Source organism: Prescottella sp. R16 (genome assembly GCF_030656875.1).
Taxonomy (GTDB): Bacteria; Actinomycetota; Actinomycetes; order Mycobacteriales; family Mycobacteriaceae; genus Prescottella.
Window position 1 is genome coordinate 3,788,942 of the sequence record NZ_CP130943.1, and the last position, 55,763, is coordinate 3,844,704.

Here is a 55,763-nt window from a genome sequence, read left to right on the forward strand (position 1 = left end):
GAGGTCGATAACGTCCGAGTTCATGGCAGTCGCCTTCCTACTACTGGTGGTCCGAGATCAGGAGAGCTCGGTGACGGAGCCGAAGTTCACGACGTTGCCGATGACGCCGATGAGGGCTGCGATGATGCCGTCGAGATTCATTGCGTTTCCTTACTTTCGTGGTGGTGGTACGACAGGAGAACGAACTAGCTCAGTTCGGTGACGGAACCGAAGTTGACCAGGTTGCCGATGACGCCGACGAGAGCCGCGATGATGCCGTCGAGATTCATTTCTCTGCCTTTCGGGGGAGTTTCGATGTCCGTGATTGTCGTGTGATCTGTTTTGCCCGGGCAGGGAGCGTGCGTGCCGGGGGACCCCGCTCTCCCGGATGCCTTTGCTCCCATGACATCTCGACCGTTTCACACTCCGCACGAGGCAACAGTGGTGTGTTGCTCCGTCGGCTTTCCGGTCGAGATGACGGCCGCTTCATTTCGGCCGTGACAGAAAGGTAGACCAGTTCGTATCCACTTGTCTTCGGTTTCGTTACATCAACTGGGCAGCCGTCCAGGAAATCTTGAAATTCACCCTCCCGCTCACCCTGGACCGCCCGGCGTATTCGACACCGCCACAATGGTGGGATGACGGGACCTACGACGCACTCACCTTCCACTCTGCCGGCCGACGATCCGAACCTGTGGCTCGAGGACGTCACCGGCGACGACGCCCTCGCGTGGGTTCGCGAGCACAACGAGCAGACCGTCGCGGCGTTCACCGCCACCGACGAGTTCACCCGGCTCGAGACCGGGATCCGCACGATCCTCGACACCGATGCCCGCATCCCCTATGTGCGTCGGCGCGGCGACTACCTCTACAACTTCTGGCGCGACGCCCGACACGTCCGCGGACTGTGGCGTCGTACCACGATGGACGAATACCGCAGCGACACAACGGAATGGGAGATCCTCGTCGACGTCGACGAGCTTGCCGAGCGCGAGGGCGAGAACTGGGTGTGGTCGGGTGCGCAGGTGCTGCGCCCCGAGCAGGACCGGGCACTGATCAGCCTGTCCCGCGGTGGCGCCGACGCCGTCGTCGTCCGCGAGTTCGATCTCACCACCGGCACGTTCGACGACACCGCGACCGGCTTCCACACCGACGAGGCGAAAACCGACATCGGTTGGATCGACAGCGAAAACATCTACATCGGAACGGATTTCGGCGAAGGATCTCTCACCGACTCCGGTTACCCGCGGATCGCGAAGCGCTGGCACCGCGGCACTCCGCTCGCCGACGCGGTCACGGTGTTCGAGGGCGAACGAACCGATGTCGCGGTCTCGGCATGGCACGACAGCACCCCCGGCTTCGAACGGAGCTTCGTCGAACGCGCCGTCGACTTCTACACGTCGCAGCGCTTCCAGATCCGCGGCGACGGCACCCTGGCGCGTATCGACACCCCCGAGGACGCCCGGATCTCCGTCTACCGCGAGTGGCTGCTGATCCGACCCCGCTCACCGTGGACCGTCGACGGCACCACCCACCCGGCCGGCTCGCTGCTGGCCGCGCGGTACGACGCCTATCTCGCCGGCGACCGCACGTTGACCACCCTGTTCACCCCCGACGAGCACACGTCGCTCGAACAGTACGCGTGGACCCGCCACCACCTGCTCCTCGTGACGCTCACCGATGTCCGCTCCGCCGTCCACGTTCTCACCCCGAACGAAAACGGTTGGGAGAAAACCACTCTCGATGGACTCCCGGCGATGACATCCACCGAGATCATCGACACCGACCCGCGCGAGAGCGACGACTTCTTCCTCAACGCGAGTGGATACCTCACTCCGGCGACCCTCGTGCACGGCACCGTCGGCGGCCCACTCGAGGCCCTGAAGGCTGCGCCCGAATTCTTCGACACCACCGGACTGTCCGTGACGCAGCACTTCGCGACCTCCGACGACGGCACCCGCGTCCCGTACTTCGTGGTGCGCCGCGACGACGCCCCCGCCGGCCCCACCCTGCTCTACGGGTACGGCGGCTTCGAGAACTCGCTGACCCCCGCCTACAGCGGCATCACCGGCACCGCGTGGCTGCAACGCGGCGGCACCTACGTCGTCGCGAACATCCGTGGCGGCGGCGAGTACGGCCCGGAGTGGCACACGCAGGCCGTCCGCGAGGGCCGGCACCTCGTGTACGAGGACTTCGCCGCCGTGGCCCGCGACCTCGTCGCCCGCGGCATCACCACGCCCGCACAGTTGGGCGCACAGGGCGGCAGCAACGGTGGGCTGCTGATGGGCGTCATGCTCACCACGTACCCGGAGTTGTTCGGCGCGATCGTCTGCCAGGTGCCGCTCCTGGACATGAAGCGCTACCACCTGCTGCTCGCGGGCGCGTCGTGGACGGCCGAGTACGGCGACCCCGACAATCCCGACGACTGGGCGTTCATCTCCGAGTACTCGCCGTACCAGAATGTGCGCGCCGACGCAGACATGGACGTGCGGTACCCACCGATCCTCATCGCCACCTCCACCCGCGACGACCGCGTCCACCCCGGACACGCCCGCAAGATGACGGCCCGGTTGGAGTCCGAGGGCCATCCCGTCCACTACTACGAGAACATCGAGGGCGGCCACGGCGGCGCCGCCGACAATGCGCAGGCCGCGTTCAAGTCGGCGCTGACCTACACGTTCCTGTGGGATCACCTGGCGAAACCGTCTTCGGACATCGAGCGCGTGGACTACGATTCGCCCGAATCCGTCAAATCGAATCGAGCCACCACATGACCTCCGAGGACCTTCCAGACTCCCCGGCCTCCCCGTGTCCCCTGTTCCGGCGCCTCGGCGCGGGGGCCCTCGTCACCGCGACCGCGGCGGCCGCACTGCTCACCGCGGCACCCGTCGCCGCGGCCGGCGGCATCCCGAACACCGCCCCGGCCGCACAACCGGCGGACCCGGCGGCGTCCGGTGCTCACATCACCCGCGTCGAACCCATCACCGACCGGTGGGTGCGGGTGTTCGTGTACTCGCCCGCGATGCAGGCCGAGCAGCAGGTGCAGGTTCTGCTGCCGCGCGACACGACCGCCCCGCGGCCGACGCTGTACCTGCTCGACGGCAGTTCCGCCGACCCCGGTACCAACAACTGGACCGAGGAGGGCGGGGCCGTCGAGTTCTTCGAGGACAAGCCCGTCAACGTCGTCCTCCCCACCGGCGGTGAGGCCAGCTACTACACCGACTGGGAGCGCCCCGACCCGAAGCTCGGCAACTACCGGTGGGAGACGTTCCTGACGAAGGAACTGCCGCCGCTGATCGACGCCCGATTCGACGGCACCGGCGTCCAGTCGATCGCCGGACTGTCGATGGGAGCACAGTCCGCGATGATGCTCGCGATGCGTGCGAACGGCTTCTACCGCGGTGTCGCGGCGTTCAGCGGGTGCTACCAGACCGTCGACGACCTCGGCTTCACCCAGATGCGGGCCACCGTGTCGTACCGCGGCGGCGACATCACCAACATGTGGGGGCCGCGCACCGATCCGCAGTGGGCCGAGCACGACGTACTGATCGGCGCCGAGAAACTACGCGGAACCGTGCTGTACGTGTCGACGGCCACCGGACTGCCCGGGCCGAACGAAACCCTCGACAACCCGAACCTGCCGCTGCTGCTGGCACTGGGCGCGCCGATCGAGGCCGTCACCGATCACTGCACGCACCGCCTCGACGACCGACTGCGGTCGCTCGGTATCCCGGCGACGTTCGTCTACAACCCGGTCGGCGTCCACACGTGGCCGTACTGGCGGGAGGAACTGCCGAAGTCGTGGCCGACGCTCGCGGCGTCGCTCGGCGTCTGAGCGCGCCCGGTTTCCGAACGGACGAGAAGGGCGGTACCGGTGCACGTGCACCGGTACCGCCCTTCTTCGATGCTCCGAGGAGCCGGTATCAGCTGAGCGAGCTCAGGGAGCCGAGCGAACCGGTCGAGGTCGAATCGCCACCGTCCGAGCTGCCCGAACCGATCTTGTTCAGCTGCTCGAGAATGGTGGTGAAGGACTTCAGGATGCTGATGATCTCGGTCGAACCCATGATTGACTCCCTGCAATTACTGGTGGTGTGGCGCCTCGAAGCGAATGCGCTGCGGCCAATATAACGACCGGAACGCGGTCTGGCATCGATTTGGCGCATGAATGCGGGATGAAATATCGGGGTGATGCCCGAAGGGAGGATTCGGGGAACGTCACTGCTGGTCACGGAGCCAGGCGACGATCCGATCCACGGTACTTTCGGGTGTCCGGATCCAGCCGTTGTGCCCTAGCTTTTCGGGCTGATGCCAGGTAGTGACGCTCGCACCGGACAATTTACGCAGTAGGTTCTCCGTCGACTGCTGGGGCGCCAGATCGTCCCCCTCGATCGAGATCGACAGCACCGGCACCGACAGTTGCGCGAGCCGCTCCTCGTAGTCGATGTCCGCCCCCGACGGCTCGATCCGCCCCGACCGCGCGAACCGCGACCAGTCCGAGATCAGCACCCGCGACTGCCGTCCGAAACCACCGACGTCCAGACGGTCGCCCGGCCAGAAACCCGCGACACTCGCGGTGATCGACATCGCCGCGGAGCCGAGCAGCAGCCCCGGAGACCGCGCCCCCGAGAATCCCCGGTAGTACGGCGACCCGGACGCCACCAGGATCAGCCCACCCAGCGCACCCCGGATCCGGGCCGCGTACATCGCCCCCAACTGGCCACCCATGCTGTGCCCCAACAGGAACGGGGTGCTCGAATCGAACCGCTCGTGCACCGCCTCGACGATCGCCGGCAGGTCCACCGACACCAGTTCCTGATAACCGAACGTGCTCGACGCGTTCGGCCGCGGCCGGCTGTCACCCTGTCCCCGCAACTCCCCCACCGCAGCGCAGAATCCGCGGTCGACGATCGACTCCGCGAACCGGTCGTAGAAACCGGCCGGGATCCCCAACCCGGGAACGATCACCACGACGGGTGCGCCCTCCGGACCGGGAAACAGACGCACCGGCGTCGTCGTCCCGTCGGGCATCTGGATCGGCACGGTCTCCACCACGCCCCGAGCCTATGCCCACACGGTCGCGACGACCCGGCATTCGCAACGCCGTCGCACACCTTTTCCCGGCATCACACACCCATTCCATATACAGAACGTGTGTGATCCCAGCAGAAGGTGTGCGGTGTCGACCCGACGCCGGGGCGCCCCCTGAGACGAAAGATCAGGGTGCAGATCCGGGGAAATACCGATGGTGCCGACGGACACCGCGCACCAGACTCGACGTCATGACCTCCAGCGAATCGCCCCGCCCCTTCGTCCGCTCCCGCAACCAGCGCATGCTCGCCGGAGTGTGTGGCGGCATCGCCGAGTACTTCGGCGTCGACGCCAACATCGTCCGCGTCCTCGCCGTCCTCGGCGCGTTCGCGTCGTTCGGCACCGTTGCCCTCGTCTACGCCGCCGCGTGGATGCTGATGCCCGACGCGTGACCCCGGACATGAGAGAAGCCCGGGACACCGCATTCGGTGTCCCGGGCTTCTTCGGCTACCTGGGCTCAGGCGTTCCGATCCGAGGGGATCAGAAGTCCATGCCGCCCATGCCACCGGTCGGGTCGCCCATGGGAGCAGCGGCCTTCTCCGGCTTGTCGGCGACGACAGCCTCGGTGGTCAGGAACAGGGCCGCGATGGACGCAGCGTTCTGCAGCGCCGAGCGGGTGACCTTGACCGGGTCGTTGATGCCCGCAGCGAGCAGGTCCTCGTACTCACCGGTGGCGGCGTTCAGGCCGCTGCCGGCGGGCAGGTTGCGAACCTTCTCCGCGACGACGCCGGGCTCGAGGCCGGCGTTGAACGCGATCTGCTTGAGCGGGGCCTCGAGGGCAACCTTGACGATGTTGGCACCGGTGGCCTCGTCGCCCTCCAGCTTCAGGTCGTCCAGGACCGGAGCGGACTGCAGCAGAGCCACGCCACCACCGGCGACGATGCCCTCCTCGACGGCCGCCTTCGCGTTGCGGACAGCGTCTTCGATGCGGTGCTTGCGCTCCTTGAGCTCGACCTCGGTCGCAGCGCCGGCCTTGATGACGGCGACGCCACCGGCCAGCTTGGCCAGGCGCTCCTGCAGCTTCTCGCGGTCGTAGTCCGAATCCGACGCCTCGATCTCGGCGCGGATCTGGTTGACGCGACCGGCGATGGCGTCGGCGTCGCCGGCACCCTCGACGATGGTGGTCTCGTCCTTGGTGACGACGACCTTGCGGGCGCGGCCCAGCAGCTCGATGCCGGCGGTCTCGAGGGACAGGCCGACCTCTTCGCTGACGACCTCGCCACCGGTGAGGATGGCGATGTCGGCGAGCTGCGCCTTGCGGCGGTCACCGAAGCCCGGAGCCTTGACGGCGACGGACTTGAACGTGCCACGGATCTTGTTGACGACCAGGGTCGACAGGGCCTCGCCCTCGACGTCCTCGGCGATGATCAGCAGCGGCTTACCGGCCTGGATGACCTTCTCCAGCAGCGGCAGCAGGTCCTTGACCGTCGAGATCTTGGAGCTGACGAGCAGGATGTACGGATCCTCGAGGACCGCTTCCTGACGCTCGGCGTCGGTCGCGAAGTACAGCGAGATGTAGCCCTTGTCGAAGCGCATACCCTCGGTGAGCTCGAGCTGCAGGCCGAAGGAGTTGGACTCCTCGACGGTGATGACGCCTTCCTTGCCGACCTTGTCCATCGCCTCGGCGATGAGCTCGCCGATCGTGGAGTCGCCCGCCGAGATACCGGCGGTGGCAGCGATCTGCTCCTTGGTCTCGACCTCCTTGGCGGTGTCGAGCAGCTTGGTGGTGACGGCCTCGACGGCCTTCTCGATGCCGCGCTTCAGACCCAGCGGGTTGGCGCCGGCAGCAACGTTGCGCAGACCCTCACGGACCAGCGCCTGCGCCAGAACCGTCGCCGTCGTGGTGCCGTCACCAGCGACGTCGTCGGTCTTCTTGGCGACCTCCTTGACCAGCTCGGCGCCGATCTTCTCGTAGGGGTCCTCGAGCTCGATCTCCTTGGCGATGGAAACACCGTCGTTGGTGATCGTGGGGGCGCCCCACTTCTTCTCCAGCACGACGTTGCGACCCTTGGGTCCCAGCGTCACCTTGACGGCGTCAGCGAGGCTGTTCAGGCCACGCTCGAGGCCGCGACGTGCCTCTTCGTCGAACGCGATGATCTTGGCCATTGCGAAGTGATCCTCCGGATTGGGGGTGACACACAGAGCGATCGCTCGTCGGATCGCCCCATTTACGCTTCCGGCCAGGCTCGGTGCCCGCGACGGACGACCGGGGGTGTCTAGGATCCCGGTCTCACCGTCCCGACCTGGCACTCACGTATCGCGAGTGCCAGGTGTATTTCTAGCACTCGGACAGGGTGAGTGCAACGTTCCGGAGTACCGCGCACCCACCCCTCACGAGGTCAGCCGAGGCAGGTCTGACCGGTCTTCAGATTCCACGCGAACGACAGCGGCCCGACGCAGTCCACCCGGCCCTGCTCGGCCGTCGCACCCGAACCCCAACCGGCGATCGCGAACGTCGCGTAACCGTCGTCGGCCCACGAGTGCGCGATACCGCCACCGAGAGCGACGGCCAGCGACTGACCGTTGCCGCGCGACGCGCTCAGCGCCGTGCCGTAGCCCGTCGCGAGACTGTTCGACGACCCGAGGCCCTGCGCCACCGACACGGCCGTGCCGCTGTCCGCTGCCGCCGACCGGGCCACGCCCTGCTCGAACGCCTGTGCACCACAGCTCGCGAACTCCGAGACCTGGATGTCGTTGGGGGACACCGGGGACGTGCACACCACCGGGGCCGCCGCCGCGGTACCCGCACCGAGAAGCGAAACACCTGCTGCCACACCGATTCCCGTCACCGCGACCGTCGCCGCACGCGTCACCGTCCGGCCGAGATCGGAGAGGACACGCAGACGGGAGAAGAGGGGCATTCGAACTCCTTCGAGACAGGGAAAGGGGAGGCAAGTGTCCGCGACACTACATGCTCGGAATGCCGGGATCCAGGATTTTCGTAGCAAACCGAAGAAGCTCGGCGCGTCACCCCAGAGATGCCAGCAGCTCCGGTAGATCCGCCACCGAATCGACCAGATGATCAGGCCGGTCCACCGCGAGTTCGAGGACCGGTTCCCGGAACTTCCCGGTCCGCACCAGCACCCCCGTCATCCCCACCCGCTGCGCCGGCAGGACATCGCCACGGAAGTCGTCACCGACCATCACGGTCGCCGCCGGGTCGCTGCCGGTCAGCTCCGCCGCAGCCAGGAATCCGGCGAGCGACGGCTTGCCCACCGACACGATCCGCGAACCGGAGGCCTCCTCGAGCCCCGGAAGGTACGTGCCGACGTCCGCGCGCAGACCGTCCGACTCCGCCCACATCGCCGACCGGTGCATCGCGACCACCGGAACCCCCGCCACCATCAGATCCAGGACCCGGCTGAGTGCGGCGTGCGTGAACTCCGGGCCGGCACCGCCCAGCACGACCACCTCGGGATCGGCGTCGTCGAACACGACGTCGGGCATGTCGGCGCGGACGTCCCCCCGATTGAGGAGCAGCACCCGCGCCCCCGGATACGTCGACCGCAGATACTCGGTGGTCAGCCGGGCCGCCGTCACGATCTCCCCGGAACGGATGTCGAACCCCACCGCCTTCAGCGAGGCGGCGATCTCGTCGCACGTCCGCGACGTCGTATTGGTGAGAAAGGCCCGCGGCACGCCCCGGCGGCGGATCTCCTCGAGCGCCGCCACCGCACCGGGCACAGGCTGCCACGAGGTGACGAGCACTCCGTCGATGTCGAACAACACGCCCTCGACCCGGCTCATACATCCGAGCGTATCCGCCGGACAGGCCGCCGGACAGGCCGCCGGACAGGTCCGAGAGAAGGACCGCAGTGACCTACCGCACACGACGAGCTACGATCGCCGGGTATCTGTAACCGGCTGTACCGACCACCGTGATGGAGAGCCCACTCGTGACGAACACCCTCGAAGCCAGCATCGAGATCGCCGCCACCCCACAGGACGTGTGGACGATCGTGTCCGACCTGAAGCGCATGGGCGAATGGAGCCCGCAGTGCCGGAAGATGCGGGTGTCCGGCGAAGTCCGTGAGGGCACCAAGACGTTCAACATCAACCGCAAGGGCCTCCTCGTGTGGCCGACCACCTCGAAGGTGGTCCGGTTCGAGCCCAACAAGACCATCGCGTTCCGGATCGCCGAGAACCGCACCATCTGGTCGTACACCCTCGAACCCACCGAGACCGGCACCCGCGTCGTCGAACGCCGCGAAGCCCCCACCGGCACCAGCAAGGTGTCGCAGTTCCTCGTCAAGACCGTCCTCGGCGGGCCCGACGCCTTCGAAGCCGACCTGGTCGCCGGCATGAACGCCACCCTCGCCCGCATCAAGAACGCGGCCGAGGCCATCAGCACCGGGGCCGTCGACTCCCGCTAGCACACATGGCGACCCACCGGTTCGGGGCAGTCACGTAACCTGTGTCAGCACGCGCGGCGAACCTCGCCGCCCAATTCGACCGGTAAGAGGAAACGTGGCACGTCGACCGACGCCCCCTGGAACACCCCAGCCCACCGGAGTCGGCCACCTGCTCGACCTCGTCAAGTCGGCCGTTCCCCCACTGCACCCCGCCGGGCTGCCGTTCGTCCTGACCCCACTCGCCGTCGCCGCGGTCGGACGCAACCGGCCGTGGATACGCCGGGCCGGGCTCGCCTCCGCCGCCGCGTGCGCCGCGTTCTTCCGGCACCCGCACCGGGTGCCGCCGAACCGTCCCGGCGTCGTCGTCGCCCCCGCCGACGGTGAGGTCGCCCTCGTCGACACCGCCGTCCCGCCCGCCGAACTCGGCCTCGGCGACGCCCCGGTGCCGCGGGTGAGCATCTTCCTGTCCGTCCTCGACGTCCACGTCCAGCGGGTGCCCGTCGCCGGCGTCGTGAAGAAGGTCGTGCACCGGCCCGGACAGTTCCTGTCCGCGGACCTCGCCGATGCCAGCGAAGTCAACGAACGCAACAGCATGCTCCTCGAGACCGGCTCCGGGCACAGTGTCGCCGTCGTCCAGATCGCCGGCCTCCTCGCCCGCCGCATCGTGTGCGACGCGAAGGAGGGCGACGCCCTCACCATCGGCGACACGTACGGGCTCATCCGGTTCGGCTCCCGCGTCGACACCTACTTCCCCGCCGGCACCGAACTCCTCGTCGAACGCGGCCAGCGCACCGTCGGCGCCGAAACCGTCCTCGCGCAGCTGCCGTGAGACCACCGCGACCCAGTCGGCAGCACGCGGTACGGCTCCTGCCGAGCATGATCACGATCCTCGCGCTGTGCGGTGGCCTGTCCGCCGTCAAGTTCGCGCTCGACGGTGAACTCGGCACCGCCCTCGCGATGATCGGCGCCGCCGCCGTCCTCGACTCCCTCGACGGCCGCATCGCCCGCATGCTCGACGCCACCAGCAAGATGGGCGCCGAACTCGACTCGCTCGCCGACGCCATCTCGTTCGGCGTCGCCCCCGCGCTCGTCCTGTACGTGACGCTGCTCGACGGCAACCGCTTCGGCTGGATCATCGCGCTGCTGTACGCGGTCAGCATCGTGCTGCGGCTCGCCCGCTTCAACACCCTCCTCGACGACGACACCGCCCCCGGCTACACGAAGGACTTCTTCGTCGGCGTCCCCGCCCCCGCCGGCGCCCTCATCGCCCTCGCCCCCCTCTCCGCGTACGTCCAGTGGGGTGACGGCTGGTGGTCGTCGATCGGCATCGTCACCGTGTGGACCCTGCTGTCCGCCGCCCTCATCGTCAGCCGCATCCCCACCTTCGCGATGAAGAGCGTGTCCGTGCCGCCGCGCATGGTCGCCCCGCTGCTCGCCCTCGTCGCGCTCGCCGCAGCCGCCCTCGTCACCTACCCGTTCGTGCTGCTCATCGTGCTCGTCGGCGCCTACCTCGTGCACATCCCCTTCGCGATCCGCTCCCAGCACTGGGTCGCCGCCCACCCCGAAACCTGGGACATCAAACCCGCCGAACGCCGTGCCATCCGCCGCGCCCCCGGCAGCAACCGCCGCTCCGCAGCCCGACTGGGCCTGCGTCGACCGCGGCCCCGGTAGGCGTCCCGAGCCGTCAGAGGTCCGGCCGGCGCTTCTTCCGAGCACTCAGCAGTGCGCCGTGGATCTCGTCGATCACCGCAGCCGGGTTCACCATCATCTCCTTGGTGACGAAGTGGATCTGCCAGCCGGCCGTGCGCAGCGCATTCTGTCGATTCCGGTCCCGCGCCAGTGCCACGCGCCGTCGTACTCGACCACGAGCCGCTCCTTCTCGAACGCGAAATCGACGCGGGCCACGAACTTCCCGTCCGCGTAGATCCGCAGTTGTGGTTCCGGATGCAGGCCCTCGAAGTGCATCCGCACCCGCAGTTCCGATTCGGGTGGTGATTCGGCGCGCGGATCGGTCAGCGCCAACGCCTCGCGGGCCCGCACGACCCCGTGATCGTGACGGTCCGCGAGATACGACGCCATCCGCTGCTGCGTCGTCGACCCCGCGCGCAGGATCCGATCGGCGTCCGCCACGGCCCGGATCAGCGGCCGGCCGGCAAGTACGTCGAACACCATTCGTTCCGGGCTCGCGATCGCGATCGTCCCCCACGGCTGGTGGTCGGTGGACGCGATCCGGACCCGTCGAACGTTCAGTCCGGGACGACGGTTGACGCGATGCCCGGGCAGTGCGATCACCTCGACCGGATCCGACGTCGACGCCACCTCGACGCCCCGCACCACGGCCGCCGACCGACCCGTCAGCACGAGCGCTCCGGCCCCGGTGAGCGCGGCCGCCCGGCAACGCAGCTCATGACTGTCGCGGACGACGCTCGGACAGTAGACGCCGCGGAACAGTCGGCGGACCCGCGGACCCCGCAGATCGGACGCGGTGAGGGCACCGTCGCGTACCGCGTCCCGCCCCACGAACACTTCCGGCAGTTCCGGCTTTCGTTTCTTCACGACTCGACACGGTGCCGCACCCGACCGTCCGATCCGGCGTCCCGGACCCGAGTTGTCCACAGATTCGAGGGGTCTGCGCGTTTGTCCACAACCCAATTTCCTCGCGTTGTGCGCACTTGTCGCGCATCCGCACCCGGTTTCCTCGCGATAAGTGCGCGAAACGCGAGGGATCCGGCACGCGAGGAGCGATAAGTGCGCGAAACGCGGGCGGCGGGTGCCGAACCACGCGACAAGTGCGCGAAACGCGGGAGCGAGGGGACGAAACGGGCCCGACACTAGGCTGGTCCGCGTGACCTCTCCCGAACTGACGCTCACGGTCCGGCTCAACACGTCCGCGGCGGACACCCGTCGAGGCGTCGTGCGCCTGCACCCCGAGGTACTCGCGGCCCTGGGGCTGCGGGAATGGGATGCCGTCTCGCTCGTCGGGGCGCGGACGACGGCCGCGGTCGCGGGCATCGCGCCGAGCGGCACCCCCACCGGAACAGCCCTGCTCGACGACGTCACGCTGTCGAATGCGGGGCTGCGCGAGAACGCGTCGGTGGTCGTCGCTCCCGTCACCGTGTACGGGGCGCGCGCCGTCACGGTGAGCGGCTCCGGCCTGGCACAGCAGTCCATCTCGGAGGCGACGCTGCGTCAGGCGCTGCTCGGCAAGGTGTTGACCGTCGGTGACGCGGTGTCGCTGCTGCCGCGTGATCTCGGCCCGGGCACCAGTACCTCGTCGGCGACGCAGGCCCTGTCGCGGACGTTCGGTGTCACGTGGACGTCGGAGCTGCTGACCGTGACGGGCGTCGACCCGGCGGGCGGGCCGGTGAGTGTGCAGCCCAATTCTGCGGTGAGCTGGGGTTCCGGTGGCCCGGCGGCAATGACTGCCGCGCAACCGATTCCGGCGTCCACCACCCGGACCACCGCCACCAGGCCCGCCGGCTCCCGCCCCACCGGGACGGTCCCGGTCGACGAGCTGGTCGGGGTGTCCGCGCAGGCCGGCAAGCTCACCGAGTGGCTCGCACTCGCCCTCGACGAGCCGGAACTGCTGCGCACGCTCGGCGCGTCCCCGCATCTCGGGGTGCTGGTCACCGGGCCGGCCGGGGTGGGGAAGGCGACGCTGACCCGGTCGGTGCTCGCGGCCCGGCAGGTCGTCGAACTGGACGGCCCCGGTGTCGGCGCGTCCGAGGCACAGTCGCGGCTCGAGCGGGTCACCGCCGCCGTGGACGCGGTGCGGTCCGGCGGGGTGCTGTTGGTCACCGACGTCGACGCCCTGCTGCCCGCCACCCGCGAGCCGGTGTCGACGCTGATCCTCGATCAGTTGCGGCGGGCCGTGGACACTCCGTCGGTGGCGTTCGTCGCGACCACCGCACATCCCGAATCGGTCGACGACCGACTCCGGGAACCGGAGTTGTGCGACCGGGAACTGACCCTGCCCCTCCCCGACGGCACGGGCCGCCGACAGCTGCTCGAGCATCTGCTCCGACAGGTCCCCACCGAGGATCTCGACGTCACCGAGATCGCTTCGCGCACCCCCGGATTCGTTGTCGCCGACCTGGCGGCACTGTGCCGGGAGGCGGCGCTGCGGGCGGCGTCGCGGGCCAACACCGACAAGACCGAGCCGTGTCTGACGCAGGCCGATCTGATCGGTGCCCTCGACGTGATCCGCCCGCTGTCCCGTTCCGGTACAGAGGAACTCGCGATCGGCAGCATCACCCTCGACGACGTCGGTGACATGGTCGAGACGAAACAGGCACTCACCGAGGCTGTGCTGTGGCCGTTGCAGCACCCGGACTCGTTCGCCCGCCTGGGCGTCGAACCACCACGCGGCGTGCTGCTGTACGGGCCGCCCGGCTGCGGTAAGACGTACCTCGTTCGCGCCCTGGCCAGTTCCGGCCAGCTCAGTGTGCACGCCGTCAAAGGCGCCGAACTGATGGACAAGTGGGTGGGCGCGTCGGAGAAGGCGGTGCGCGAACTGTTCCAGCGGGCCCGCGACTCGGCGCCGTCCCTGATCTTCCTCGACGAGGTGGACGCCCTCGCCCCGCGCCGCGGCCAGAGCAGCGACTCCGGTGTCACCGACCGGGTCGTGGCCGCGCTGCTCACCGAACTCGACGGCGTCGAACCGCTGCGCGACGTCGTCGTGCTCGGCGCCACCAACCGTCCCGACCTGGTCGACCCGGCACTGCTGCGCCCCGGACGGCTCGAACGCCTGGTGTTCGTGCCGCCACCGGACGCCGACGCCCGCCGGGAGATCCTGCGGACGTCGGGCCGGTCGGTGCCGCTCGCCGACGACGTGAATCTCGACGAACTCGCCCACGATCTGGACGGCTACTCGGCCGCCGACTGTTCCGCCCTGCTACGGGAGGCCGCGCTCACCGCGATGCGCCGGGACGTCGATGCCGCCACCGTCACCGCCGACGACGTCGCGACAGCCCGGAAAGCGGTGCGGCCGTCGCTGGACGCGGCACAGGTGGCGCATCTGAAGGAGTACGCGGAGAACCGGTGACCGGCCGGTAGCGTCGAGGTGGTGACCACGAACGTCCGCGCCCCGCTGCCCGTTGCCGCCGCCCTGTTCACCGGGGCGCTGGGCACGTATGCGCTGATCAGCCCGCCCGAATGGTACGGCGCGTTCGCGGCGTCCAGCCGGCAGCTGCAGTCGTGGCTCAGCGCGATCCCGACGGCCGTCGCGATCGGCACCATCGTCGCGGTCCTCGCGTACTGGGCACTGCAGCGCACCGCCACCACCCGGCCGGCGTGGGTGACGGCGGCCGTCGCGACCGCCGCGCTGATCGCGATCCGGTTCGCGGTGCACGGCGCCGCCGACGTCGACGTGCTGACGCTCCTGCACTACGGCAAGTGCATCGCCGCCGGAATCCTGTTGGGGGCGACGGTCGCAGCGGCATGGGCCCGCCCGATCCCGCGGCTCGCGCTGGTGATCGCGTCCGCGTCCACACTCGTTCTCGCGCACGGCGCCCGCGCCGGCTGGTCACCGAGCACCTCCACCCTCGGCGAGCCGTCGTGGTGGATCCTCGTGCCCGCCCTCGTCCTCGCACTCGCATGCGCGGTCACCGCCACGACGTCCGACGAACCCTCCCGCACCCCCGCGGAGGTCGCCGGAGCCATCGCGGTCGCGGCCCTCACCCTCGCCGGCGCGCACCGACTGCTGGGGTCGTGGATCGACAGCCCGGACGGCTCCCGGTTCCGGCTGTGGGTCGTCATCGGCATCAGCCTCGTCCTCGTCGTCGTCCTCACCGAACTGTGGGCCCGACGCCTCGACGCACCGTTCCTGTTCGCCGCGACCGCCGTCGCCGCCGCCGTCCCGTTCGTCGCGACCGTGCTGTGGCAGGAATCGCTGCAGCAGATCGCGTGGGCCGTGGTGGCCGTCGGGATCGCAGCGGTGACGGCCGGAATGCTTGCCGCACCGCGGCTGCCGTCGCCCGTCGTCGGGCCGGCCGTGCTCGCGGTGATCCCGCTCTGGACGCTGATCGACCCGACACCGTCCACCGGCGTCGGACTATTGGTCGTCGAACTCGCCGTCCTCGGCGTCGGCATCGGCCTCACCCTCGGGGCGACCCTGCCCGACGTCGGCGGCCTCGCGGTCCTCGGACTCGTCGTACCACTGCTGTCGCTGGTGTTCACGACGGTCGTCGACATCACGACACGGTTCGAGACCTCCACGGCGTTCGTGCCGGACCACTCTGCTTTCCATCTCTATGCCGCCCTCGAGATACCTGCCGACACGTCCGTTCCGTTCTCGGACGACATCACCTTCGACCGGCTGGCCGCCGCGGCGCTGCTGCTGGTGGTCGTGTTCTGCGGGTTCGCGTTGCGGCCCCGGCGGTCAGTCGACGAGGTCGAGTTCCCGGAGGCGGGCGAAGACGAGTCGTGAGCCGGGGGCGGTTTCGGGGAGTGCGGTGTATTCGGCTTCGGTGAAGTAGCGGATTTCGTCGACTTCGCTGGTGGCGTGGGGTTCGTCGACGAGGTCGGCGAGGTAGCACGTCATGTGGAGTCGGGTGCCGGGGCGGTGTCCGAAGGCGGGGGCTTCGAACACGCCGAGTTCGCGGAGGGTGCCGGGGACGATGCCGGTGTCGAGTTCTTCGCGGATTTCCCGGTGCAGGGCTTGTTCGGCGGTTTCGCCGGGGTCGATCTTGCCGCCGGCCATGTAGAAGGCGGTCTTGCCGGACGATCGGGCCTGGAGGAGGCGGCGGTCGCGGATGTGGGCGAGGGCGGCGGTGCGGATCACGGGGAGGTCGTCGTCGGGCACGCGTCGAAACATACTCCCGGTCCCGACGCATCCGGCCGTTCGAGACACCACCCGCCCATTCGAGCGGTTTGCCCGTTTCATACCGCTCGTGAGTGTTGTCGGTGCCTTTTGTAGAATGGCTCCGGTAGTCCGTCTTGCGACCTGTTCGCCCGGTCTACTCGACTCTCGGTTCGCGCCGATTCGTCACCCCGCCGCCCGGACAACCCGACGGAGTGCCATTTGCTGGTCGTATTGATCGCTCACGCCCTTGCTGCTGTTCTGGCTCCACTCGTCGTGCGATCAATGGGACGCAACGGATTCTTCCCGCTGGCCCTCGTGCCGCTCGCGAGTCTCGGCTGGGTGATCGCCAACTGGGGTGTCGAGCGGGAACTGCACATCAGCTGGGTGCCCGGCCTGTCGATGGACATCGACATGCGGTTCGATTCCCTCGCCGCGATCATGTCGGTGCTGGTCCTGGGTGTCGGCACCCTGATCCTGGTCTACTGCGCCCGCTACTTCACCGACGACGAACCCCGCCTCGGCATCTTCGCCGCCGAGATGGTCGCGTTCGCGGGCGCCATGTTCGGCCTGGTGACCAGCGACAACATGATCATCCTCTACACGTTCTGGGAACTGACGACGATCCTGTCGTTCCTGCTCGTGGGCCACTACGCCGAACGTGCGACCAGTCGGCGCGCGGCGACGCAGGCGCTGCTCGTGACCACCGCGGGTGGCCTGGCGATGCTGGTCGGCATCATCATGCTCGGCCAGCTGGTGGGCAGCTACAACATCTCCGACGTCGTCGCGCACCCTCCGGACGGCTGGCTCGCGAGCGTCGCGATCGTGCTGGTGCTGATCGGCGCGCTGTCGAAGTCCGCGATCGTGCCGCTGCACTTCTGGCTGCCGGGTGCGATGGCCGCCCCCACCCCGGTCAGCGGGTACCTGCACGCGGCCGCGATGGTGAAGGCCGGCATCTATCTCGTGGCGCGGCTGGCTCCCGGGTTCGCGGATTCGCCGCCGTGGCGGGTCACGATCATCGTGTTGGGCCTGATCACGATGCTGCTCGCCGGCTGGCGCTCGCTACGGTCGTTCGACCTCAAACTGGTGCTCGCGTTCGGCACCGTCAGCCAACTCGGCTTCCTGACGGTCCTCGTCGGTGTCGGCACCCGCGACGCCGCTCTCGCCGGTATGACGATGGTCGTCGCGCACGCCATGTTCAAGGCCGCCCTGTTCATGGTGGTCGGCATCATCGACCACACCACCGGCACCCGCGACATCCGCAAGCTCGCCCGGCTGGGTCCGAGCGCCCCGTGGCTGGCGGTGATCGCGGCCCTCGCGGCCGCGTCGATGGCCGGGCTGCCACCGTTCCTCGGGTTCGTCGGCAAGGAGGCCGCGCTCGAGGCGATCCTCACCACCGATGTCCTCGACCCGTGGGCGCGCATCGCGACGCTGGCCGGGATCGTGCTCGGTTCGGTGCTCACCCTCGCGTACAGCATCCGGTTCGTGTGGGGTGCGTTCGGGCGTAAACGACAGAAGCATCCGAGCCCGGCCGTCGCCAGCATGCACGCCCCGTCGGCCCTGTTCCTGGCACCGCCCGCGCTGCTCGCGGTCGCCGGCCTGGCCGCCGGACCGCTGTCCCCGCAGTTCGAGAAGCTCCTGACGCCGTACACGACGACCCTGCCGGCCGGGCCGCACCCCGACTACCACCTGGCGCTGTGGCACGGATTCAACATGCCGCTGCTGCTCACCGCCCTGGTCATCGCACTCGGCACCGTGCTGTTCGTCGCGCACCGGTGGGCGGCCACCCACGTGCGGTTCCAGAATCCGCCGCTCGGCAACGCCGACCGCGTGTACGACGCCGTCCTGCGCGGCATGGACACCCTGTCGATGCGACTGACCGGTTTCACACAGCGCGGTTCGCTGCCGCTGACGCAGTCCACGATCCTCACGACACTGATCTTGCTGCCGGTGATCCTGCTGGCACTGAACACCGACGTGTGGGCACGGATCCGGTTGTGGGAGTCGCCGCTGCAGCTCGTCGTCGGCATCATGATGATCTCGGCGGCACTCTCCGCGGTGGTGCTGCGCAACCGCCTGGCCGCGGTCATTCTCGTCGGCCTGAGCGGCTACGGCTGCGGTGTCATCTTCGCCCTGCACGGCGCCCCGGACCTGGCACTCACCCAGTTCCTCGTCGAGACACTGACCCTGGTGATCTTCGTGCTGGTGCTGCGCAAGCTGCCCGCCGAAATCGACGAACGGCAGGCCGTCGGCTTCAAGCTGCCGCGGGCGCTGCTCGCGATCGGCGTCGGCGCCACGATCACGACGCTCGCCGCATACGCGATGAACGCCCGCAACTCGGTACCGATCCATCTCCAGCTTCCGGAGGCCGCGTACACGCTCGGCAACGGCCGCAACGTCGTCAATGTGCTGCTCGTCGACATCCGTGCGTGGGACACGCTCGGGGAGATCTCGGTGCTGCTCGTCGCCGCGACCGGTGTCGCGAGCCTGGTGTTCCGGCACCGCCGGTTCGGGACCGCGCCGCGCGTGTCCGACGCCCCGTCCATCGTGCTGGACGCGGCCGCGTCGAACACCGAGACGACGTGGCTGCGCGGCGGTGACCTCATCGATCCGCGGCACCGCTCGCTCGTCCTCGAGGTGACGACCCGGCTGATCTTCCCGACGATGATGGTGCTGTCGGTGTACTTCTTCTTCTCCGGCCACAACGCGCCCGGCGGCGGGTTCGCGGGCGGCCTGACGGCCGGTCTGGCGCTGGTGCTGCGATACCTCGCCGGCGGCCGCTACGAGCTCGGCGAAACCGTCCCGATCGACGCCGGAAAGATCCTCGGCATCGGCCTGCTGCTCGCCGCCGGCACCGCCGTGACATCGCTGCTGCTGGGTGCGCCGCCGCTGTCGTCGGCGGTGTTCGAGGTGACCCTGCCGCTGCTCGGGCACATCAAACTCGTCACCGCGCTGTTCTTCGACCTGGGGGTGTACCTGATCGTGGTGGGCCTCGTGCTCGACGTGCTCCGCAGTCTCGGGGCCCGACTCGACGCGAAGGAGGAGGTGAACGCGTGATGGACGCCGACCTCGCCTCGCTGATCCTGATCGGTGTGCTGTCCTCGGCCGGCGTGTACCTGCTGATCGAACGCAGCATCACCCGCATGCTGCTGGGGCTGCTGCTCATCGGCAACGCCGTCAACCTGCTCATTCTCACCGTCGGCGGCCGGTCCGGGAATCCGCCGATCGTCGGACGCGACTCGATCCACGAGGAGATGGCCGACCCGCTGGCCCAGGCGATGATCCTGACCGCCATCGTCATCACGATGGGCATCGCCGCGTTCGTGCTGGCCCTCGCCTACCGCTCCTACAAGATCAACACCGCGGACCGGGTCGAGGACGACCCCGAGGACACCAAGGTGTCCCAGCGGCGCACCCCCGCGGACGCGCCGGACCGCGACCGCTCCGACGACCCGGTCACCGGTGCACCGTCGAAGATCGGCGACGCCTTCGACGCCGAGGGCAACCCGATCCCCGTCGAACTCGTCGAGGAACCCGAGGACTACCGGGCGTCCGAGAACCATCTGGACGACCCCGACGACACGGAATCCGTGGGAGGACACCGATGACCCTGTCCCCCGACCTCATTGCGACCCTGGCGCCGCTGCCGGTCCTCATCCCGATGCTCGCCGCGGCCGCCACCCTCGTCGTCGGCCGCCGCTCCACCGTCCAGCGGTGGATCACCGTGGGCGCGCTGGTCGCCGTCACCGCGATCTCCGCGATGCTGCTGTACCTCGCGGACCGGCACGGCACCACCGCGATCCAGGTCGGCGGCTGGGACACTCCGATCGGCATCACCCTCGTCGTGGACCGGTTGTCGGCACTGATGCTGCTGGTGTCGGCGATCGTGCTGCTCGCCGTCATGATCTATTCGATCGGCCAGGGCATCCGCGACGGCCACGAGCAACAGCCGGTGTCGATCTTTCTGCCCACCTATCTCGCGCTCACCGCGGGCGTGTCCAACGCGTTCCTCGCCGGTGACCTGTTCAACCTGTACGTCGGGTTCGAGGTGCTGCTGGCCGCGAGTTTCGTGCTGCTGACGCTGGGGGCGAGCGCCGACCGGGTCCGGGCCGGCGTCTCGTACGTCATGGTGTCGATGGTGTCGTCGCTGATCTTCCTGTGCGGCATCGCGTTCGCGTACGCCGCGACGGGAACGCTCAACCTCGCGCAGATGGCGCTGCGGTTCGACGACATTCCCGTCGGCACCCGCATGGCGATCTTCGGGGTCCTGCTGGTGGCGTTCGGCATCAAGGCCGCGGTGTTCCCGCTGTCGACGTGGCTGCCCGACTCCTACCCGACCGCCCCGGCCCCGGTCACCGCGGTGTTCGCGGGCCTGCTCACCAAGGTCGGCGTGTACGCGATCATCCGCGCCCACACACTGCTGTTCCCGCAGGGCGAGCTCGACGGCATCCTCATGGTGTGCGGCCTGCTCACGATGCTCGTCGGCATCCTCGGCGCGATCGCCCAGTCCGACATCAAACGTCTGCTCTCGTTCACCCTGGTCAGCCACATCGGCTACATGATCTTCGGTATCGCGCTGTCCACCCAGTCGGGACTGTCGGGTGCCGTGTACTACGTGGCGCACCACATCGTCGTGCAGACCACCCTGTTCCTGGTGGTCGGTCTCATGGAACGGCAGGGCGGCTCGTCGTCGCTGCGCCGGCTCGGCGGTCTCGCCGCGGCCAGCCCGCTGCTCGCGATCGTGTTCCTGATCCCGGCGCTCAATCTCGGTGGCATCCCGCCGTTCTCCGGGTTCATCGGCAAGATCGCGCTGTTGCAGGCCGGTGTCGCGCATCCGAGTGTACTGTCGTGGATGCTCGTCGCCGGCGGCACCGTCACGAGCCTGCTGACGCTGTACGTCATGGCCCGTGTGTGGACCAAGGCGTTCTGGCGGGCCCGCGCCGACGCCCCGGAGGGGGACCTCGCCGACGTGAGCCCGTCCGCGCTCATCGACGAGTCCGAGGCGGACATCGCGTTCGTCGACCGGGAGGACGTCGGCCGGATGCCGGTGTTCATGCTGGTGCCGACCATCGGGCTGGTCGTGGTGGGTCTCGCGCTGACGGTGTTCGCGGGCCCCATGATCGGGGTCAGCGACCGGGCCGCGAAGGACCTGCAGAACCGCGACGTGTACATCAGTTCCGTTCTCGGTGAGGGAGGCGGCCGATGACCCGGCAACGCGTTCTGCGCTTCGGCATCCTCGTGTGGCTGGCGCTCGTCTGGACGCTGCTGTGGGGCACGTTCAGCATCGCCAACCTGGTCGGCGGTCTCGCTGTCGGCGCGCTCATCATGTGGCTGCTGCCGCTGCCCCGCGTTCCCGTCGAGGGGCGGGTGCACCTGTGGTCGATGCTGAAGCTGATCGGGATGGGCATCGTGTACGCCGCCCAGTCGAGCGCGCAGGTCGCCTGGCTCGCGCTCCGGCCCGGACCGCCCCCCATCACCGGCGTGCTGCGCTGCAAGCTCGGTATCAAATCGGATCTCGTGCTGACGCTGTGCATCGACCTGCTCAACCTGATCCCCGGCACCATGGTGCTCGAGGTCGATCAGGCCCGGCGCGTCGTGTACGTCCACGTTCTCGATGTCGGCACCACCAAGGCCGTCGACCAGTTCTATCGGACCACCCGGCGGCTGGAGCGGCTGTTCATCGAGGCGTTCGAACGCGACTCCGACTGGCAGCCGGCGCCGTGGCATCTGCGCGACTACGAGTACCACGACCAAGGCAGGGAGGATCCCTCATGACAGCCGTGATGGTCATCGCCGGGGTGATGCTGGTGGCGGCGGCGCTGCTGACCACCTACCGGCTGCTCGCCGGACCGAGCAGTCTCGACCGTCTCGTCGCGATGGACACGCTCGTCGCGACCGCGATCGGCGGACTGTCGGTGTGGGCGGCATACACGCGGGACACCACGATCGTCCCCGCGATCGTCGCACTCGCCCTCGTCGGCTACGTCGGCTCGATCAGTGTCGCCCGATTCCGGGTGAGTGACGACTCGTGAACACCGTCCTCGACATCGTCGCCGCCGTCTGCATCCTGGTCGGCGCACTGCTGGCATTGACCGCCGCGATCGGTATCGTCCGCTTCCCCGACACCCTCTCCCGCATGCACGCGGCCAGTAAGCCCCAGGTCATCGGGCTGGTTCTGGTTCTGGTCGGTTCGGTGATCCGGTTGCACGGCAACGTCGACATCTGGATGCTCGTTCTCGTCGGCCTGTTCACGCTGCTCACGGCACCGGTCATCGCGCACAGCGTCGGCCGGGTCGCCTACCGCGAGCAGCGCGGCCGGGACGGGCTGCTCATGGAACAGTTCGACGAGGATCCGGGAACGTTCCGATAGCGCCGGCCCTGCCGTGGAACGTGCGCAGGTAGGCGTAGGCGAACAGGGCCGGAACACCGAGCAGCAGCGGCGCCGACACCATCGGATACTCGGCGATGGGCACCGCGAGGTAGCGGTAACTCAGCAGCAGTGCCGCGAGCAGCAGGGCGCCGCCGGCGACGAGCCGGATCCGGAACGCCCCCCACCCGCGTTCGGGGTCGCGCAGCACCGATTCGAGGGTGAGGGTGAGGACCACGCCGGCGATGAGGTCGACGCCGTAGTGGTAGCCGAACCCGAGGGTCGCGGCGAGTGTGCACACCAGCCAGAACGTGCCGCCCCAGCGCAGCCAGCGCGGTCCCTGCCGGGAGTGCAGGAAGATCGCGAGTGCCCACGCCGTGTGCAGGCTGGGCATGCAGTTGCGGGGGGTGCCGTCGTCGAACGGCATCGGTGACGGCGTCGGATCGAACGGCACGACCGACGGCCAGAAGTCGCCCACCTGGAAGCCGTTGCCGTCGGCACCGAACGCGAAGATGGGGCCCACCACCGGGAACAGGATGTAGAAGATCGGCCCGATCAGCCCGATCAGCAGGAACGTGCGGACCAGGTGGTGCGACGGCCAGCCCTTGCGCAGCTGGTACAGCGCCACGACGATCGCGGCGACGGGCAGTTCGATGTACACCCAGTGCAGGACGCCGTAGCCGACGGCCCCGGTCGCGTCGACGATGTTGCCCATCACCCACGACGGGTTGCCGAGGGCGTGGTCGGCGAGCTGGACGTACTGGTCGAGGACCTCCGGCCCGGCGAGGACGGTGATGTGCAGCCACACGTCACCGAACTTGGTGGCGACGATCAGCAGCGCGCCGAGTCCGACGCCCATGAGCGCGTTGCGGCGTTGCTCGCCGGACCACTTCCAGCCGGCCCAGACGCCGATCGTGGTCAGCACGATCACGGCGCCGTTGCCGACGGTGAGAGGGCCGCCCGCGAGGTACCGGATCGCGGCGACGACGACGTCGATCGCGGCGGCACTCGACAGGGCGATCACCCGCTGCCGGTTGGTGAGCCCCACCATCGCGAGCGCGAGCCCGGCCCACGGCACGGACGCCGATTTGGGGGTGCCGGCAAAATCGTCGAGGAGGCTCGTCAGCGGTCCCTCGAAACCCCGCGACGACGCGAAGATCTGCAGTCCGGCGAGGGCTCCGACCACCGCGACGACACCGGCGACGAGCAACCGTCGGCGGATATCCGGAGTCAGTTGTACCTGCCCCGTCCGGGCACCGTCGTCCACCAGCACGCCGTTCATAGTAAACGGCGGGTGAATGTGGTCTTACGTGTCGAGTTCGTCGACGAGGGACGCGACGACGGCCCGCACGTCGCCTCCGGTGGCGGCGGCGACCTTGCGCTGACGCTGGTACGACGCGCCACGTCGCGGAATGTCGGCGACGCGGGCGAGTTCGTCGGCGCAGCCGAGGCGGACGGCGGTGGGGGCGAGTTGCTCGAGCAGGTCGTCGAGGTCGTCGGTGACGAGCCGTTCCCGGTTGTCGGCGCCGAGGATCACTTCGGCGTCGAGCCCGTACCGTGCTGCGCGCCATTTGTTTTCCTGTACGTGCCACGGCGGCATCGACGGCAGCGTCTCCCCGGCTTCGAGCCGGCGGTCGAGGTCGACGATCAGGCAGTGGACGAGGGCGACGAGGGCGCTCAGTTCGGTGCGGGTGGAGATGCCGTCGCACACCCGCACCTCGATGGTGCCCCAGCGGGGTGCGGGCCGGATGTCCCAGTGCAGACCGCCGAGGTTCTCGATGACGCCGGTGGTGAACTGGTCGTGGACGAAGCCTTCGAACTGGCTCCAGCCCTCGAACTGGAACGGCAGGCCGGCGGTGGGCAACTGTTGGAACATGAGTGCCCGGTTGCTGGCGTAGCCGGTGTCGACACCCGTCCACATCGGCGAGGATGCCGAAAGCGCAAGCAGGTGAGGATATTTCAGCAGGAGTGCGTTGATGATCGGGAACACTTTCTCCTTCGCGGAGACCCCGACGTGCACGTGCACCCCCCAGATGAGCATCTGCCGACCCCACCATTGGGTGCGTTCGATCAGTTCGTCGTAGTGCGGGGTGCGGGTGAGCAGCTGCGTCGACCACTGCGCGAACGGGTGCGTGCCCGCGCACATGAGGTCGACGCCGAGTGGGTTCGCGGCGCGCCGCACGAGCGCCGTCGTCTCGGCGAGGTCGTCGACGGCTTCACCGACGGTGTCGCAGATACCGGTGACGAATTCGACGGTGTTGCGCAGCAGTTCCTTGGTGACGCGGGGTTTCTCGGCGACGGCGTCGACGGCGTCGAAGACGGCCGCAGCGGTGTTGGAGAGGTCGCGGGTGGTCCGGTCGACCAGCGCGATCTCCCATTCCACACCGAGTGTCGGACGCGGTGAACCTGTGAAGGGGACGCCCACAGCCCGATCCAACCACAGCATCCGAGTGCCCGCAGGATGCTCGACGAGCCGGTATCCGAGTGCCCGCAGGATGCGCGGAAATGCCGGACGGCGGGGCCGTGGTGGCCCCGCCGTCGGGTGGTGCTGGGGGTGGTCAGCCCTTGATGACGCCGCAGGCGACGCGGGCGCCGGCGTCGCCGGTGGCCATGGTCTCCTGGTCGGGTGCGGGTGCGTAGCGGTTGGGGATGTTGCCGAAGTTGTCGGCGTTCGCGTGGATCATCAGCGCGGTGCCCTTGCCGCCGTTCTTCAGGTCCTGCAGGGTGAAGGCGTCGGTGGTGGTGACGAGGTAGCCCATGCCGTCTTCGCGCACTTCGAGGGAGGTGAGGTCGCCGCTGGCCGGGTGGCCGGTGTGGCCTTCGACCTGGAAGTGGCCGCCGGCGGACAGGAAGTTGCCGGGTTCGCCGCCGGTGGGTGCGACGGAGTTGGGCTCGCACTTGCCGACCGAGTGGATGTGCAGGCCGTGGAAGCCGGGCTCGAGGCCCTGCGCGTTGACGGTGACCTTGACGTGGTCGCCGGCCTCGGCGATGGTCGCGGTGCCGACCTGGCTGCCCTTGGCGTCCTTCAACTGCACCGACAGGGCCTCGCCGGTTGCTTCGGGGGAGCCGGCCTCGGTGTGCTCGTCCGTGGGGGCGGGGGCACCGGTCCACACCGGCGGGGTGGTGCCCGGGATGTCGCTGGGCTCCTCGTTGTTCGAGCACGCGGTCAGCCCCAGTGCCGCGATCGCGACCAACGGGGTCACGACGCGCCAGGACTTGCGACGAGTGAATTGCGAGGCCATCGAACCGCTCCTTCGAGGTGGTTGAAATCTGCCGACGATCATAACCAGCAGGTCCGGTCGGTCTACCCGGAGGTGACGATCACGATCACGCCGGGTGATGCGCTGGCGATCCCGGCGAACCGTGGTTCGGCCTTGACGCCCAGCTGCGCTGCGATGTCCTCGGCGGCCTGCTTCTCGGAGGCACTGTTGCCGTAGTAGACGGTGGTGTTCTGGATGAGTCCGTAGCTGTAGTTGCCGGTCTCGGAGACGTTCCAGCCGCTCGAGGTGAGGGTGTCCGCGGTCTGTGCGGCGAGACCGGAGACGGTGCTGTTGTTGAACACTCGGACGGGCACGGCCTTGTCGCCCGCCGTGGCGACCGCGGAGCTCGAGGCGGCCCCTGTGGTCGTGGTGGTTGCCGCTGCTGCCGTCGTGGACGACGGTGCGGCGGCACCGGTGGTGGTGGGCGCGGCGGTTGTCGTGGGGGCGACGGTGGTGGGTGCGGAGGTGGTGGTGGGTGCGGAGGTGGTGGTGGGTGCGGCGACCGGTTCCGGCTCGCCGGAATCCGAGCCGCCGAGGGAGGCGGCGCCCAGTCCGGCGAAGAGGATCGCGAGGGCGATCAGCACCATCGCGATCGCGCGCAGCGGGGGGCCCGACGACTCGGGGTTCGGGGTGCTCACGGGTCACGACCTTAATCGGCGCGTCCGACGGTTCCTTCGAGGAGGGGACGGCGGCCGGTGCTGGGGAACGGCGGAGGTGCTGACTCAGACGGGGCGCTCGAAGCCGAGGCGACGTGCGGCACGTGCCTTCTTCCGACTGTCCCGCAGCCGCTGCAGGCGTTTGACCAGCATGGGGTCGGCGGCGAGCGCCTCGGGGCGGTCGACGAGCGCGTTGAGGAGTTGGTAGTAGCGGGTGGCGGACAGCGAGAAGCGGTCCTTGATGGCCTCTTCCTTGGCGCCGGCGTACTTCCACCACTGACGTTCGAACGCGAGGATCTCGTGGTCCCGGCGGGTGAGGCCGTCTGTTTCGCGTTCGTCCCCCGACTCGTTGTCGGGTTGCTGCGGCTGGTTGCGCGCTGTTGCGCCGTCCATCTCACTCCTCGACTGCCGGACCCGGGAAATCCAGTATGTCCCGAAGACGAATTGCACCGTTGTTCTTGCTGGTCATTGAATCACGGGGGTCCGACGTCCGGCGGGACGCGACGCCGGTGTCGCGCCCATTATCCTTGACGACCATGGCCATTCTTCCGATCCGGATCGTCGGTGACCCCGTCCTGCACGAGCCGACCGAGCCCGTGACCGAGTCCCCCGCCGAGCTCGCGGAGCTGATCCGCGACATGTACGAGACGATGGACGCCGCGAACGGTGTCGGTCTGGCGGCGAACCAGGTGGGTGTCGCCAAGCGGCTGTTCGTGTACGACTGCCCCGACTACGAGGCCGGCAAGGACGCGTCGGGGAAGCCGGTGATGCGCCGCGGCTGCGTGGTCAATCCGGTGCTGGAGACGTCGGAGATCCCGGAGACCATGCCGGACGAGGACGATGTCGAGGGCTGCCTGTCGGTGCCCGGTGAGCAGTTCCCGACGGGCCGCGCCGACTGGGCGAAGGTGACCGGCACCGACGAGAACGGTGATCCGGTCGAGATCGAGGGTCGCGGGTTCTTCGCGCGGATGCTGCAGCACGAGACGGGGCATCTGGACGGCTTCCTGTACGTGGACGTGCTGATCGGCCGCAACAAGCGCGCGGCGAAGAAGACGATCAAGCGGGAGGGCTGGGGTGTGCCGAACCTGAGCTGGACGCCGGGCACGGTCGACGATCCGTTCGGCCACGACGACGAGGACGACGAAGACTGACGACGAGGACCGACGACGGGTAGCGACGGGATGACGACGCAGCCGACGCTCGGGGGCCGGGTGGTGGTGCGGTATCGCCTGCCGGCGGGGGCGTCGCATCCGTTGACCGATGTGATCGGCACGCTCGAGCAGCTCGAGCCGTCGGTGGTGGTGCGCACCGCCGACGGCCGGGTGGTGGAGATCGACCGTGACGCGGTGCTGCGGATGAAGGCGTTGGGTCCGCGGCCCGAGCACCGGGGTCCCGCCCGTCGGAGTGACTGACTAGTGTCTCGGATGTGCGACTCGCGACGTGGAATGTGAACTCGGTCCGTGCCCGTACCGACCGGATCGTGGACTGGTTGTCCCGCACCGGCACCGATGTGCTGGCGATGCAGGAAACCAAGTGCAAGGACGAGCAGTTCCCGTACGAGCGGTTCACCGAGGCCGGGTACGAGGTGGCGCACGTCGGCCTGAGCCAGTGGAACGGGGTGGCGATCGCGTCGCGGATCGGCCTCGAGGACGTGCAGGTGGGGTTCGCGGATCAGCCCGGTTTCCACAAGGATCCGGAGGTCGAGCAGGCGCGGGAGGCGCGGGCGATCGGGGCGACGGTCGGTGGGGTGCGGGTGTGGAGCCTGTACGTGCCGAACGGCCGGGAGCTCGCCGATCCGCACTACACGTACAAGCTGGAGTGGCTGGCGAAGCTGCGGGCGGATGCGCAGGGGTGGCTGGCGGCGGATCCGAACGCGCAGATCGCGCTGGTGGGCGACTGGAATGTGGCGCCGACGGACGAGGACGTGTGGGATCCGTCGTTCTTCGAGGGCAAGACGCACACGTCGCAGCCGGAGCGGGATGCGTTCGACGCGTTCGCGGCGGCGGGGTTCGCGGATGTGGTGCGTCCGCACGCGCCGGGTCCGGGGGTGTACACGTACTGGGACTACACGCAGTTGCGGTTCCCGAAGAAGCAGGGCATGCGGATCGACTATGTGTTGGGGTCGCCGGCGTTCGCGGATCGGGTGACGGCCGCGCACATCGATCGGGACGAGCGTAAGGGCAAGGGCGCGAGTGATCATGCGCCGGTGGTGGTGGATCTGGCCTGACGGTGGTCACCCGACCACGAGGAGGTCACCGCATTCGGGGTGCAGGCCCAGGTAGCGGACGACGTAGGTGCAGACGGGTCTGATGCGGACGCCTTCGCCGCGGGCCCGGTCGAGGACGGCGCCGACGAGGACCGCCGCCCAGCCGCAGCCGCCGCGATCTTCGTCGATCACGGTGTGCAGCAGTGTGAGCACGCCGCCTGCCGTGTCACGGCGGTAGCCGAGGAGGCCGACGAGGTCGTCGCCCACCCACAGCTCGTAGCGTTCGTGGTCCGGGTTGTCGACGACCCGCACGGCGTCGTCGGTGACCGGGTGTGCGGCACTGTGTGTCGTTCCGGTGTTCACGCGTCCCATGAAACAGGTGGACTCGCCGCGGCGGGTCCGTTTCGGTACGGGTGGGACGGTTCGTTGCCGATCCGCGACCTCGTGACGGGGGTCGTCAGTTGCGGGATGCGGCGGTGTCGTCGAGTGGCGCCATGAGGTCGCGGTATTCGGGGTGGGCGTCGACGAAGCGTTGCACGTACGTGCACACGGGGCGCACTCGCCAGCCGTAACCACGGGCACGGTCGAGGGCGTCGCGCACCATGACGGCCGCGAGTCCGCGGTGCCCGAAGTCTTCGACGACGACGGTGTGCATGAACGAGACGATCGGGGTGCCGGCGCCTGTGCCGCGTCGGCCGACGAGCGTGGTGTCGTAGTAGCCGACGATTCCCACCAGGTCCCCGTTGAGCCGCAGTTCGAAGCGGTTCTGGTCCGTGTTGTCGGTGACGTCGGCACGGGGCGTATCGGCGAACACGACACCTCCTCGAGGCACAGTCGATGCAGCAGTGTGATCCACATCACTATTTATACAGGCGTGACGTCGAACTGTCAGGCACTTGACCGAATCGGTCCGGCCCGAACCCCATACCTCGACCGTCCCGGCACCCACCAGCAGGGCGCCGGGACGGTCGAGGTCCGAACACGGTCACGGAGTGACATCGACTCCCGGCGAGAAGGTCAGCATGCCTGTCAGATTGGCGGTGCCGGCACCTGCCGGCGGGCACACACCGCCGCCGGTGGAATCGAAGTTGACGGTTCCGGAGTTCGAGGCGGTTACCGACGGCTTCGTGTACGGCAGCGGCCCGATGGTGCTCGCGCCCACCGTGATCGAGCAGCCACTGGACGGCACCGTGACCACCGCTCCACCTACGGGGATGATCAGAGAGCCCTGCGGGGATGCACCGTCGTTGTCGACCTTCAGCTTCCAGGTTCCGGCGGCGGCGACAGTTGCCGTCTGGCCGTTCAGCTTGCACCCCGACATGCTCACACTGGTGATGTCGATGTCGATCCCGCCCGTGGACGGGTTGACGTTGCCGGGTGCTGCCGGGGTGGTTCCGGTACCGGACACATTCGTGCAGCGCATGGTGTACCCCGGGGTGAGGATCCGGAGATCGTTGCTCGTCGCGGTGACCGGCGTGTTCGCGGGAGTGATCGTCGTCGACGCGGACACCGTCCCCGCAGCCACCAACGTCGCGGCGGCAGCGACAGCCAGAACCGCGCTACTACGATTGAAAACCTTCGGTGTCATCTACTTCTCCTTGCGGGAGGTGATGCAGAGCCCGTTCGAATGAACGGTCGAGGTGGAAAGATCTTGCCGGATCGGGGGTCGCCGTACTACGACAGTTCCCATCCCGCGGCGTTGTAGACGGAACTGGTGGTGGACAGGGAATTTCCCGAGCCGCCCGACGGCAGGCCCGCGCGCTTGTCGACCGCCCAGTTCAACGAGCCGAAGAGCCCACATCCGGTGGCTCCGGGCACCGCGAAGTCTGCAGCCTTGTGCGTCGCCTGAGGCCACACCCCGCCGGGTACTCCAGGGACGGTATCCGAAATCCATTCGGCCCCACCGTTGTCGATGAGACCGAGTGAGAGATTGATCGGATTCGAAGCAGAACCGATGTAGCAGTTGTTCCCCAGGAGCGGATTGGAGAGCTTGAGTCGCACCGGCAACTGCACTGCGAGGTTGTAGGGATCGACGTCGGGTAGCGCGACAGCCTCGACGGTTGCCTGGATAGCGGTGGGTCCGAAATCCTCGGCCGATGCAGCACCGAATGCGCCGCCGGGGACAGTGATCGGGTTGGCATACACGCCGAACGTGCCGTCGTCGGCGGCCGGAACGAAGACCTGCTCTCCCGTCACGCCACCGGCGATCATCAGACTGCCGTCCGGGATCGCAACGTTCAGACCGCCGACTCGCATCGTCCCGTCCCGGATGATCACCGTCATGCACGTTCCCAGATCGGTGACGGGGTCGTAGACCTTGTCGAGCTGACAGGTGTCCCAATTCGCGAACTCGTACTTCGCTCCGGACACCGGGGCCGCGGCGCCGGCCACACCTCCTCCGGCCAGAGCCATAGTTGCTACCGCACCCAAGATCGCGGAGCGAGTCAGAGCCATTTCATGTAGAACCCCCATTCGGATACTCGCTCCGGCGGGCGCGATTCGAGCAGAGCTCGACGTTCCCTGTGGAACGAACTTCTCAGGAAGAGCACCTGTTCCATATGCGCTGCAACTCGTGCACCATCAATGACGGCGGGCAAGTCGGGTGCGCTGCTGGCGCCTGTCGGGAACGAGCGGGGTTGTGCTCGTTCCCGATCTCCCCCGAGATCCCCCCATTCTGAACCGAACCTGTTGCCGGCCCGGCTGTATGCGCGTAACAGATAGTTACACAGGAGCCGGCCACGCGTGATGTTTTCACGAAACCCATACGGGGGGCTTCGATCCACTACCCCACCCGGACTAACGTCCAGAAAATGCTGCTTCCCTGAAGCATTCGGCATGTCGAACAGAGTCCACGTCACGGTTCCGACGTGAACCGCTTCACGCATTCATGGAGGAACTCGTTGGTGCACAACATCATCGACCTCACTTCTGCCCACACTCACCGTTTCCGTACCGGTGACGGAAGACTGCCCCGGCCCGAGCCCTCCAGGTAGCGCAGCTCAAAGTTGTACTGCGGTAAAAACTTCGGAACACGGTGCGGGTTCTCGTCGATCTTCCCGAAACCGGTACGAGGCAGAACTGTGTGTGTGACTATCTGTTACGCGCTCGAAGCCGGACCGACACGGCCTCCGACTCGGGGCAGGGGACTCGGGCAGTCGCAACCAGGTTCGATCGAACCTCCTGGCCGAGTCGACATCCATATGGGGGTACTACATGCGAAAGAACACCACCCGCTCCGCCATGCTGGCGGCCGTCGCCGCTCTGGCCCTGGTCGGCGGCGGTGTCGCGAACGCTGCCGGCTCTGCCGACAGCAGCACCGGCAGCAGCGGAAGCCTCTCCGGTTCCGAAGGCAGCAGCGGATCCACGACCGGCTCGTCGGCTGAACCTGGCACTCCGTACAAGTTCGAGAACTGGGACACCTGTCAGCTCGACAAGGTCTACGACCCCGTCACCGACCTGGGAACGTGCATGACGGTGATCATCCGGGACGGCAACATGCGCATCGGCAACCTCGACGTCGCGATCCCGGACGGCAGTCTGATGATCGCCGGTGGCGTGACGGGAGAGCAGGTCTTCGTTCCGGCCGCCGACGACGGCACGTTCGGCGTGTATGCCAACCCGATCACTGTCCCCGGCGGCGCATTCGGTGCTGCATCGGCCGAGGATTTCGGACCCACCGCTATCCAGGCAACCGTCGAGGCTGTCGCGCTACCCGACGTCGATCCCTACAACCTCGCAGTGCAGTTGCCGGTGCGACTCAAGCTCTCCAATCCACTCCTGGGGAACAACTGCTACATCGGCTCCGCCGCCACCCCGATCAACCTGTCCCTCGCACTCGTGGACAGTGCCGGGCCGGCCGAATGGATCTCGACCAACGGACCCGATGTGCCCGGTGGAGTCTGGCCCCAGGCACCCCACACCGCCACCGACTTCGCCGTCCCCGGCGCCACCGGTTGCGGACCGCTCGGCTCGCTGAACTGGGCTGTCAACCTGCGGGCGGGCTTGCCTTCCGCTGGTGCCGGTAATTCCTTGTCCACCACCAGCGCCGTCTACAACGCGGCAGGCTGGGAGTTGCTCGAACCCTGACCCGTCCGTGTCGTCCGACCCACTACCGACATCGTCCCGGTACCCGAATCATGCTGGTACCGGGACGATGTCGTGTCGTGGTCACACTCCGAACGGTTCCGCGTACCGCACGGTGCCGGCCGGCACGTCGGTGTCGCCGAAGGCGAGGGCCATGAGGGCGTCGTCGGGCACGTCGAACCCGACCCGGACGCCGTGGGTGGAGGCGCGGGTGAACCCGAACCGCGGGTAGTAGTCGGGATGCCCGAGCACGATCACGCTCGACTCCCCTGCCGCGGCCGCCGCATCCAGCACCGCCCGCGTCACCGCCGCCCCCAGGCCCCGGTTCTGGTACTCGGGTAGCACCGACACCGGCGCCAACGCCAGCGACTCCACCCCGTCCACGTGACAGCGGGTGCACAGCGCGTGCGCGACCACCGTCCCGGCGTCGGGGCCCTCGTCCACAACCGCCACCCAGGACAGGCCGTCGATCCAGGCCGGATCGGACCGCAACGCGTCCACCAGGTCGGCCTCGTCCGGTTCGGGGAACGCGGCGAGCACCACGGCCCGCACCTGCCCGGTGTCGTCGGGGCGTTCGGGGCGCACATGGAATCCGGGCACTACAGAGGTCATCGCCCCAGCATGACGGCACCCCGGAGTGGGGGCAATCGGTTTTCCGCCCCTGGGTAGGCTCGGGCGCGTGGACTACCTGCCCTTGACGCCGACCGGCCAGACCCCGATCCGCGCCCTCACCATCGCCGGCACCGACTCCGGCGGCGGCGCGGGCATCCAGGCCGATTCGCGCACCATGGCGATGCTCGGGGTGCACGCATGCGTCGCGGTTGCCGCCGTCACCGTGCAGAACTCGGTGGGCGTCAGTGGTTTTCACGAGATTCCGCCCGAGACGGTGGCCGCACAGGTGCGTTGCGTCGTCGACGACATCGGGGTCTCGGCCGCCAAGACCGGCATGCTCGCGTCCACCGCGATCATCGAGGCGGTCGCCGGGGTGTGCCGCGAGGTCGGCATCGGGCGTGACGGCACGATCCCGCTCGTCGTGGACCCGGTGTGCGCGTCGATGCACGGCGATCCGCTGCTGCACGAGGAAGCCCTCGACGCCGTCCGGAACACCCTCATCCCCATCGCGTCGCTCGTGACGCCGAATCTCGACGAGGTGCGACTCATCACCGGTATCGAGGTGGTCGACGACGCCACCGCCCGCCGCGCCGCCGAGGCCCTGCACACGCTCGGCGCGCAGTGGTCCCTCGTCAAGGGCGGGCATCTGCGGACGTCGGAGGCGTCGACCGATCTGCTGTTCGACGGCGACACGTTCCACGAGTTCACCAGCCCGCGGATCGACACCGGTAACGATCACGGCGGCGGCGACACCCTCGCGGCGTCCGTCGCGTGCGCGCTCGCCCACGGCTATTCGATGCCCGACGCCGTCGCGTTCGGCAAGGACTGGGTCACGCGGTGCCTCGCGGCGTCGTACGACCTGGGTGCCGGTCACGGCCCCGTCTCCCCGCTGTGGCGGCTCGACCCCACGAGTTTCCCTGTGTGAGTCGTCGGTACGAGAGATCAGTACGAGAAATCACGGAAGGTCATCACGAAACCGACCGCGACGACCGCGACCGTGAGGATGTAGACGGTGACGCGCAGCCAGACGGGGCCGACGTAGCTGACGGCCGCCGAGGCGGCCAGGGCGGCGACGATCATCAGCACCCCGTAGAAGGGGGTGCGCTGCGGATGCTCGCCTGCATGCATGACTCCAGTATGCGCCGCGGGCGGTTGCTGTGGCATCGGTCGAGAGCAGATCGCAACAACCGCCCTCAGTGAGGGGCGGGACGCTGCGGGGCCGGATGCACCACGAACACCGGTAGATCGGTCGGAACACCACGTTGCGGACCCGCGAGGAGCCCCCGCCGGTACCGCTTGGCGGTAAACCCCAGTTCGGCGAGCCGGTCGGCGCCGATCGCATCGTGTGTGTTCCCGGAGACGACGACGTTGCCGTTGCCGCCGAGCTCCATCATGCGGGCGGCGACGTTGACGTCCACCCCGAACCAGTCCGCCCCCACGGCCTGCGGGGCACCGGTGTGCAGTCCGACGCGCATCCGCGGCCGATACCCCTCGCATTCGAGGGTCGCCAGCGCCGCGCGGGCCGCGAACACCGCCTCGACCGCCCGGTCCGGGTGGTCGAACACCACCATCAACCCGTCGCCGAGTCGTTTGACGACGCTGCCGCCGCGCTCGACCATCGGCGGCTCGATCGTGGCCGCGACGTCGCGCAGCAACGCCAGGGTGGGGCCGTCACCCACCTGCAGCGACCAGCTCGAGAACCCCACCAGGTCGGTGAACACGATGGTGACCTCGCCGTTCGCGGGGCTGCCCCACGTCTTCTCGAGCATCACCTGCAGCACCTGCAACGCCGCCATGCTCACCTCACGGGACGCCCCCGGACCGGTGTCGATCAGGCGGGCCGCGGCGCGGGCACCACCGGGTCCGGTGGTCGACAGCGGATCACCGAACGACGGATCACCCGGCAGCGCCCGGCGCAGCCGGCGGACGGCGTCGACCAGAGACGGCAACCGGTCGGTGTCGCGTACCCACTTCGCTACCGAGCCGGTGACCTTGACGGGATCCCGCTGGTCCTCGTTCACGGCGGCCAGAGTAATCCTGACCGGCCCGATGCGCAGAAATACCTGGTACCGCTGGTACCACCGGCGTCTATTTCGGTGTCTCGGCGCGGGCCGTGGCCCGTGCGTCCCCCGCGTCCGGCACCCCGTTCGGTCCGTCGATCGACTGCGCGTACTGCCCGATGCCGTAGGCGATCGCCCGCACGTTCGCCTCGAGCGCCGCCCGGTCGACGGCGTCCAGGGTGTCGCGAACGGTGTGATAGTTCGGGTCGAACATCGTGTCCGCCTCGCCACCCCACTTGCGGGCCTGGGCTGCGGTCTTCGTCTCGTCGGCTCCTGTGAACAGGCCGCCCGCCGGAATGCCGGCGGCGATGAACGGGCCGTAGTCGGAGCGGCCGTCGAAGTCGGTGCCGTCCGGGGAGATGCCGGACTGCAGCAGGATCGCCTCGAACGCGCGCTCGATACCCGCCGACCCGTCGGGGCCCGGTCCCTCCCCCACCGCATCGGAATCGTCGCCGTCGTACACGAAGTAGCCGGCGTTGTGGGAGCCGACCATGTCGAAGTTCAGATACAGCGCGATGTCGGCGCGGGCCGCGTCGTCCAGACCCGCCACGTACGCCTCGGAGCCGACGAGCCCCACCTCCTCGGCACCCCAGAACGCGAACCGCACCGCGTTCGTGGCCTCCGGCGACACCCCGAGCGCCCGCGCCGACGCGAGCAGCGCCGCCACCCCGGAACCGTTGTCGTCGACGCCGGGCCCGTCCGGCACCGAATCCAGGTGGGCGCCCGCCATCACGACGTTGCCGTCGTCCCCGGTCCGGGTCTGCGCGATCACGTTGCGGGACACCGCCGATTCCGTCGTGGTGTCCAGAACGAGGGTGACGTCGACGGTGTCCGGTGCACCGCGCAGTGCCGCGCCGTCGGTCTTCGTGACGGCGGCGGACGGGATACGGGCGTCGTCGCGTCCGCCGAGAGTGCCGCCGATGAGGTCCTCGTCGACGTTGTCGGCGACGAGGATCGCCGCCGCCCCGCGATCCGCGGCCACCTGCTGTTTCCGTGTGAACGGGCAGCCGCCACGGTCGGCGAGTACGACGGCACCGGCCACGTCGAGGCCGTCGTAGCCGCCCGCGTCGCAGCCGGACGCCTCCCCCGGCGGCACCGGCACCAGCCGCGCGGTCAGGCCGCCCGGCGGGGTGGACGGCGAGTACCCGAGTGCCGTCACCGGCACGTCGCGGCCGGCCACCCGCAACTGCTCGGTGTGCACGGTGAACGTGTCGACCGTGAACTCCGGTGTGTCCACATCGAATCCGGCGTCCTCGAGCTGCCCGACGACATAGTCGACGCTCGCGTCGTAGCCGGGTGTCCCGACGGCCCGGTTGCCGTCGTGCTCGTCCGCGATGCGCTGCAACTGCTCCAGATCACCGAACGCCGCGCCGAGGTCGACGGCCGCGGCCAGGCCGGGCCCGTCCACGGGCGCGTCGACGCCGTCGGGGTCGCTGCACCCGGTCACCAGCCCGGTCACCAGCAGCAACCCGAGGATGCCTGCCGCCACGGTGCGCATGCCGCGACGGTACCGGACGACGAAGCGCCCGACCGGAAATCGATTCCGGCCGGGCGCTTCGTGGCTCAGTCGTGTCCTCAGGCGTCGCGCTTGTTCACGACGACGAGGGACGCACCGAAGACGATCGCGACGAACACCGCGAAGTAGAGCAGCCCGCCCCACGGCCCCCAGTGGAAGCTGCCGTTCCCGCTGCCGCTGAGGAAGTGGGACGCATTGTTGAACGGCCCGAACTCGACGAAGTAGTGGCCCACCTTGGGGATGAGGGTGCCCATGCTCTCGAGGACGAGCGGCCACAACAGCAGCAGCGCGATGGCGCCGGCCGACTGGCGCAGCAGCGTACCGACCCCGACCGCGAGGACCGCCAGGAGCGCGTAGTAGATCGGGATGCCGAACAGTTCGCGGAGGCTGTCGCCGTCCGACAGCGACAGCGACAGGCCGGACATGGCCTGCGCGACCAGGAACGACAGCAACGCGATGACGAGGCCGAGCACCGCGGCGACGACGGCGAGCAGCAGGGCCTTGCCGCCGATGACGCGGGTGCGGTCGGGGATCGCCTGGAACGTGGTGCGGATGACCCCGAACCGGTATTCGGTGGTGACGGCCAGCGCCGCCATGATCATGATCAGCATCGACCCGAACTGGGCGGCACCGAGTTGGGTGAAGGCGACCGAGAACTCGCCCATCGAGTCGTCGCCGTCCCGCAGCATCGCCTTGAACGCGACACCCATGATCGCCGCGAAGCCGACACTGACGGCTACCGCGATGAGGCTGCACCAGATCGGCGACTTGGTGGATGTGAGCTTGATGCGCTCGGCATTCAACACGCTCATCGGAGCGCACCTCCCTGGGTCTGCGGAACAGTCTGCGCGTGGTACTGGACGTCGTCGCCGGTGAGCTTCATGAAGGCCTCCTCGAGCGAACCGCGCTGCGACGACAGTTCGTGCAGCACGATGCCGTTGGCGCCGGCGAGTGTGCCGACGTCCTCGGTGCGCGCCCCGGACACCAGCAGCGCCGGCTGGTGGTCGGTACCCGCATCGACCCGGACCGTGAGACCCTGCCCGGCGAGAAGCCCCTGCAGTGCCTCGAGTTGCGGGCTGCGCACCCGCACCGACGATTCGGAGGCCCGCTCGACGAAGTCCCGGACGCTGGTGTCCGCGATGAGGCGGCCACGGCCGATCACGACGAGATGTTCTGCGGTGAGCGACATCTCGGACAGCAGATGGCTCGATACGAGGACGGTGCGCCCCTCCGCGGCGAGGCTCTGCATGAACGTGCGGATCCACACGATGCCCTCGGGGTCGAGACCGTTGACGGGCTCGTCGAACAGCAGCACCTTCGGGTCGCCGAGCAGCGCACCGGCCAGACCGAGTCGCTGCGACATGCCGAGCGAGAATCCGCCGGCCTTCTTTCCGGCCACCTCGGTGAGCCCGACCAGACGCAGCACCTCGTCGACCCGTGACTTGGGCAGCGAGTTCGCGGCGGCCATCCACTGCAGGTGCGCCTTCGCCGACCGGTTGGGGTGCACCCACTTGGCGTCGAGCAGCGCGCCCACAGTGCGCAACGGCTGCTTCAACCGGTGGTAGGGCACACCCCCGATCGTTGCGGTACCCGACGTCGGCGCGTCGAGACCGAGGATCATCCGCATGGTCGTCGATTTGCCGGCACCGTTCGGGCCGAGGAAGCCGGTGACGATACCCGGCTTCACGGAGAACGTGAGATCGTCCACCGCTTTCGTCGACCCGTAGGTCTTCGTCAGTCCCCTCACTTCAATCATGGGGACCACTCTGCCCGAAACATCCCCTCCCGCGCATCGGACCACGGTCGATTCCAGGGTCATCCCCGAGGATGACCCGACCCTGACCCCGACCCCGAGACTCCTCGGGGTCGGGGCGGTCCCGGACCCGGGACGGGTCAGACGCGGATCATGCCGTCCGGCATCGTCACATCGGTGAGGTCGGCGCCGGAGACGTCGGCGGTCTCGAGCACCGCGCCGGTCAGATCGGCGTGCGCGAGGTACGCCCCCGAAAGTCTGGCCCCGGTGAGATCGGCGTCCTCGAGATGCACCCCGGTCATGTACGCCCCGGACAGGTCGGCGCCCGCCAGGTTGGCGCGCGCCATGTACGTCGACGTCAGGAACGACAGCGTCAGGACCGCGCCGGTGAGGATCGCATTGGTCAGGTACGCGTTGGTGAAGTCGGCGTCCGCGGCGACCGCCCCGGTGAGGTTGGCACCCGTCAGGTTCGCACCGCCGAGTTCCGCGGACCGCAGGTCCGCCCCCGACAGATCGATGCCCGCCATGTTGGCGCCCGTCAGGTTCGCACCGGCGAGATCCGCACCGGACAGGTTCAGCCCGTGCAGATCCGGTGCGTCGGGCAATTCGTCCCGCCGGGCGTTCCACGCCACGACATCCGAGCGCAGCAGGTCGAGGAGATCGGTACTCAACGTCGTCATGGCAGGCCCTCCCGGCACTGGAACCAACGGAGCAGACGCTTCCGAGCCTAACCCGAAAACCGCGAAACCGCGCCGACCCTGCGAGTTCGGCGCGGTTTCGCGGGTCGGCTCACATCGGGGACGACGCCTGCGCCCAGAACCGCTTGGGGATGCGTCCGGCCCGGCGGGCCTCGTGGCCGGCGACGACGGCGGAGCGCATCGCCGACGCCATGAGCGCCGGATCCTTCGCCCGGGTGACGGCGGTCGCGAGCAGGACCGCGTCGCACCCGAGTTCCATCGCCAGGGTGGCGTCGCTCGCGGTGCCGATCCCGGCGTCGAGGATCACCGGGACGTTCGCGGCCTCGACGATCATCTCGATGTGGTGCGGGTTGGAGATGCCCAGGCCGGTGCCGATCGGCGAGCCGAGCGGCATGACGGCGGCGCAGCCGACGTCCTCGAGGCGCTTCGCGAGGACGGGGTCGTCGGTGGTGTAGGGCAGCACGACGAACCCGTCGTCCACCAACTGTTCTGCGGCGCTGACCAGTTCGATGGCGTCGGGCAGCAGGGTGCGCTCGTCGGCGATGACCTCGAGTTTCACCCAGTCGGTTTCGAGGGCCTCGCGGCCGAGTTGCGCGGTGAGCACGGCCTCGGCGGCGCCGCGGCAGCCCGCGGTGTTGGGCAGCGGTGCGATGTCGAGGCGGCGCAGCAGGTCGATCACGCCGGTACCACCGGCCGCGTCGATGCGGCGCATCGCGACGGTGGTCAGTTCGGTACCGGACGCGACGAGCGCTTCCTCGAGGACCGCGAGGTTCGCGGCGCCACCGGTGCCCATGATCAGTCGGGAGCCGAACACCCGTCCGGCGATCGTCAACTTGTCCATGTCAGCCACCCTGCACCGCCGTGAGGATCTCGATTTCCCAACCGCGGCCGACGTTCTCGTTCCAGCGTCCACGCGGGAACACCGCCCCGTCGACGGCGACGGCGATACCGCGCTGCGGCAGGTCCAGTTTCTCCAGCAGATCCGTCACGGTCAGCGGACCGTCGAATTCCCGGTCCTCGCCGTTGACGGTGATCCCGATCAGCTCACTCATTCCAACCTCGCTCATGCCATCATCACACGTGAAAAACGTTCGGGGGAAGCAGCTTCCGCCTCCTGCAGAGGCGCGCCGTCCAGGATCGCGACCACCGCGTCGGCGGTCAGCGGTGTCATGAGGACACCGTTGCGGCCGTGCCCGGTCGCGAGGACCACCCGATCGGACGCCCGGCCGACGATCGGCAGGTTGTCCGGGCTCATCGGCCGCAGACCGGCTTTCGCCTCGTACAGCTCGTACTCACCGATCGCGGGCATCAGCGCCTCGGCGTCGGCGATGAGGTCGCGCACCCCGGCGACCGTGACCTGGGTGTCGTAGCCGTGTTCGTATTGTGTTGCGCCGACGACGATTCCGTCGGCCCGTGGCACGAGGTACGACGGCCGCCCGTGCACAGTACCGCGGATGGTGCGGCTCGGTGCGGGGGTGACGCCGGGGCGGGCACGCAGCCGCAGGATCTCCCCCTTGACGGGGCGCACCGGTAGTCCCGGCCACAGCTGCGCGGCGTGCGATCCGGCGGCGAGTACCACCTGGTCGGTGGTGAGCTCGTCGAGGTCGGTGACCGAACGTTCGACCAGTTCGACGCCCGCTTCGACGGCCGCGGTCCGCAGCGCCTGCACGAGCAGCCGGTTGTCGACGGCCTGTTCGGTGGGGGCGTGCAGCGCCAGCCGGATGCCCCGTCCCAGCGACGGTTCGAGTTCCCGGATCTGCGCCCGGTTCAGCACCGCCAGCTCGTGGCCCTGCGCAGCCGCGAATTCGGCGATCGTGTGCAGGTCGGCGGCGTCGGCGGCGTCGAGTGCGACGGTCAGCGAATCGTCGGACGTGAACAGCCGTACGCCGGCGATGCGTTCGAGTTCGCCGCCGAAGTCGGGCCACCGCTGCAGCGACGCCGCCCCGAACGCGAGCGCGGCCTCCTCACCGGGCCAGCCCTCGGACAGGGGGGCGAGCATGCCGCCGGCCACCCACGACGCGCCCGAACCGATTGCGGGGTCGTACAGGGTCACCGTCCACCCACGGCCCGCAGCCCGCCACGCGACGGACAGGCCGACGACACCGCCGCCGACGACGGAAAGGGTTCGAGTCACTGTTTCCACCTCACTCCCTGCGCCGGCATGATCCGGATCAGGTATGACGGTCGGGACCGGCAGGTCCCCTCTCAGCCCCGCGCACCGATATCTGCGCTCCTGGGACTCCCGTGTTGATTCGTCCGCGGTAAAGACTACCGTTCGACGTGTGGAAGCCTCCGACACACACTTCACCCCGCGGGAACGCCTCTCCGGCGCTCGCCTGTACCTGTGCACCGATGCCCGCCGCGACACCGGCGACCTGGCGCAGTTCGTCGACGCCGCCCTCGCCGGCGGTGTCGACATCGTCCAGCTCCGGGACAAGGGGTCGGCGGGCGAACGCGAGTTCGGCCCGCTCGACGTGAAGGAAGAGCTGGCGGCGCTCGCGGTGATCGGGGCGGCGACCCGTCGGCACGGTGCGCTGCTCGCGGTCAACGACCGCGCCGACATCGCGCTCGCGGCGGGCGCCGACGTCCTGCATCTGGGGCAGAACGATCTGCCGGTGCACTATGCGCGGCGAATCGTCGGCCCCGACGTGGTGATCGGCCGGTCCACCAACAATCGGGCGCAGGCGAGCCTGGCGGCGATCGAGGACGACGTCGACTACTTCTGCACCGGCCCGGTGTGGGCGACGCCCACCAAGCCGGGGCGGACGGCGTCGGGCCTGGACCTGGTGCGCAGCACCGCCGACGCGGAGCCGACCCGGCCGTGGTTCGCAATCGGCGGCGTCGACGAGGAGCGGCTGCCGGAGGTACTGGCGGCGGGCGCGTCCCGCATCGTCGTGGTGCGGGCGATCACCGCCGCGGACGATCCGGAGGCCGCCGCGCGGGCGCTGTCGGACGCCCTGCGCGGCTGACCTTCGGGTCAGCAGTCTCCGGTGATGCCCTTGTCGACGGCCTTCTCGATGAGGTCGCGGCTCTCGGCGGGCATGTCCTCCCACGTCGCGGTGGAGGGGTCGAGGGTCGGCTGGCCGACGGCCTCGGCCTGCTGGTTGTAGGCGGCCACCCACACGCCCGAGTTGGACTTGAGTTCGCCGAGGAACTCGTCGCCCTTCGCGGCCCGGTCGAAGGACTCGCCCGCGGTCTCCGCCTGCTGCTCCGACACGTCGAGGTAGGTCAGGACCTGCGTGCACATGGCCGAGACGGCGGTGTCGAGGAGGTCGTCGCCGGTCGATTCGGCGGCGGCGGGCCGGTCGGCGGACGTGGTGGCGGGGTCGGCGGCCTCCTCGCTGTTGCTGCATCCGGTGAGGACGAGCACGGCGGCGGGGACGACGGCGATCAGGTGGCGCATCTTCATGCCGGACATGGTGACAGGCCGTCCGAGTCAGGCGTCCGACGGGTACCTACCGACCGGTGTTCTCCCCCGGAAGGCGATCGCGGCGGTCCCGATCAGGATCGCGACGTAGAGCAGCGGGTAGACGTTGACGAAGATCTTGGTGAACGTCCACCACGGGGGGTACAGGAACAGGCCCACCACGACGACGTGCTCGTCCCACCGGTAGGGCCAGGCTCCGGCGGCGAGGTAGACGACGAGCGCCGCCGCCCACCAGCGGGGATTGTTCGCGGCGCGGTGCACGATCCACACCAGCAGCGGTACCAGCCACACCCAGTGGTGGCTCCACGAGAACGGTGACACGGCGGCCGCGGTGAGGCCGGCGAGAGTCACCGCGAGGAGTCGTTCCCCGCGGGCGTGCAGCCGCACCACGATCCACATGCTGACGGCGACGACGACGGCCGAGCACACCAGCCACAGCAGCACGGGGGCGTCCCGGCCCAGCACGTGGGCGATGGCTCCGCGGATCGACTGGTTCGACGGGTGCGTGTCCGGGGCGATGCGGGTGGATTCGAAGAACGTCTTCGTCCAGTACTGGCGGGAATCGTCCGGCAGCAGCAGCCAGCTCACCCCGACCGTCGCCGCGATCGTGACGACGGCGACGGCGGCGGCCCGCCATCGACGCAGGACGAGGTAGTAGAGGACGAAGTAGGCGGGCGTCAGTTTGATGCCGGCGGCGATACCGATTCCGACGCCCTTGAGCCGGCTGTGGTCGCCGCGGGAGACGTCCCACAGCACGAGCGCCAACAGCACCAGGTTGATCTGCCCGTAGAACAGGGTGGTGCGGACGGGTTCGAGGAACGTGCACGCGAGTGCCAGCAGCCCGGAGGTGGCCACCGTCGCCCCGGTGACCCGTTCACCGAGCATCCGCCGGCACGCCACCACGATCACGGCCAGCAGCGCCAGGTTCGCGGCCATCCAGATGTACTTGTCCGAGTCGAGGGGCAGCAACCCGAACGGCAGGAACACCAGCGTCGAGAACGGGGTGTACGTGTAGAGCAGGCCGTAGACGACGGGCTGGGTGTACAGCGGCAGATCCGCCATGACGTGCCGGGCACCGTCGCGGTAGACGTCCAGATCGGTGCCGCCGGCGAAGATTCCGATCTGCGGTGCCCACGGCGACACGGTCGTGAACACGAGCACCACCGACACGATCGCCCACAGGGCGAGGACGACGGTGTGACCGACGCGGCGTGGCGTCGGCCGGTCGTCGGTCGTCCCGGACTGCAACGAACCCTCGAACAACCTCGGCCCCCTCGTCGATCTGCCCGACCAGACTAGGCAACGATCCGTCGCCGCGGCGGCGCGGGTACCACGGAGTGAGATCCACCGTGCGCCGCAACACGTCCGGACGCCGACCTCCCCGGCGACGGGGGCTTCGCTCACTACACTCGCCCCGAACGGACCGTCCCACCTGCACATCCGGTGCGGCACACCACGGAGGACCGACCATGATTCGTTTTCTCGTCCGCGCCGCGATCTTCCTGGGCTCCGCCGCGCTCGGCATCCTCGCAGCGGTCATGCTGCTGCCCGAGGTGTCGGTGAGCATCAGCGGATTCCTCACGGCCGTCGTCCTGTTCGCGGTCGCGCAGAGTCTGCTGTCGCCGTTCATCACGAAGGTCGCGGCCCGCAACGCGCCGGCGTTCCTCGGTGGGATCGGTCTCGTCACCACGTTCGTGGCGTTGCTGATCGCGTCGGTGTTCGGGGGGCTGTCGATCTCCGGGTGGCGTACGTGGGTCCTCGCGACGATCGTCGTGTGGCTGGTGACCGCGCTGGCCACGGTGCTGCTCCCGCTGGTGTTCGTGCGCGACAAGGTCGCCGAGCACCGTGACGGCGGCGACAAGAAGGCCGCCGCCTGAGAGTGCTCAGCCGAGCCACTCCCGCACCGTCGACGGTGTCAGGGTCAGCGTCGGCACCGGTCCCGGGACGCGGACACCGGCGGCGATCCCGGTACCGCGCGCCTGCGCCTCCCGGATCACCTCGATCCGCGGCAGCCAGCAGAAGCCGCCGCCGGGCAGTTCGACGGTGCGCGGCAGTGCCTGCGCGAACCGGTCCAGCAGCTCGGCGGTCCCGGCGTCGAGCAGCACCTGCACCTCGCACGTGCGCAGCCCCGGCCAGGCGTCCGCGAATCCCGGATGCAGCGGCAGGTCCGTCACCTCGGCTTCCCGGACCCATCGCAGTTCGGTGCTCTCCCCATTCGGGACGAGCGACAGGATCTTCTCGGAGTCGGCGACGACGGTCGTGTACGTCCACCCGCCCGCGACGACCGAGGTGACCCGCTCGGCCCGCACCCGGATCGCGTCGACATCGATACCGGTCTCCTCCTGGGCCTCGCGGACCGCGGCGTGGACCGTCGTCTCGTGGCTGTCGCGGGCCCCGCCGGGCAACGCCCACGTGCCGCCCTGATGACTCCACTCGGCCCGGTGCTGCAGCAGGACGGCCGCCGATCCGTCCGGCAGCGGAGCCCGCAGCAGCAGGCCCGCCGCACCGTGCCGGCCCCAATGCCGAACCCCGTCGGGCGTCGTCGCCCAGCCGTCTCCGTCACCGCGCATGGAGTGCCTCTCACCTGCCTGTCCTCGAGCCTCGTGTCACCCTCACGTGCTCCCAGGATGCCACTCGAGTATTCCTCGCGGCATCTGTGAAACGGCGGAGCAACACGACGACGCGACCTATATGCTCGGCACCAGTCGAGCGCCGAACCGAGGATGAGAGCGTGGTAGTTCCGGATCGGGTCCACGCGCTGCGGAGTTTCGTGCCGGTGCGCCCCCGTCAGATGTCGACCCGGGACCTGCTGCGGGCCACCCCCACCCGCCTGCTCGCCGCCGGGATCGTCCTGCTCGTCGCGACGATCGCCGCGGGACTGATCTCGTCGAACATCGCCGACCAGCGCAAGCAGGATCTGGACCGGCTGTTGTCGACGACCGAGCCGCTGGCCCGTTCGTCACAGAACCTGTACGCGTCGCTGTCGGTCGCCGACGCCGCGGCCGCCACCGCGTTCCTGTCCGACGGCGCCGTCTCCGGCGCGGCCCGGGACCGGTACGCGCAGGCGATCGGCACCGCGTCCGCGGAACTGGTCGCGACGTCCGACGTGCTCGGCGGCGACGACGAGGGCCGCCGACTCCTCACCACGATCGCCACGACGCTGCCCACGTACACCGGACTGGTGGAGACCGCCCACACCAACAGCCGGGTCGGCAACCCGGTCGGCGGCGCCTATCTGGCGGAGGCGTCGTCGCTGATGCAGCGGAAGATCCTGCCGGCCGCCCAGGCCCTGCACGCCGAGCGGTCGGCGGCCGCCCGCGCCCCGCAGGCCGGTTTCGGACATCCGCCCTGGACGGCGATCGGTGCACTGGTGGCATTGCTGGCAGCACTCGTGGCGACCCAGGTGGCGATGGCCCGACGCACCCGGCGCACACTCAACGCGGGGCTGCTGTTCACGACGGTGGCGTTGTCGGCGCTGCTGGTGTGGGTGCTCGGAGTCGGGCTCGTCTCGGCGGTGGCGGCGCACCGCGCGGTCCGGGAAGGTTCCGATCCACTCGCCACCCTGTCCGAGGCGCGACTGCTCGCCCAGCAGGCGCGGGCCCAGGAGAACCTCCAACTGGTGCGGCGGGAGGAGAACACCGAGCACGCGGCCCGCTTCCGGGAGGACACCGACCGCCTGCGCAGTCTGCTGCACGACTATCCGCACGAGGTCGGCTCCGACGAGGCCGCCGCCGCGGCGCAGGCGCTCGACGGGTGGACGGCATCGCATCAGCGGGTGACCGACGCGCTGCAGGCCGGGGACGTGGCGACGGCCACCGGCACGATGGTCGGCACCGGCACCGACTCGTCGGCGACACATTTCGAGGCCGTCGACGACGCCCTGTCCGCAGGTTCCGCCCGGGCCCGCACAGAACTGCGCGACGACGTCGGCTACGCGTCGACGGTGCTGTCGGCACTGGGTCCGGGCGCGGTGACGATCACACTGGTCGGCGCGATCGGGATACCGCTCGGGCTGTGGCCTCGACTGCGGGAGTACCAGTGACCGGGCGAGCGGGCGGGCGTCGGCTCGGACGGGTCGCGGCCGGGGCGGCCGTCCTCGCCGCGGTGGTCACAGTCGGTGGCTGCGCCGAACCTCCGGGGCCGTCGATCACGCCGCCGTCGGCCGCGTACTACATGCCGCCGCAACCGGAGGGGGTGACGGTCGTACCGCCGATGTCGCCGGCCACACCTCCCGTCGACTGCCGCGATCCCCTCGCGAGCCTGCGCCCGTTCCCGGCCGGGGAGACCCCGCACGGGCCCACGCTCGACGCGATCCGGGAGCGGGGCCGGCTCGTCGTGGGCATCGACACCGGCAGCAATCTCACGAGTTTCCGGTCGCCGGTCACGGGCACACTCGAGGGGTTCGACGTCGACATCGCCCGCGAGATCGCCCGCGATCTCCTCGGCAGCCCCGACGCGGTCGATTTCCGGATCCTGCCGTACACCGACCGTGAGCAGGCGTTGACCGACGGCGTCGTCGACATCGTCGCGAAGACCCTGTCGATCACGTGCGAACGACGTGAGCGTATCGACTTCTCGAGCGTGTACTACGTTGCCCACCAACGGATTCTAACAGAAGAAGACAACTCGATCGACAGTGTCGCCGACCTTCCGGGCAAGCGGGTGTGCGCCGGGGCCGGCACCACGTCGCTCGACCGGATCCGCACCCTGCAACCGGATGCGGTGGTCGTCTCGGCGCCGATGTGGTCGGACTGCCTGGTGCTGTTGCAGCAACGTCAGGTGGAGGCGATCAGCACCGACGACACCCTGCTCGCCGGGCTGGCCATGCAGGACCCGCACACCCACGTCGTCGGGGAATCCCTGGGTACCGAGCAGTACGGCATCGGTGTCGCCCGGGATCGGGACGATCTGGTGCGGGCCGTCAACGGGACCCTGGAACGGATCCGCCGGGACGGCACGTGGGAACGCAGCTACGAGCGGTGGCTCACGGCGCTGGGTCCGATGCCCGCGCCGCCGGCCGCGACGTACCGGGACTGAGGGGAGATGCGGTGGCGTGACGGGAGACGACGTGGGAGAGAACGACGACCGGGACGGTGCGGACCTGGCGCACACGCAGGCCGCCGTGGCCGAGGACGAACTCCTCGCGACCGCCGCGCAAGAGGTCGCGCCCAGTACCGGCCGCCGGGCCCGCACCCAGCGGGTGCGTACCCGGCGCCTGCTCGGCGGCGGGCTCGTGGAGGTGGCCCCGATTCCGGCCCGCGATCCGCAGTCGGTGGTCCTCACCGATCCGAAGGTGCCCGAGCACCGTCGTTTCTGCTGGAAGTGCGGCAAGCCGGTGGGACGGAGCACCGACGGCAATCCGGGGGCGACGTCGGGTTTCTGCCCGCACTGCGGATCCCGGTTCGAGTTCTCGCCGCTGCTGAAACCCGGCACCCTGGTGGCCGGCCAGTACGAGGTCCAGGGCTGCATCGCCCACGGCGGGCTGGGCTGGATCTACCTGGCGATCGACCGCAACGTCGACAACCGGTGGGTGGTCCTCAAGGGGCTGCTGCAACTCGGGGACGCCGAGTCGCGGGCCGTGGCCGCCGCGGAACGCCAGTTCCTCGCCGAGATGGAACATCCGAGCATCGTCAAGATCTACAACTTCGTCGAGTCGCGGCGCGAACGGGATCTCACCGCCAGTTACATCGTGATGGAGTACGTGGGCGGCCGGTCGCTGCGGGAGATCCTCGCCCAGTATCCGCGTCCCGAGCGAATGCCCGTCGACGAGGCGATCGCCTACGTGCTCGAGGCGCTGCCCGCGCTCGAGTACCTGCACTCGATCGGACTGGCGTACAACGATCTCAAACCCGACAACGTCATGGTGACCGACGAACAGATCAAGTTGATCGACCTGGGTGCGGTCGCCCCGTTCGAGAGCTACGGATACCTGTACGGCACACCGGGATTCCAGGCGCCGGAGATCACCTCGACCGGACCGACCGTGGCGTCCGACATCTACGGTGTGGGGCGCACTCTCGCCGCCCTGACCGTGAATCTCCCGTCGGAGAACGGGCACTACACGGACGGCCTGCCGTCCCCCGAGCAGGCTCCGGTGCTCGCCGAGTACGGCTCGTTCCGGCGGCTCCTGCTGCGGGCCACCGACCCGGACCCCCGGCGCCGGTTCTCGTCGGCCGCCGAGATCGCCGGGCAGCTGGGCGGAGTGCTGCGGGAGATCGTGTCCTGCCGGACGCATCAGGAGCATCCGGCCCTGTCGACGATGTTCACCCGGCAGCGCGCGGTGTTCGGTTCGGACGAGGTGGTCGAACAGACCGACGTGTTCGCGGACGGTGTCGAACGCGACCGCAAGCTCAGCGCCCGCCGGGTCGCGGCGGCGCTCGCGGTACCCCTCGTCGACACCGACGATCCGGGTGCGCCGCTCGTCAACTCGGCCGTGCACAGCGACCCGCGGGTGACGCTCGACGTGCTCGACCGGTCCCGTGAGGAACGCGATCCCGATGCGCCCGAGTCGCTCGAACTCGTGCTCGCGGAAGTGCGGGCCCATCTCGACCTCGGAGACACCCGACGGGCCCGCACACTGCTGCAACCGCTGGGTGCAGCGCATCCGTACGATTGGCGGATCGACTGGTACTCGGGTCTCGTCGCGCTCGTCGCCGGCGACATTCCGGCAGCCCACGACTCGTTCGAGACCGTCGATGCCGCACTGCCCGGGGAGATCTCGCCGAAGCTGGCGCTGGCCGCCACCGCAGAACTGCTGCTCGCCGAGGACGGCGACGACGCGGACCGGTGGCGGCGGTCGGCGGAGGAGAACTACCGCACGGTGTGGCAGATGGATCGCAACGTCGTCAGCGCCGCGTTCGGGCTGGCACGCTGCCTGTCCGCTGCCGGCGACGTCCGCGGCGCCGTCGAGGCACTCGACCAGGTGCCGGCGGGCTCCCGCACCTACGGTGTGGCCCGGATGACCGCCGTTCTGACCTACCTGTCGGTGCGGCCGATCGGTTCGATCGACGAGAAGACGCTGCGCGAGTGCGCGGATCGGATCGATGCCCTACCGCACAAGGAGATCCGGCGACCGCAGATGCGGACGGTGGTGCTGGGGACCGCGCTGCAGTGGCTGCTCGCCGGGAACACCCCCACCACCGCACGCGAGCCGCTGCTCGGTGTCCCCTTCACCGAGCGCGGCCTGCGTGCGGGCACCGAGGCCGCACTGCGTGCGATGGCGCGTGGCGCCCCCACCGCCACACACCGCTACACGCTCGTCGATCTCGCGAACGTCGTGCGGCCCCGGAGTCTGTTCTGACCGGACCTGACGGTCAGGCTCGTGCCGGTTCCTGCACTGTCTGTTCCTTGCCGCCGTGTCCCCATCCGACGTGGGATTCGGCGCGCAGGCGTTCGACCATGTGCGGGTAGTGCAGCTCGAATGCCGGGCGCTCCGAACGGATCCGGGGCAGTTCGGTGAAGTTGTGCCGCGGCGGCGGGCAGCTGGTGGCCCACTCGAGGGAGTTGCCGTAGCCCCACGGGTCGTCGACGGTGACGACCTGGCCGTAGCGGTAGCTCTTGAAGACGTTCCACAGGAACGGCAGCGTCGAGGCGCCGAGGATGAACGAGCCGATCGTGGAGATCGTGTTCAGTGTGGTGAACCCGTCGGTGGGCAGGTAGTCGGCGTAGCGGCGCGGCATGCCCTCGTTGCCGAGCCAGTGCTGCACCAGGAACGTGGCGTGGAAGCCGACGAACGTCAACCAGAAGTGCCACTTACCCAACCGTTCGTCCATGAGGCGGCCGGTCATCTTCGGGAACCAGAAGTAGATGCCCGCGTAGGTGGCGAACACGATGGTGCCGAACAGCACGTAGTGGAAGTGCGCAACCACGAAATAGGTGTCGGTGACGTGGAAGTCGATCGGCGGGGACGCGAGCAGCACGCCCGACAGGCCACCGAACAGGAACGTCACCAGGAAGCCGACCGCGAACAGCATCGGCGACTCGAACGTGAGGTGGCCGCGCCACATGGTGCCGATCCAGTTGAAGAACTTCACGCCGGTCGGCACGGCGATGAGGAACGTCATGAACGAGAAGAACGGCAGCAGAACGGCTCCCGTGGCGTACATGTGGTGCGCCCACACCGCGATCGACAGGGCCGCGATGCCGATGGTGGCGTACACCAGGCCGCTGTAACCGAAGATCGGCTTGCGCGAGAACACCGGGAAGATCTCCGAGACGATGCCGAAGAACGGCAGCGCGATGACATACACCTCGGGGTGGCCGAAGAACCAGAACAGGTGCTGCCACAACATGACTCCGCCGGTCGCCGGGTCGAACAGGTGCGCCCCGAGGTGCCGGTCCACCCACAGGCCGATCAACGCGGCCGCGAGCAACGGAAACACCAACAGGATCAACAGCGACGTGATCAGGATGTTCCACACGAAGATCGGCATCCGGAACATGGTCATGCCGGGTGCGCGCAGGCACACGATCGTGGTGATGAAGTTGACCGCACCGAGGATGGTGCCGACGCCGCCCAGGGCCAGACCCATGATCCACAGGTCCGCGCCGACGCCCGGGCTGTGCACACCGTTCGACAGCGGCACGTACGCGGTCCAGCCGAAGTCCGCGGCACCACCGGGGGTGATGAAGCCGGCCGTCGCGATCAGACCACCGAACAGGTAGAACCAGTAACTCAGCGCGTTCAGACGCGGGAAGCTCACGTCCGGCGCACCGATCTGCAGCGGGACGATGTAGTTCGCGAAGCCGAACACGACCGGCGTCGCGTACAGCAGCAGCATGATCGTGCCGTGCATCGTGAACAGCTGGTTGAACTGCTCGTTCGACAGGAACTGCAGACCCGGCACCGCGAGCTCGGTACGCATCAGCAGCGCCATCAGGCCACCGACGAGGAAGAAGGCGAACGCCGTGACCAGGTACATGATCCCGAGCACCTTGGGGTCGGTGGTCGTCACCATCTTGTGTACGAAGGCACCCTTGGACCCGGCTGCGCCGCGGCGGGCGGGCAGCGGCCGCGACGCCGTCGGCGTGCGTGGTGGAGCGAGATCGATCTCGGGGTTGGCAACCATACCGGACATATTCGGACGTCCAAGGGTTCCCGGACGAGGGGCCAAAGTCCCGTTGCCGGTGGCCGACCGTCCCCGATCTGCGGGAACTACACGAGCGCGATCGATTTTCGTGCGATCGCGAGTTCCTCGTCGGTGGGGATCACGAGGATCTCGACGGCCGAGCCGTCGGCCCCGATCCGGCGTTCACTGCCGTCCGGGGACTCGTTGCGGTCCGGGTCCACCACGATACCGAGACCGCCCAGTCCGGCAAGTGCGTCCCGGCGCAGGATCGCACTGTGCTCGCCCACCCCGCCGGTGAACACGATCGCATCGGCTCCCCCGAGTTCGACGAGATAGGCGCCCAGGTAGCGACGCAGCCGGTGCACGTACACGTCGTACGCCAGCCGTGCGGCCGGGTCACCGTCGTCGATCATGGCGCGCACCGCCCGGAAGTCGTTCTCCCCGCACATTCCGAGCAGCCCGGAGTGCCGGTTGAGCAGGTCGTCGAGCTCGTCGACCGTCATGCCCGCGTTCCGGATCAGGTGCAGGATCACGCCGGCGTCCAGATCGCCGCTGCGCGTTCCCATCACCAGGCCCTCGAGCGGTGTCATCCCCATCGACGTGTCGACCGCGACGCCACCTCGGATCGCCGACACCGACGCCCCGTTGCCCAGATGCAGCACGATCTGGTTCGTCTCCTCGAGGTCCCGTCCGAGGAACGCGGCGGCCCGCTCGCCGACGTACTCGTGTGACGTTCCGTGGAATCCGTAGCGGCGCACCCCGTTCGCGTGGGCCACCGCGGTGTCGATCGCGTACGTCGCGGCCGCCTCGGGCAGGGTGTGGAAGAAGGCCGTGTCGAACACGGCGACGTGCGGTACGTCCGGCAGCAGCCGGCGCGCCACCTCGATACCGGCAACGTTCGGCGGATTGTGCAGCGGCGCAAGCGGAGACAGCCGTTTCAGTTCGGCGACGACAGCGTCGTCGAGCAGCGTCGGCTCCCGGAACACGGGCCCGCCGTGCACCACCCGGTGCCCCACCACCGCGACACCCCGTTCTGCGAGGGAACGTCCCGCTTCGGCGACGACCTCCTCGGCGGCGTGCAGTCCGGCGGTGTGGTCTTCGATCACGTCGTCGCGTTCGATCACCCCGCCGTCGTAGTGGTAGACGAGATGCCCCGACGACTCGCCGATGCGCTCGATCAGCCCCGACCCGTCTACCCGCCCCGACCCCGGTTCGACGAGCTGGAACTTGATCGACGACGATCCCGAATTGATCACCAGCACAACCGGTTCGCTCACTTCTGCACCTCCTGGGCCTGGATCGCGGTGATCGCGACCGTGTTGACGATGTCCTGTACGGTCGCGCCGCGGGACAGGTCGTTCACCGGACGGTTCAGGCCCTGCAGGACCGGTCCGACGGCGACCGCCCCGGCGCTGCGCTGCACGGCCTTGTACGTGTTGTTGCCGGTGTTGAGGTCGGGGAACACGAACACCGTCGCCCGACCGGCCACCTGCGACCCCGGCAGCTTGGTGTGCGCGACGGTGGGTTCGACGGCGGCGTCGTACTGGATGGGGCCCTCCACGAGCAGGTCCGGCCGCCGATCGTGCACCAGAGCGGTGGCGGCACGCACCTTGTCGACGCCGGCGCCGCTACCGGAGTCGCCCGTCGAGTAGGACAGCATCGCGATCCGCGGTTCGATCCCGAACACCGCTGCCGTCTCGGCGGACGAGATCGCGATGTCGGCGAGCTGTTCGGCCGTCGGGTCCGGGACGACCGCGCAGTCCCCGTACGCGAGGACCCGGTCCGCGAGGCACATCAGGAAGATGCTCGACACCGTCGACACCCCGGGCCGGGTCTTGACGATCTCGAACGACGGCCGCACGGTGTGCGCGGTCGTGTGTGCGGCACCGGACACCATTCCGTCTGCGATTCCCTTGTGCACCATCATCGTTCCGAAATACGAGATGTCGGTCATGACCTCGCGTGCCCGTTCCGTCGTCATGCCGCGGTGCGCCCGCAGCCGCGTGTACTCGGCCGCGAAGTCCTCGAGATATTCGGATCGTCCCGGGTCCAGGACGGTCGCCGACGCCAGGTCCACGCCGAGTTCGGCGGCGCGGGACCGCACCCGCGTCTCGTCGCCGAGGAGGATCAGATCGACCACGCGGCGGCGCAGCAGCCGGCCCGCCGCACGCAGGATCCGGTCGTCGTCGGCCTCCGGGAGCACGATCCGTTTCGGGTCTGCGCGAGCCCGGTCGAGCAGCTGGTACTCGAACATCTGGGGTGTGACCACCGACGGGAACTCCACCCGCAGCCGTTCGATCAGGGCGGGTGCCTCGACATGCCGCTCGGTCAGCGCCAGCGCGATGTCGATCTTGCGCAGCGCCCCCGTCGACATCCGGCCGCGGGTCTGCGCGGCCACGGTCGCGGCCTCGAACGAGCCGAGCGTCGTCGCCAGGATCGGCAGCCGCGGCCCGAGGCCGGCGATCAGTTCGGCCACCGCCGGGTGCGGGAGGATTCCGCCGCTCATCACGATCCCCGACAGCGACGGGAAACCCTGCGCCTCGTGCGCGTTGACGAGAGCGAGCAGCACGTCCGACCGGTCCCCCGGCACGATGACGAGTGCGCCCTCGGTGATCCGTTCGAGAATGTGCTCGGCGGTCATCGCCCCCACCGACACCTCCACGGCCTCCCGGTGCAGCAGCTCCGGGTCACCGCTGAAGAGGGTGCCGCCGACGGCGTCGAGCAGTTCGGTGACCGTGGGCGCGAACAGCAGTGGAATCTCCGGCAGGCTCCACACCGGAACGCCGACGACGGACGGCGCGGCCGCGTACTCGTCGAGCCGGTCCGGCGGGCACCGGTTCACGACGATCGCCACCGGATGTGCGTGGTGCGCAGTCAGTTCCGCGACGCACACGTCGGCGAGCTGCCCCACCTCGTGCGGGGTACGGCGGGCGCCGCGCAGGGTCAGCAGAACCGGCGCCTCGAGGTTCGCGGCGATCCGGGCGTTGTAGCCGAGCTCGCTGGGGTTCGGCACGTCGGTGTAGTCGGAACCCACGATCACGACGGCGTCGCACCGGGCGGCCACGTCGTGGTAGCGGGAGACGATCTCGGCCAGGGCGCCGTCGGGGTCGGCGTGCACCTGCTCGTACGTCACCCCCACACACTGCTCGTACGTGAGATCGGCCGTCGCATGGTCGAGGACGAGTTCGAGAATGTGGTCCGTCTCGTCGACCGAACGGGTGATCGGCCGGAACACTCCCACCCGCGCCGTCGACGCACACAGCATCCGCAGCACCCCCAGCGCCACCGTGGACTTGCCGGTGTCGCCCTCCGGTGCCGCGATGTACACGCTCGACACGGTCCCCGTATCAGCCATGCGGCACAGCCTAGTGAGCTGTCGCGCATAATCGACGCCCATGAGTGATTCGACATTTCCGGACGTCCGGTGGGGCTCGGAGACCAGCATCCTGCGCCGCCCCGGCATCGCGTTCGCGTCGACACGGCTCGGGTCGTGGACGATCCGCAATCTCGCCGGCGTCGACCGGCGTCTCCTCGAACGCAGCCGGGGCCGGTTCACCGTCCTCGGCCCCATCGGCGCACCGACCGTGCTGCTCAACACGATCGGCCGCAAGTCCGGGCAGCGCCGCACCAGTCCCCTGCTGTACATCCGGGACGCCGACCGCCTGGTCGTGGTGGGCAGCAACTTCGGGCAGGCCCACCACCCCGCCTGGACCGCGAACCTGCTGGCACAGCCGGAAGCGAGCGTGACGATGGCCGGACGAGACATCCCCGTCCTCGCCACCCGTGTCACCGGCGACGAGAAGGACCGGCTGTACGCGAAGTTCGTCGATCTGGCCGGC

General features: G+C 69.0%; 58 protein-coding genes and 1 riboswitch (2 of these 59 running past the window's edge). Of the genes, 25 read left to right on the forward strand and 33 right to left on the reverse strand.

Annotation, left to right across the window (positions count from 1 at the left end; all coding sequences use genetic code 11):
- Window positions 1-24: the 5' portion of a hypothetical protein gene (locus tag Q5696_RS17770; protein ID WP_305092575.1), read on the reverse strand. The gene continues 129 nt to the left of window position 1, outside the view; only the first 24 of its 153 coding nucleotides appear in the window; its start codon is at window positions 22-24; its stop codon lies off the left edge, out of view.
- 593 nt (window positions 25-617) lie between these two features.
- Between Q5696_RS17770 and Q5696_RS17775 the strand changes: the two genes are divergently transcribed.
- Together Q5696_RS17775 and Q5696_RS17780 are read left to right on the forward strand one after the other, a co-directional pair.
- Window positions 618-2,753, forward strand: coding sequence for a prolyl oligopeptidase family serine peptidase (locus tag Q5696_RS17775; protein WP_305092576.1), 2,136 nt, complete (start codon window positions 618-620; stop codon window positions 2,751-2,753).
- Entirely contained in the window at window positions 2,750-3,814 is a 1,065-nt protein-coding gene (locus Q5696_RS17780) for an alpha/beta hydrolase (RefSeq protein WP_305092577.1), read from the forward strand. Before Q5696_RS17775 ends, Q5696_RS17780 begins: the two co-directional genes overlap by 4 nt.
- Window positions 3,815-3,902: 88 nt before the next feature.
- Here Q5696_RS17780 and Q5696_RS17785 read toward each other — a convergent pair whose 3' ends face one another.
- Window positions 3,903-4,043 (reverse strand): hypothetical protein, encoded by a 141-nt coding sequence (locus Q5696_RS17785; protein WP_305092578.1) that lies wholly within the window; start codon window positions 4,041-4,043, stop codon window positions 3,903-3,905.
- A 151-nt stretch (window positions 4,044-4,194) separates the two neighbouring features.
- The gene (locus tag Q5696_RS17790; protein ID WP_305095362.1) at window positions 4,195-5,028 is read right to left on the reverse strand and encodes an alpha/beta hydrolase family protein; all 834 of its coding nucleotides are present in this window, start codon (window positions 5,026-5,028) and stop codon (window positions 4,195-4,197) included.
- A gap of 230 nt (window positions 5,029-5,258) precedes the next feature.
- Between Q5696_RS17790 and Q5696_RS17795 the strand changes: the two genes are divergently transcribed.
- Window positions 5,259-5,459 (forward strand): PspC domain-containing protein, encoded by a 201-nt coding sequence (locus Q5696_RS17795; RefSeq protein WP_305092579.1) that lies wholly within the window; start codon window positions 5,259-5,261, stop codon window positions 5,457-5,459.
- Between the two features lie 88 nt (window positions 5,460-5,547).
- On the opposite strand, the gene groL is transcribed toward Q5696_RS17795, so the two are convergent.
- The 3 genes from groL to Q5696_RS17810 all read right to left on the reverse strand — a co-directional run bounded on the left by groL (window position 5,548) and on the right by Q5696_RS17810 (window position 8,814).
- Window positions 5,548-7,173 carry a chaperonin GroEL gene (gene groL, locus Q5696_RS17800; RefSeq protein WP_305092580.1) on the reverse strand — a complete coding sequence of 542 codons (1,626 nt, stop codon included), beginning with the start codon at window positions 7,171-7,173 and terminating at the stop codon, window positions 5,548-5,550.
- Window positions 7,174-7,406: 233 nt separating this feature from the next.
- The gene (locus Q5696_RS17805; protein ID WP_305092581.1) at window positions 7,407-7,928 is read right to left on the reverse strand and encodes a DUF6764 family protein; all 522 of its coding nucleotides are present in this window, start codon (window positions 7,926-7,928) and stop codon (window positions 7,407-7,409) included.
- A 106-nt stretch (window positions 7,929-8,034) separates the two neighbouring features.
- Window positions 8,035-8,814 (reverse strand): HAD-IIA family hydrolase, encoded by a 780-nt coding sequence (locus Q5696_RS17810; RefSeq protein WP_305092582.1) that lies wholly within the window; start codon window positions 8,812-8,814, stop codon window positions 8,035-8,037.
- A 149-nt stretch (window positions 8,815-8,963) separates the two neighbouring features.
- Between Q5696_RS17810 and Q5696_RS17815 the strand changes: the two genes are divergently transcribed.
- The 3 genes from Q5696_RS17815 to Q5696_RS17825 all read left to right on the forward strand — a co-directional run bounded on the left by Q5696_RS17815 (window position 8,964) and on the right by Q5696_RS17825 (window position 11,090).
- Window positions 8,964-9,440 (forward strand): SRPBCC family protein, encoded by a 477-nt coding sequence (locus Q5696_RS17815; protein WP_305092583.1) that lies wholly within the window; start codon window positions 8,964-8,966, stop codon window positions 9,438-9,440.
- A 94-nt stretch (window positions 9,441-9,534) separates the two neighbouring features.
- A complete protein-coding gene (locus tag Q5696_RS17820) occupies window positions 9,535-10,248 on the forward strand; it encodes a phosphatidylserine decarboxylase (protein ID WP_305092584.1) in 714 nt (237 codons plus the stop codon).
- A gap of 47 nt (window positions 10,249-10,295) precedes the next feature.
- Complete coding sequence (locus Q5696_RS17825) at window positions 10,296-11,090, forward strand: CDP-alcohol phosphatidyltransferase family protein (protein ID WP_305092585.1); 795 nt, start codon at window positions 10,296-10,298, stop codon at window positions 11,088-11,090.
- Window positions 11,091-11,183: 93 nt separating this feature from the next.
- On the opposite strand, the gene Q5696_RS17830 is transcribed toward Q5696_RS17825, so the two are convergent.
- Window positions 11,184-11,975 carry a putative endonuclease domain-containing protein gene (locus tag Q5696_RS17830; RefSeq protein WP_305092586.1) on the reverse strand — a complete coding sequence of 264 codons (792 nt, stop codon included), beginning with the start codon at window positions 11,973-11,975 and terminating at the stop codon, window positions 11,184-11,186.
- Between the two features lie 289 nt (window positions 11,976-12,264).
- Between Q5696_RS17830 and Q5696_RS17835 the strand changes: the two genes are divergently transcribed.
- Window positions 12,265-14,463, forward strand: a complete 2,199-nt coding sequence (locus Q5696_RS17835) for an AAA family ATPase (protein ID WP_305092587.1) — start codon at window positions 12,265-12,267, stop codon at window positions 14,461-14,463.
- A 21-nt stretch (window positions 14,464-14,484) separates the two neighbouring features.
- Window positions 14,485-15,846 (forward strand): hypothetical protein, encoded by a 1,362-nt coding sequence (locus Q5696_RS17840; protein ID WP_305092588.1) that lies wholly within the window; start codon window positions 14,485-14,487, stop codon window positions 15,844-15,846.
- On the opposite strand, the gene Q5696_RS17845 is transcribed toward Q5696_RS17840, so the two are convergent.
- A complete protein-coding gene (locus Q5696_RS17845) occupies window positions 15,799-16,221 on the reverse strand; it encodes an NUDIX hydrolase (protein WP_305092589.1) in 423 nt (140 codons plus the stop codon). The two genes, Q5696_RS17840 and Q5696_RS17845, sit on opposite strands and share 48 nt — an antisense overlap.
- Window positions 16,222-16,440: 219 nt before the next feature.
- Here Q5696_RS17845 and Q5696_RS17850 point away from each other — a divergent pair, with 219 nt between their 5' ends.
- From Q5696_RS17850 to mnhG, 6 genes are read left to right on the forward strand one after another with little or no spacing between them, the layout of a single operon-like run.
- A complete protein-coding gene (locus tag Q5696_RS17850) occupies window positions 16,441-19,275 on the forward strand; it encodes a Na+/H+ antiporter subunit A (RefSeq protein WP_305092590.1) in 2,835 nt (944 codons plus the stop codon).
- Entirely contained in the window at window positions 19,275-19,826 is a 552-nt protein-coding gene (locus Q5696_RS17855; RefSeq protein ID WP_305095363.1) for a Na(+)/H(+) antiporter subunit C, read from the forward strand. The genes Q5696_RS17850 and Q5696_RS17855 overlap by 1 nt, the downstream gene beginning before the upstream one ends.
- Window positions 19,823-21,424, forward strand: a complete 1,602-nt coding sequence (locus tag Q5696_RS17860) for a Na+/H+ antiporter subunit D (protein WP_305092591.1) — start codon at window positions 19,823-19,825, stop codon at window positions 21,422-21,424. The genes Q5696_RS17855 and Q5696_RS17860 overlap by 4 nt, the downstream gene beginning before the upstream one ends.
- Window positions 21,421-21,993, forward strand: a complete 573-nt coding sequence (locus tag Q5696_RS17865) for a Na+/H+ antiporter subunit E (RefSeq protein ID WP_305092592.1) — start codon at window positions 21,421-21,423, stop codon at window positions 21,991-21,993. Before Q5696_RS17860 ends, Q5696_RS17865 begins: the two co-directional genes overlap by 4 nt.
- Entirely contained in the window at window positions 21,990-22,250 is a 261-nt protein-coding gene (locus Q5696_RS17870; RefSeq protein ID WP_305092593.1) for a monovalent cation/H+ antiporter complex subunit F, read from the forward strand. Before Q5696_RS17865 ends, Q5696_RS17870 begins: the two co-directional genes overlap by 4 nt.
- Window positions 22,247-22,588, forward strand: a complete 342-nt coding sequence (mnhG, locus tag Q5696_RS17875; protein ID WP_305092594.1) for a monovalent cation/H(+) antiporter subunit G — start codon at window positions 22,247-22,249, stop codon at window positions 22,586-22,588. Before Q5696_RS17870 ends, mnhG begins: the two co-directional genes overlap by 4 nt.
- Here mnhG and Q5696_RS17880 read toward each other — a convergent pair.
- The 5 genes from Q5696_RS17880 to napA all read right to left on the reverse strand — a co-directional run bounded on the left by Q5696_RS17880 (window position 22,548) and on the right by napA (window position 26,894).
- Window positions 22,548-23,867: a phosphatase PAP2 family protein gene (locus Q5696_RS17880; RefSeq protein ID WP_305092595.1), complete on the reverse strand. Its 1,320-nt coding sequence runs from the start codon at window positions 23,865-23,867 to the stop codon at window positions 22,548-22,550. The genes mnhG and Q5696_RS17880 overlap by 41 nt on opposite strands.
- Before the next feature lie 24 nt (window positions 23,868-23,891).
- Complete coding sequence (locus Q5696_RS17885; protein ID WP_305092596.1) at window positions 23,892-25,010, reverse strand: glutamate--cysteine ligase; 1,119 nt, start codon at window positions 25,008-25,010, stop codon at window positions 23,892-23,894.
- 133 nt (window positions 25,011-25,143) lie between these two features.
- Window positions 25,144-25,827 (reverse strand): superoxide dismutase[Cu-Zn], encoded by a 684-nt coding sequence (gene sodC / locus Q5696_RS17890; RefSeq protein WP_305092597.1) that lies wholly within the window; start codon window positions 25,825-25,827, stop codon window positions 25,144-25,146.
- Window positions 25,828-25,889: 62 nt separating this feature from the next.
- Window positions 25,890-26,483, reverse strand: coding sequence for a LytR C-terminal domain-containing protein (locus Q5696_RS17895; protein WP_305092598.1), 594 nt, complete (start codon window positions 26,481-26,483; stop codon window positions 25,890-25,892).
- An 84-nt stretch (window positions 26,484-26,567) separates the two neighbouring features.
- A complete protein-coding gene (gene napA / locus Q5696_RS17900; protein ID WP_305092599.1) occupies window positions 26,568-26,894 on the reverse strand; it encodes a nucleoid-associated protein NapA in 327 nt (108 codons plus the stop codon).
- Between the two features lie 143 nt (window positions 26,895-27,037).
- Between napA and Q5696_RS17905 the strand changes: the two genes are divergently transcribed.
- The 3 genes from Q5696_RS17905 to Q5696_RS17915 are packed head-to-tail and all read left to right on the forward strand — an operon-like array spanning window position 27,038 to window position 28,728.
- Window positions 27,038-27,652, forward strand: coding sequence for a peptide deformylase (locus Q5696_RS17905; protein ID WP_305092600.1), 615 nt, complete (start codon window positions 27,038-27,040; stop codon window positions 27,650-27,652).
- A gap of 30 nt (window positions 27,653-27,682) precedes the next feature.
- The gene (locus Q5696_RS17910) at window positions 27,683-27,913 is read left to right on the forward strand and encodes a putative acetyltransferase (RefSeq protein ID WP_305092601.1); all 231 of its coding nucleotides are present in this window, start codon (window positions 27,683-27,685) and stop codon (window positions 27,911-27,913) included.
- A gap of 14 nt (window positions 27,914-27,927) precedes the next feature.
- On the forward strand, window positions 27,928-28,728 hold the full coding sequence (locus Q5696_RS17915) for an exodeoxyribonuclease III (protein WP_305092602.1): 801 nt from the start codon (window positions 27,928-27,930) through the stop codon (window positions 28,726-28,728).
- Between the two features lie 6 nt (window positions 28,729-28,734).
- Here Q5696_RS17915 and Q5696_RS17920 read toward each other — a convergent pair whose 3' ends face one another.
- The 4 genes from Q5696_RS17920 to Q5696_RS17935 all read right to left on the reverse strand — a co-directional run bounded on the left by Q5696_RS17920 (window position 28,735) and on the right by Q5696_RS17935 (window position 31,119).
- Window positions 28,735-29,079 carry a GNAT family N-acetyltransferase gene (locus tag Q5696_RS17920; protein WP_305092603.1) on the reverse strand — a complete coding sequence of 115 codons (345 nt, stop codon included), beginning with the start codon at window positions 29,077-29,079 and terminating at the stop codon, window positions 28,735-28,737.
- Between the two features lie 85 nt (window positions 29,080-29,164).
- Window positions 29,165-29,521, reverse strand: coding sequence for a GNAT family N-acetyltransferase (locus Q5696_RS17925; protein WP_305092604.1), 357 nt, complete (start codon window positions 29,519-29,521; stop codon window positions 29,165-29,167).
- A 171-nt stretch (window positions 29,522-29,692) separates the two neighbouring features.
- Window positions 29,693-30,295 (reverse strand): hypothetical protein, encoded by a 603-nt coding sequence (locus Q5696_RS17930; protein WP_305092605.1) that lies wholly within the window; start codon window positions 30,293-30,295, stop codon window positions 29,693-29,695.
- 86 nt (window positions 30,296-30,381) lie between these two features.
- The gene (locus Q5696_RS17935; RefSeq protein WP_305092606.1) at window positions 30,382-31,119 is read right to left on the reverse strand and encodes a hypothetical protein; all 738 of its coding nucleotides are present in this window, start codon (window positions 31,117-31,119) and stop codon (window positions 30,382-30,384) included.
- A gap of 801 nt (window positions 31,120-31,920) precedes the next feature.
- Here Q5696_RS17935 and Q5696_RS17940 point away from each other — a divergent pair.
- Window positions 31,921-32,793, forward strand: coding sequence for a hypothetical protein (locus tag Q5696_RS17940; RefSeq protein WP_305092607.1), 873 nt, complete (start codon window positions 31,921-31,923; stop codon window positions 32,791-32,793).
- Between the two features lie 81 nt (window positions 32,794-32,874).
- Here the strand turns inward: Q5696_RS17940 and Q5696_RS17945 are convergent, their stop codons facing one another.
- Window positions 32,875-33,402: a GNAT family N-acetyltransferase gene (locus Q5696_RS17945; RefSeq protein WP_305092608.1), complete on the reverse strand. Its 528-nt coding sequence runs from the start codon at window positions 33,400-33,402 to the stop codon at window positions 32,875-32,877.
- A gap of 67 nt (window positions 33,403-33,469) precedes the next feature.
- Between Q5696_RS17945 and thiD the strand changes: the two genes are divergently transcribed.
- On the forward strand, window positions 33,470-34,327 hold the full coding sequence (gene thiD, locus Q5696_RS17950) for a bifunctional hydroxymethylpyrimidine kinase/phosphomethylpyrimidine kinase (protein ID WP_305092609.1): 858 nt from the start codon (window positions 33,470-33,472) through the stop codon (window positions 34,325-34,327).
- Window positions 34,328-34,344: 17 nt separating this feature from the next.
- On the opposite strand, the gene Q5696_RS17955 is transcribed toward thiD, so the two are convergent.
- The 9 genes from Q5696_RS17955 to thiO all read right to left on the reverse strand — a co-directional run bounded on the left by Q5696_RS17955 (window position 34,345) and on the right by thiO (window position 41,572).
- Window positions 34,345-34,530: a hypothetical protein gene (locus Q5696_RS17955; protein WP_305092610.1), complete on the reverse strand. Its 186-nt coding sequence runs from the start codon at window positions 34,528-34,530 to the stop codon at window positions 34,345-34,347.
- Window positions 34,531-34,595: 65 nt separating this feature from the next.
- The gene (locus Q5696_RS17960) at window positions 34,596-35,423 is read right to left on the reverse strand and encodes an adenylate/guanylate cyclase domain-containing protein (protein WP_514131057.1); all 828 of its coding nucleotides are present in this window, start codon (window positions 35,421-35,423) and stop codon (window positions 34,596-34,598) included.
- Between the two features lie 67 nt (window positions 35,424-35,490).
- Complete coding sequence (locus tag Q5696_RS17965; RefSeq protein WP_305092611.1) at window positions 35,491-36,960, reverse strand: M20/M25/M40 family metallo-hydrolase; 1,470 nt, start codon at window positions 36,958-36,960, stop codon at window positions 35,491-35,493.
- Between the two features lie 77 nt (window positions 36,961-37,037).
- Window positions 37,038-37,790, reverse strand: coding sequence for an ABC transporter permease (locus tag Q5696_RS17970; protein ID WP_305092612.1), 753 nt, complete (start codon window positions 37,788-37,790; stop codon window positions 37,038-37,040).
- Window positions 37,787-38,734 carry an ABC transporter ATP-binding protein gene (locus tag Q5696_RS17975; protein ID WP_305092613.1) on the reverse strand — a complete coding sequence of 316 codons (948 nt, stop codon included), beginning with the start codon at window positions 38,732-38,734 and terminating at the stop codon, window positions 37,787-37,789. The genes Q5696_RS17970 and Q5696_RS17975 overlap by 4 nt, the downstream gene beginning before the upstream one ends.
- Window positions 38,735-38,871: 137 nt before the next feature.
- Complete coding sequence (locus tag Q5696_RS17980) at window positions 38,872-39,411, reverse strand: pentapeptide repeat-containing protein (RefSeq protein ID WP_305092614.1); 540 nt, start codon at window positions 39,409-39,411, stop codon at window positions 38,872-38,874.
- 109 nt (window positions 39,412-39,520) lie between these two features.
- Window positions 39,521-40,270, reverse strand: coding sequence for a thiazole synthase (locus Q5696_RS17985; protein ID WP_305092615.1), 750 nt, complete (start codon window positions 40,268-40,270; stop codon window positions 39,521-39,523).
- Window position 40,271: 1 nt separating this feature from the next.
- Complete coding sequence (gene thiS, locus Q5696_RS17990) at window positions 40,272-40,496, reverse strand: sulfur carrier protein ThiS (RefSeq protein ID WP_305092616.1); 225 nt, start codon at window positions 40,494-40,496, stop codon at window positions 40,272-40,274.
- Window positions 40,493-41,572, reverse strand: a complete 1,080-nt coding sequence (gene thiO / locus Q5696_RS17995; protein WP_305092617.1) for a glycine oxidase ThiO — start codon at window positions 41,570-41,572, stop codon at window positions 40,493-40,495. The genes thiS and thiO overlap by 4 nt, the downstream gene beginning before the upstream one ends.
- Window positions 41,561-41,685: riboswitch (TPP riboswitch) on the reverse strand. (Overlaps the previous gene by 12 nt.)
- Window positions 41,686-41,711: 26 nt before the next feature.
- On the opposite strand from thiO, the gene thiE reads away from it, so the two are divergent.
- Window positions 41,712-42,398 (forward strand): thiamine phosphate synthase, encoded by a 687-nt coding sequence (thiE, locus tag Q5696_RS18000; protein WP_305092618.1) that lies wholly within the window; start codon window positions 41,712-41,714, stop codon window positions 42,396-42,398.
- 8 nt (window positions 42,399-42,406) lie between these two features.
- On the opposite strand, the gene Q5696_RS18005 is transcribed toward thiE, so the two are convergent.
- Window positions 42,407-42,838 (reverse strand): hypothetical protein, encoded by a 432-nt coding sequence (locus tag Q5696_RS18005; RefSeq protein WP_305092619.1) that lies wholly within the window; start codon window positions 42,836-42,838, stop codon window positions 42,407-42,409.
- Window positions 42,839-42,865: 27 nt separating this feature from the next.
- Window positions 42,866-44,119, reverse strand: coding sequence for a glycosyltransferase 87 family protein (locus Q5696_RS18010; RefSeq protein WP_305092620.1), 1,254 nt, complete (start codon window positions 44,117-44,119; stop codon window positions 42,866-42,868).
- A gap of 206 nt (window positions 44,120-44,325) precedes the next feature.
- Here Q5696_RS18010 and Q5696_RS18015 point away from each other — a divergent pair, with 206 nt between their 5' ends.
- Window positions 44,326-44,733, forward strand: a complete 408-nt coding sequence (locus Q5696_RS18015; RefSeq protein ID WP_305092621.1) for a phage holin family protein — start codon at window positions 44,326-44,328, stop codon at window positions 44,731-44,733.
- A gap of 6 nt (window positions 44,734-44,739) precedes the next feature.
- Here Q5696_RS18015 and Q5696_RS18020 read toward each other — a convergent pair whose 3' ends face one another.
- Entirely contained in the window at window positions 44,740-45,426 is a 687-nt protein-coding gene (locus tag Q5696_RS18020) for an NUDIX hydrolase (RefSeq protein ID WP_305092622.1), read from the reverse strand.
- A 161-nt stretch (window positions 45,427-45,587) separates the two neighbouring features.
- Here Q5696_RS18020 and Q5696_RS18025 point away from each other — a divergent pair, with 161 nt between their 5' ends.
- Genes Q5696_RS18025 through Q5696_RS18035 form a run of 3 tightly spaced genes read left to right on the forward strand, consistent with a single transcriptional unit; the run spans window position 45,588 to window position 50,156 of the window.
- Entirely contained in the window at window positions 45,588-46,898 is a 1,311-nt protein-coding gene (locus Q5696_RS18025; RefSeq protein ID WP_305092623.1) for a GlnX family signal transduction membrane protein, read from the forward strand.
- Window positions 46,895-47,893, forward strand: a complete 999-nt coding sequence (locus Q5696_RS18030; protein WP_305092624.1) for a glutamate ABC transporter substrate-binding protein — start codon at window positions 46,895-46,897, stop codon at window positions 47,891-47,893. Before Q5696_RS18025 ends, Q5696_RS18030 begins: the two co-directional genes overlap by 4 nt.
- A 31-nt stretch (window positions 47,894-47,924) precedes the next feature.
- On the forward strand, window positions 47,925-50,156 hold the full coding sequence (locus tag Q5696_RS18035) for a serine/threonine-protein kinase (RefSeq protein WP_305092625.1): 2,232 nt from the start codon (window positions 47,925-47,927) through the stop codon (window positions 50,154-50,156).
- Between the two features lie 13 nt (window positions 50,157-50,169).
- Here Q5696_RS18035 and ctaD read toward each other — a convergent pair whose 3' ends face one another.
- The 3 genes from ctaD to pta all read right to left on the reverse strand — a co-directional run bounded on the left by ctaD (window position 50,170) and on the right by pta (window position 55,279).
- Entirely contained in the window at window positions 50,170-51,924 is a 1,755-nt protein-coding gene (gene ctaD, locus Q5696_RS18040) for an aa3-type cytochrome oxidase subunit I (RefSeq protein WP_305092626.1), read from the reverse strand.
- An 86-nt stretch (window positions 51,925-52,010) separates the two neighbouring features.
- Entirely contained in the window at window positions 52,011-53,201 is a 1,191-nt protein-coding gene (locus Q5696_RS18045; protein WP_305092627.1) for an acetate/propionate family kinase, read from the reverse strand.
- Window positions 53,198-55,279, reverse strand: coding sequence for a phosphate acetyltransferase (gene pta, locus Q5696_RS18050; protein WP_305092628.1), 2,082 nt, complete (start codon window positions 55,277-55,279; stop codon window positions 53,198-53,200). Before pta ends, Q5696_RS18045 begins: the two co-directional genes overlap by 4 nt.
- Before the next feature lie 40 nt (window positions 55,280-55,319).
- On the opposite strand from pta, the gene Q5696_RS18055 reads away from it, so the two are divergent.
- Window positions 55,320-55,763, forward strand: partial view of a nitroreductase family deazaflavin-dependent oxidoreductase gene (locus Q5696_RS18055; RefSeq protein WP_305092629.1) — the 5' portion only. It continues 66 nt past the right edge of the window; the window shows 444 of its 510 coding nt (coding positions 1-444); it begins with the start codon at window positions 55,320-55,322; the stop codon falls past the right edge of the window.

What these genes read in the sequence shown, in the direction of transcription:
- Q5696_RS17880 (WP_305092595.1), bottom strand. Translation starts at nt 23,867, where the DNA reads ATGAACGGCGTGCTGGTGGACGACGGTGCCCGGACGGGGCAGGTACAA.
- Q5696_RS17775 (WP_305092576.1), top strand. Translation starts at nt 618, where the DNA reads ATGACGGGACCTACGACGCACTCACCTTCCACTCTGCCGGCCGACGAT.
- Q5696_RS17810 (WP_305092582.1), bottom strand. Translation starts at nt 8,814, where the DNA reads ATGAGCCGGGTCGAGGGCGTGTTGTTCGACATCGACGGAGTGCTCGTC.
- Q5696_RS17910 (WP_305092601.1), top strand. Translation starts at nt 27,683, where the DNA reads ATGACGACGCAGCCGACGCTCGGGGGCCGGGTGGTGGTGCGGTATCGC.
- groL (WP_305092580.1), bottom strand. Translation starts at nt 7,173, where the DNA reads ATGGCCAAGATCATCGCGTTCGACGAAGAGGCACGTCGCGGCCTCGAG.
- Q5696_RS17785 (WP_305092578.1), bottom strand. Translation starts at nt 4,043, where the DNA reads ATGGGTTCGACCGAGATCATCAGCATCCTGAAGTCCTTCACCACCATT.
- Q5696_RS17930 (WP_305092605.1), bottom strand. Translation starts at nt 30,295, where the DNA reads ATGACACCGAAGGTTTTCAATCGTAGTAGCGCGGTTCTGGCTGTCGCT.
- thiS (WP_305092616.1), bottom strand. Translation starts at nt 40,496, where the DNA reads ATGAGCGAGGTTGGAATGAGTGAGCTGATCGGGATCACCGTCAACGGC.
- Q5696_RS17855 (WP_305095363.1), top strand. Translation starts at nt 19,275, where the DNA reads ATGGACGCCGACCTCGCCTCGCTGATCCTGATCGGTGTGCTGTCCTCG.
- Q5696_RS17905 (WP_305092600.1), top strand. Translation starts at nt 27,038, where the DNA reads ATGGCCATTCTTCCGATCCGGATCGTCGGTGACCCCGTCCTGCACGAG.
- Q5696_RS18020 (WP_305092622.1), bottom strand. Translation starts at nt 45,426, where the DNA reads ATGCGCGGTGACGGAGACGGCTGGGCGACGACGCCCGACGGGGTTCGG.
- Q5696_RS17935 (WP_305092606.1), bottom strand. Translation starts at nt 31,119, where the DNA reads ATGGCTCTGGCCGGAGGAGGTGTGGCCGGCGCCGCGGCCCCGGTGTCC.
- Q5696_RS17955 (WP_305092610.1), bottom strand. Translation starts at nt 34,530, where the DNA reads ATGCATGCAGGCGAGCATCCGCAGCGCACCCCCTTCTACGGGGTGCTG.
- Q5696_RS17965 (WP_305092611.1), bottom strand. Translation starts at nt 36,960, where the DNA reads ATGCGCACCGTGGCGGCAGGCATCCTCGGGTTGCTGCTGGTGACCGGG.
- pta (WP_305092628.1), bottom strand. Translation starts at nt 55,279, where the DNA reads ATGGCTGATACGGGGACCGTGTCGAGCGTGTACATCGCGGCACCGGAG.
- sodC (WP_305092597.1), bottom strand. Translation starts at nt 25,827, where the DNA reads ATGGCCTCGCAATTCACTCGTCGCAAGTCCTGGCGCGTCGTGACCCCG.
- Q5696_RS18015 (WP_305092621.1), top strand. Translation starts at nt 44,326, where the DNA reads ATGATTCGTTTTCTCGTCCGCGCCGCGATCTTCCTGGGCTCCGCCGCG.
- Q5696_RS17970 (WP_305092612.1), bottom strand. Translation starts at nt 37,790, where the DNA reads ATGAGCGTGTTGAATGCCGAGCGCATCAAGCTCACATCCACCAAGTCG.
- Q5696_RS17870 (WP_305092593.1), top strand. Translation starts at nt 21,990, where the DNA reads ATGACAGCCGTGATGGTCATCGCCGGGGTGATGCTGGTGGCGGCGGCG.
- Q5696_RS17860 (WP_305092591.1), top strand. Translation starts at nt 19,823, where the DNA reads ATGACCCTGTCCCCCGACCTCATTGCGACCCTGGCGCCGCTGCCGGTC.
- Q5696_RS17920 (WP_305092603.1), bottom strand. Translation starts at nt 29,079, where the DNA reads ATGGGACGCGTGAACACCGGAACGACACACAGTGCCGCACACCCGGTC.
- Q5696_RS17805 (WP_305092581.1), bottom strand. Translation starts at nt 7,928, where the DNA reads ATGCCCCTCTTCTCCCGTCTGCGTGTCCTCTCCGATCTCGGCCGGACG.
- Q5696_RS17975 (WP_305092613.1), bottom strand. Translation starts at nt 38,734, where the DNA reads ATGATTGAAGTGAGGGGACTGACGAAGACCTACGGGTCGACGAAAGCG.
- Q5696_RS17795 (WP_305092579.1), top strand. Translation starts at nt 5,259, where the DNA reads ATGACCTCCAGCGAATCGCCCCGCCCCTTCGTCCGCTCCCGCAACCAG.
- Q5696_RS17940 (WP_305092607.1), top strand. Translation starts at nt 31,921, where the DNA reads ATGCGAAAGAACACCACCCGCTCCGCCATGCTGGCGGCCGTCGCCGCT.
- Q5696_RS18005 (WP_305092619.1), bottom strand. Translation starts at nt 42,838, where the DNA reads ATGAAGATGCGCCACCTGATCGCCGTCGTCCCCGCCGCCGTGCTCGTC.
- napA (WP_305092599.1), bottom strand. Translation starts at nt 26,894, where the DNA reads ATGGACGGCGCAACAGCGCGCAACCAGCCGCAGCAACCCGACAACGAG.
- Q5696_RS17985 (WP_305092615.1), bottom strand. Translation starts at nt 40,270, where the DNA reads ATGGACAAGTTGACGATCGCCGGACGGGTGTTCGGCTCCCGACTGATC.
- Q5696_RS17865 (WP_305092592.1), top strand. Translation starts at nt 21,421, where the DNA reads ATGACCCGGCAACGCGTTCTGCGCTTCGGCATCCTCGTGTGGCTGGCG.
- ctaD (WP_305092626.1), bottom strand. Translation starts at nt 51,924, where the DNA reads ATGGTTGCCAACCCCGAGATCGATCTCGCTCCACCACGCACGCCGACG.
- Q5696_RS17980 (WP_305092614.1), bottom strand. Translation starts at nt 39,411, where the DNA reads ATGACGACGTTGAGTACCGATCTCCTCGACCTGCTGCGCTCGGATGTC.
- Q5696_RS17780 (WP_305092577.1), top strand. Translation starts at nt 2,750, where the DNA reads ATGACCTCCGAGGACCTTCCAGACTCCCCGGCCTCCCCGTGTCCCCTG.
- Q5696_RS17825 (WP_305092585.1), top strand. Translation starts at nt 10,296, where the DNA reads ATGATCACGATCCTCGCGCTGTGCGGTGGCCTGTCCGCCGTCAAGTTC.
- Q5696_RS17945 (WP_305092608.1), bottom strand. Translation starts at nt 33,402, where the DNA reads ATGACCTCTGTAGTGCCCGGATTCCATGTGCGCCCCGAACGCCCCGAC.